We start from the raw sequence: 56,836 nt of genomic DNA on the forward strand, positions 1-56,836 counted from the left end.
CGACGGGTACAGCATCCAGTACCTTCCTGCCTCCGCCTCGGCCGGCTCACTGTGGCAGGTCACCACGCTCACCGGCTCGCTCGGTCGCGCCGATGAGCGGACACGTCGTTCTGCCAGCCCGACGAGAAAACCCGTTGCGAGTGATCCGCATCGGATGTCTGATTGATCGCCCACCGATCAAGGGAGGGAACGTGAGGACGTCGCCGCCCACCCCCTCGTTGCACACCGCTCGTCTTCGACTGCGTGCCTTCGAAGACGCGGATGCGAACGACCTCTTCGCACTGCACAGCAGCGCCTACGTGCTGCGCTACTGGGACGCGCCACCGTGGAGCGAACGCGTGCGCGCCGAGAAGTTCATCACGGCTTGCCGGCAGATGGCACAGGAGGGCACCGGGGCGCGGCTGGCCGTAGATCGTGTCTCCGACGGGGCGTTCATCGGCTGGTGCAGCCTGAACAGGTGGAATCCGGACTACCGCAGCGCATCGCTTGGCTACTGCTTCGACGATGCAGCGTGGGGCCACGGCTACGCGACCGAGGCCGCGCGCGCTCTGCTGCGGTGGGCATTCGACACGCTGGGCCTAAATCGCGTCCAGGCTGAGACCGATACGCGCAACGTGGCATCTGCCCGCGTGCTCGAGAAGCTCGGCTTCGTGCGGGAAGGGACGTTGCGGGAAGACTGCGTCGTCAACGGCGAGGTCTCTGACTCGTGGGTCTACGGGCTGATCAGGCGGGAGTGGCAGCCATCATCCGAGCCGGTTCCCGCCCACTGAGTTCCGTCGCTCGGCACCCGGTATCGGCTAACCCCAAGCAACTGATCGCTGCGCCTCATCCACACACAACGGCGAACCGAACAAGGTGGTGCATATCGTCCCCTAACGGCGATATCGGCACCCTTGCGTGGAGTGTGGACGAACAACGGTTCTGACTGCACCTCAGGCGGCCACCGCCCACAGCCAGGAGCACCGCCGCGGCCCTCGCCATCCGCTGACCCGCCCGGCCCCGGCCCCGGCCGGGATCTCCCCATGCCGGCGGGGCGGCCGCCGACACCGACTCCGGCCGCCGCGCAGCACCACCACGCCCGGAAGGAACTGCTGCGGCCCCGGACGGCCACCCCGCTTCCCGCAACGCCCACCTCACCCAGGAACGGGCCGAAGCCGCGGCCGCCGTCATAGCCGCCGCCCTCCCCGGCGGAACCTGGAAAGCGCGATGGCCGCCGTGCCGCGCTTGGTGACCAAGCGACGGCGGTTCGCGTATGCGCGGCGCGTGCGTGTCGAACCCGGCGATCCCGGACGACGGGCGGACTGACGCCGCTCTCGCCGTCACACAGCACCGGCGGTGAGTCGTCCGCCACCGGTGCCCCGCCGACAACGGCCGGCAGGCAGGGCGTGTTCGGCATACAGATCTCCTCACCAGAGGGCATACTGGCCGCTTCCGCCGGCGGGATGCCCCGCCCGGGGCCGCAGCTTCGCCGGGGCTGCCGCCGACGGCGGGCACATACGGAGCGGCCGACCGGACCTTCGGGGCCGGGGCCTCTTCGCATGTTCACCTGTCAGCGTGGCTGCTGCAGGCTGGTTCGGCGAGACGCTGCTGCTGGTCACAGGCCTTCTGGACGGCCTCGATGGTCTGCTCGAGACCGGCTCCGAGCCTGGGGCCGGGGGTGAAGGTGGCCGGGAGGTGCTGCATGCCGTTGATGACGCCGATGCTCTCGTAAGGCACCGTTCCTGATGGGTCGCACTGGTAGTCGGGCATGCGGTCGAGCACGGCGGCGACCATGCGCTTGAACACCATCCGGGCCATGTTCGAGCCGATACAGCGGTGGAAGCCCAACCCGAAGCTGTAGTGCCGGTTTCCGGTGCGAGTCAGGTCGATCTCGTTCGGGTTGTCGAACGCCGACGGATCCCGGTTGGCCATGGCCCACGAGAGCCACAGCCGATCGCCCCCCCCTGAACCGGGTGCCGGCGCGCTCGCAGTCGACGAAGACAGTACGTCCGTCGCCGACGGCCGGCGTGTAGAACCGGAGGAATTCCTCGGTCGCGGAATCCAGCAGAGTGTCCCGCTCCCGGGACAGGCGCTCCCGCTGATCCGGGTGTTGGGACAGCCATTCCAGGGCGTGCGCGGTGAGCGCGGTGGTGGTGTCGAAACCGCCGCCGATGATCAGGGCCAGGATCCCGAGGAGATCCATGTCGTCCGGCTTCTCGCCGTTGGGCTCGGCCCCGGCCACCGCTTCCACGAGGCCGGGCCGGGGGTTCTCCCGGATCTGGGTGAACTGGGAGAACAGGTCCTGGAACATCTCCACCTGGAGTTGGCGTACCCGGGGCGCGTCGGGTGAATCCGGCGGGGTGTAGACCCCGGCGTGGGACGGCTCGCAGTAGATCGTCCAGTTCGCCAGCGGGATGCCCATCATGGCGAGCGTGAGCACGGCCGGCACGATGTTGGCGAGGTCGTCGACGAAGTCGATCCGGCCGTTCTCGATCCTCTCGTCCAGGCAGGCGCGGGTCAGCTCGTCGACGACCGGCGTCCACCGGTTGACCGCGGCCGGGGACAGGTACGGGTTGATCAGCTGCCGGCAGTAGCGCTGCTCCGGCGGGTCCATCTCCAGGAACCCGCCCCGGATCGGCGCGTCCACGGCCGCCGGGATGGAGACGCCCTTGTACCCGCGCCGCTCGTTGTGGATGTCGTGGTCGTTGGACAGGACGTCGGCGGAGCGGGCGAGCTTGAACACCTCGGCGTTGCCTGCCGCGCCCCAATGGCCGCCGTGGGTGTCGCTCCAGGCGATCGGGCATCCGGACTGCATCTGCTGAGCGATCGCCTCGAACTGGTCCCGGTAGCCCGGGGCATGCCGGTCGAACGGGAACCTGGCTTGCTTGCGGTCGGTGTCAGCGGGCTCGGCGGCTTCAGGACTCATGCGTTGATCTCCTTGCGCGGGGGGCGTTTCAGAGACGGCACGATCAGAGGTGGAAGTCGTACCACTTGAGGTAGCCGCCGGCGTCCACGCGGAACTGCATGCCAGTGACGTAGCGGGCCTCGTCGGAAGCCAGGAACAGCACGGCGCTACTGATGTCGGTGGGCTCCACCCAGGCGATGGGCATGGCCTGTTGCACCGGGAACGCCGGCTCCGCGTCCTGGCGGGTCGGGTGTTCCAGGTCCGGGCGGAAGGCCTGGTACATGGGCTCGCTGTGCAGCATGGGGGTGTTGACGTTGGTCGGGTGCACGACGTTGGCCCGGATCTTCCGTGGAGCGAGTTCGCGCGCCACGTCATGCACGTACTGCGACAGCATCCGCTTGGCCACCATGTACCCCATGCCGCCCGGGTCCGTCCCCACCTGCTGCATGGGAAACGCGTTCATGTAAGCCGCGGTCGAGCCGGTCGCAATCACCGAGGCGCCCTCATCCAGGTGCGGCACTGCCACGTTGATCGCGTTGATCGTGCCGATCAGGTTGGTGTCGATCACATCGGTCCAGGCCTGCAGCGGCGGCTCGCCCTTCATGGCGGCGATCCCGGCCTGGGCCACCACGATGTCGAGCCGGCCCAGCTCGTTCATGCCCTGCTCCAGCGCGGCGCGCAGTTGCTCCCGCTCCCGCACGTCGGCCTGTATCGCCACGATCTGCCGGCCCAGCGCGCCGACCAGCCGCACGGTCTCCTTCATGTCGTCCGGGCTCGCGAGCGAGTACTTGATCGACTCGAGATCGCGGCACAGGTCCACCGCGATGATGTCGGCGCCCTCCTCTGCCAGTCGCACGGCATGGCTGCGCCCCTGACGCTCAGACCTTGTCCTCCTCTTCGGTGTTCGCGGACCAACTCCCGCTCACCATAAGTACGGCGTCGCGCCGGCTCAGCGCGCCCAGCGGAGATCCGCCGGCCGGGTCCGCGCTGCCGTAGATCCAGACGGGGCCGTCGGCGAGGTGCGCGAGCGCCGCCTCCGCGACGTCGTCAGGGTCGGCGAGCTCGCCGGGCGGTCCATCCCCCATGGCCTCCAGCGCCCGGCGGAAAGAGGGGGTGTCCGTCCGGCCGAGCACGAGGGCCAGGACGTCCACGCCTCGGCTGCGCCACTCCGCCCACAGGCCCTCGGCCAGGATGAGGTCGAACGCCTTCGTCGCCCCGTAGACGGCTCGTGCGGCACCGCCGGCCCAGGCCGCGCCCGACGTCACCAGCACCAGGCCGCCGCGTCCCCGCGCCGCCATCGGGGCGCCGAAGCGGTAGGCCGCCTCCATCACGGCGGCGCAGTTGCGTCGGACCAGAGAGAGATGGGTGTCGAGGTCCTTGTCGAGGAAGGGGACACTGATGTCGTCGGCGCCGGCGTTGAACACGAAGAGCCCGACCTGGAGGCCGGAAGTCGCCCTCGCGAGTCCCGAGATGGCATCTGGAACGCTCAGGTCGAGCACGACCGTACGGACCTCGACGCCGTACTTCGCCCGGATCTCGTCGGCGGATGCCTCCAGCACAGGCCCGCGTCGTGCCACGAGCACGACGTTGATTCCCTGAGAGGCGATCTTGTGGGCGAATGCGGCACCGACTCCGTCGGATCCGCCGGCTATGACGCCCCACGGTCCGTAAGCCTCTGCCAAGGGTGTGGCCATGGCGTCCTCCTCGACTGGTCGAAAGTACAGATCGAATTCCGAGGTGAAGAAACCGCTCCGGCGGGCCCGGGATGGTCTGGTCGGACCTGTCCGGTTGATCGGGCCTGTCCTGTACTTGGGCGAGGTGTAGGGCGCACGGGTCTCGGCGTCTCAGCCCACGCCTGCGGCAGCCAGAAGATCGCGGGCTCCCCGGACACACCGCCTGGCCCTGTCCTCGGTCTGTTCTCCGGCCTCGGCCCTGGAGAGCATGGGCACTTCGAGACCGATCACGACGTCCGGGGGCAGTGCGGCGAGGATCTCCGCCAAGGGAAACTCGCCCTCGCCCGGCACCATCCGGTTCACCGAATCCTCCCGGTATACCGAACTCCGCTGCCGGATCGTGTTGTCGCTCAGTTGGACGTAGCCGATCACTACCGGATCGATCGCAGCCAGGTCCGAGCGATATCGAGACCCCGCAGTCACGCATCGCAGCCGTCATCCGCTCTCGAAGCCCAGCGTCGGCCCGTAACGAGTACGGCGCGTAGCCGTGTGGATTGTGCGGTGTACCGGTCAACGCGACGGCTATGTGGCGGCAGCCGAGGTCGGCTGCGAGACGGACGAACTCGACGGGCGGGAGCCCGAATACGGTCTGATGCTCTATCGCCAGTCGGTCCATGTCCCTCCATCGTCGAGCGCCGCGCTCCGGGCCATGGAGCGGGGGCGAAACCCAGCGAGTTCATGTGCGCTCATGGCCTCTGCGCGAACGGAGTCTCGAGCGAGCACCGTACGGAGCACCTTGCTGTGGACCGCCTCCGACGACAGAACCGTCCCGATGACTCCGAGGTCGGCTCCCGCGCTTCGGGCGACCTCGCGCATCAGGTCCCCGAGCCGGCCTGGGACCGACTCGACCGTCCCGCCGCCCGTCACGATGCCGAGGGCGCGGCCGGCGCCGCTGCCATGCCGTACGGCAGCCAGGATCGGTCGTTCCTCGATTCCCAGCGAGCCCGCGAGCCAGCGAGGCGTACGGCGTCGATCGCGAGCCCCACCTGTGCCACGAACAGCGCGTTGCTGACCAGCTTGACGCGCCGGCCGTTGCCGGCCGGGCCCACGAACACGACTTCTGCGTCTCGCACGGCCGTCGACGGCGTGGCGTCCCCCTCATGTCGTCGGGCGTCCGGTCGCGGGCGGAGTCAGCATCGCGCGGTGTGCGGCGGTGCCGTCGAGGTTGGCGTTGACGCGTTCGGTGATTCGCCAGCCTTGCGGGGTGCGAGCCCAGCGCCAGGTGTTCGCGGAGACCCGGGCCACCCAGAACCGGTCGGCGTCGGCGTCCCAGCGGATGTTGAGCGCGTAGCTGCGGCCGGTCGCTTCGTCGCCGTCGACGGCGATGTGCGGCACGGTCAGGATGTGGCCGCAGCCGTTGTCGATCAGGCTCTGATGGCCGACGCCGTGGACCATGGCGGCGATGTCGTCCCGGCCCCGCATCTTGAGCTGCGGCACGGCGTCGAACGTGCCGTCGTCGGTCCACAACGCCGCCGCGGCATCCCCCGAACCGCTGTCGACAGCGGGCCCGTACTGGGCGACCAGCTGCATGATCTCGATCTGGTCCTCAAGGGCGCGCAGTCTGACCGCCAGCGTCTCGACAGTGGCGCGCAGTTCGTCGATCTCGCTCATGGGGGGACCTTTCCGCAGGCAACGGATTCAGGGCTCGGGACGGTCAGGGCACGACGACGATGCGGACCGGGCCATCGGCGTCGCGTGCGGAGTCGAGCGCTGCGGACACCCCGTCGATCCCGACCGTCCGTCCCAGCATCGGGGTGACGTCGAGGCGGCCCGAGCAGACCGCCTCGAATGCCTCGTTCCAGTGAGGCGGCAGCGGACCGCCGCCGAACTGGATGTTGAGGCCCTTGCGCTTGGCGGTCAGGGTGTGCAGGTGTTCGCCCTCCGGCGGGCCGCCGACCGAGAAGATCCGGGTGCCGCGCTCGCACCCCTTGATGATCGAGTCGAGGACACCCGGGACGCCGACGCACTCGAACACCACGCAGCCCGGCAAGCCGACTGTCGCCAGCATCTCCGCCATCGACCCGGCCGATGTCCGGGCCACGTCACACCACGCCTGGTACGGCGAGATCTCGGCGGGATCGACGACGACGTCCGCCCCCATGGCCAGGGCTGTTTCACGGCGCGACGCCACGAAGTCGACCGCGACCACCGGGCCCAGACCGAGGTGCCTGAGGGTCGCGATCGCCGACAGACCGATCGCGCCGCACCCGACGATCAGCGGTACCTCGTTCGTCGTCACCTGGGCCCGCACGGCGGCCGACCAGCCGACCGAGATCGCATCCGCGACGCACACGACCTCGCTCGGCAGATCGGAGACCACGACCCGGGTGGCGGCCTCGGTCAGCAGGAAGTACTCGCCGAAACCACCCGGCGATTCGGGATTCTGGCCAATGATCTTGCGGCCGCCGGGAGTGGCCAGGATCGGCAGGGAGCTCACCCGCGCGCCGAGGGGTATCCGGCGTTCGGTGTCGGGGCCGTAGGCGACGACTTCGGCGCAGTACTCGTGACCCATGACGATGTCGACGTCCCGGTCGTAGGTCGACATCCCGCTGTCGTCGTCGGCCCCAGCCTCCGGATGGTCCATGAAGTGGAGATCCGACGCGCAGATCCCGCACGCGAGCGATCGCACAAGAAGCTGTCCAGGACCGGCAACGGGATCGTCGATGACCCGTGCCTTCACGGCCCCTGACCGCAGTACAGCAGCACGCATGGGTTCTCCTTCCCTGCCGGGACTGTAGCGAGGACGCAGGAATTACAGAAGACCGTCTCCTGAAATTGCGAGAGGGCGACGCAGCGCGGAGGCTCATGCCTGACAACTCATTACGATCGCCTGCATGGCAGAGCAAAGCCGTCGACCCGGCCGTCCGCGCGACACGAGCATCAATGAACGGGCCCTCGCCGCCACGCGCGAGCTGCTCGTCCAACGCGGCTTCGACGCGACGACGATCCAGGCCGTCGCGGAACACTCCGGCGTGCACGCCTCCGCCATCTATCGACGCTGGTCGTCCCGGATCGAGCTGATCGAGGAGGCCACCTTCCCGGGGCTCAGCCCGTTGAGCGTCCAGCCGACGGGCGATCTCCGCCGCGACGTGCGCCGATTCGTCCGCGCCTATCTGGCCGCGTTCAGTGCGCCTGCCTCGCGCGCCGCCGCGGCCGGCCTCATAGCGCACCACCAGGCGTCCGGTCGCACTCGTCCGCCGGAGTTCTACCTGCGCGTATCGGCGCGACCGCAGTTCCAGGAGATCCTGCGCGCGGCGCCGCCATGCAGCGTCGATCCGGCCGTGGACCCGGACGACGTCTTCGACATGCTCCTCGGCGCCGTGCTGCGCCGCACGCTGCTGCCGAGCGTTCCGACGCGGCAGCGCCCCGTGGAGCGCACGGTCGACATGATCCTGCGACTTCTGCGCCCCCTCGGCAGCGAGGGTTGATCGCCGATCAGGAGTCGGAGTGAGTCCCAGGGAGTCCTGTTGCGCAGGATTCCCTGGCACTCGCCGACCCGTCGCAGCAAGCATAATATTCTCTCGCCCGAATGCTTGATTTACAGGAAGGGAGAATGTAGTTTCCGCCCAACTGCCAAGGAGGACCGGATGCGGTTCAAGGGCAAGGCGGCCGTCATCACCGGTGTCGGACAAGGCAACGGTGAGGGGTACGCCAGGGCGCCGACGGGTGGGGCGCGCACATCCTGAACGAACGTTGCCGCGTGGACGGTCGTCCACATCTACCTCGCCACGGTCCAGTCGGCGACGTTACGGCCGAACATGTGCCACCGGCCCGGTCAGGCGAGACTCGCCGACGGCCCACGTTCCACCACCCTGAGTCCAGCGCAGCGCACACCGACAACAAGACGAAGATCCTCCGCGAGGCGTCCGCGGGCCGCCCTCGCCGAGTGGTCCAACCACCTCGCGGCACTTGACGACCCTTGGGCGCAGGCCCAGGACACCCTGCAGGCCGACACGACAAGCGGGTCCGCACCAACAGCCGGCCTCGCACAGCCCGGCGAGCGCGAACTCGCCTCCCTTTCAGCCCAGTTCGACGTCGAGGGCACCCGCCTCGACCTCGTCGCCCCCGAGCTCGCCGCTTTGACCCTGGAGATCCATACCGAGCTCGGCCGCTACCGGGACCGCATCCTCACTCCCTGAGCGAGCAGCGCGGTCACCTGATCCGCACCCCTCACCTCCCTCGGACGACGACGTCCGAACTCCCCGAGGAGGCACCTTGCGAAGGTTGCTCATCGGTTCGGTCACCGCGGTCGCGGTGCTGCTGGCCGGCTGTTCGACCCGTTCCGGCGATGACACCCCGGGAGGGTCCAGCGCGACCCCCGCCACGGGCACGTCTCCCTCGTCGCAGGCCGACTTCGGCACGCTGAAGAACGTGTGCGGGCCCGGCACCGCCAAGCCCTCGACCGTTCAGGGCGTCACCGACAAGCAGATCCAGGTCGGCGTCATGTCCGACGTCGGCTTCACCAAGAACAGTGAATTCCCGGACGCAGCCGAGGTGTTCACCTCCTGGTGCAACGACGCGGGAGGCATCAACGGTCGCAAGCTCGCCCCCGTCACCCATGACACCAAGCTGACGCAGGTCCGCCAGGGCGTCCTGGAGGCCTGCAAGTCCGACTTCGCTCTGGTCGGCGGCGGCTCCGCGATGGACTCCCTGGGCGTGGCGGACCGTCTGGAGTGTCTGCTGCCCAGCTTCCCGGCGCAGTCCACCCAGACCATCGGTTCCGATCTGCAGGTCCTGCCCAGCAGCGCGGCCGTCGGCTATTTCCCCTACGCCGGCTACTACACCTGGCTGCTGAAGGAGAAGTACCCGGACTCGGCACAGAAGGTCGGCATCATCGCCGGTGACAGCCCTGTCAGCAAGGGGTTCATGGCTCAGTACAAGGAGGCTGTCGGCGGCCTCGGCGGCAAGGTGTCCTACACCGACCTCTACCCACCCACAGGTGTCTCCGACTGGACCCCCTACGCCCAGTCGATCAAGAGCAAGGGTGTCAGGGGCCTGACGTTCCTCGGCGACTTCGCGAGCCTCGCAAAGCTGGAGCAGGCGCTCACCAACATCGACTACACCCTCGACTGGATCGACGCCAACAGCAATGCCTACGGCCCGGCCTTCCTCCAACTCGCAGGCCCAGCCCTGGCCAAGCAGCACAACTACGCCGAGCTGTTCGCCACCGCCCCGCTGGAGAGCGCCGCCGACGACCCGGCCGTCCAGCAGGTCATCGACCTGTTCAAGAAGTACGCACCCGACAAGCAGGTCACCTACCCGGTGCTGCGTGCCTTCTCCGCCTGGCTGCTGTTCGCCACCTCGGCCCGCGACTGCGCCGAACTGACCCGCAAGTGCGTCTACGAGAACGCGATCAAGCAGACCGACTGGACGGCCGGCGGCCTGCAGGCCTCGGTCGACCTGAGCAAGACGGATGTTCCGTCCAAGTGCTACTCCATCGTCGAAGCCACGACGAAGGGCTGGCAGACGGCCGACTTCAAACCCGACAGCGGCCTCTACCGCTGCGACGCGCCCAGCTACAAGTACCAGGGCGACTACGGCAAGCCGGCCACTCTCGCGGACGTCGGCAAGTCGATGTCCGACCTCACCTGAGCCTCTGACGCGTAGACAGATCCAGGTCAGAGTGGGAGTGGGCAGGACTGGGTGCCCGGTGGCTGTGATGGTCGCCGGGTGTCTGGCTGCCGGTCAGGCTGCGTTGGGGATTGGGTTGAGGGTGACGGTGTAGCCGAGCTGGTTGGACGCGGTGACCGCGCGGCGGGTGGCGCGTTCGAGGTCACGCTGGGCGAAGTAGGAGCGCATGCGCCGACGACCGCCGGTGAGGGCGTCGTCAAGGAGTGTCGGTGCAGGAACCGGTAGCGAGGGCGCGAACCCGACGGCGACATCCGCAACGGCGCCTGGGTCGCCGAACTCGCAGGCGACGTGCTGGACAGTCGGCCGAAGGGGCTACCGCTGGTCGTACGCAAGGAACGCCCGTGCCCCAGCGCCCAGTTGCGCTTCACCTACGCCGACGGGGTGCGGCTGACCTGCTGCGCCACCAACACCATCGGCACGCCGATCGCGGAACTGGAACTGCGCCACCGCCTGCGGGCCCGGGCCGAGGACCGCATCCGCGCCGCCCGCGCCACCGGACTGCGTAATCTCCCCCTCCACGACACTGCGCAGAACCAGATCTGGCTTGAGATCGTCCAGATCACCCTCGGCCTGCTCGCCTGGATGCCCGTGCTCGCCCTGAGCGGTAAAACCCGTGGGTGGGAGGCCCGCCGTCTCCGGCTCCGCCTCTTCTCCGTCGCCGCCACAGATAGGTACGACCGCGCGCCGCCGGCACCTGCGATTCGCACGCCACTGGCCCTGGACTGACGTGATCACCGACGCCCTGGCACGACTCGAAGCTCTCCCGAACCCCGGCTGACCAGCACCTTCCCGCCCCTACCAACAGCACCACCCCGACCGGAGCCGTGGAACCCCGCGCCCACCCGACGCCACAGCCGGGCCACCGGCCCGCCCGCGATCAAACCTGAACACCGAAACGGTCCGTCAGAAAAACCGACGGACCGTCACGTAGGGTCGGGGGCTGGCGCGGTTGCGGAGTACGTCCGCCCCGTTTCCAGCCCCCGCCGCATCGAACCGTGCGTGCGGTTCTCCCGCACACGGCTCACCGACGCCGTTCACCGCCGGCATTCGGCCTGCCCCGCCAGTCCCGACAGGGTCTGGGTGCAACGACGGTCCCGTGCAGGGCGACCAGCCCCAACGAGTCGGGCGCGCTCTGGTCGGCGTAGCGGATGGTGCAGGTCAGTCCTTGGACGATCTGGCCGCTGGTGCGCAGGCGGGCACCGCGGTCGTCAGCGAGGGCGCGTAGGGCGCGCCGGTGCTCAGCAGGATCGGTGTGAGGAGACCATACGGGAGGTCTGCGAGGACTTCGAGGCCGAACTGAAGCAGTTCAACGGCGAGGACGACCACGTCCACCTGCTCGTGCACTATCCGCCCAAGGTCCAACTCTCCAAGCTGGTCAACAGCCTCAAGGGCGTCTCCGCCCGCCTGCTGCGCAAGGAGTACAGCGCGCGTGTGCCGCTATCTGTGGGGCGGGCACTTCTGGTCCGGCTCCTACTTTGCCGGATCATGCGGCGGGGCACCGCTGACCGTCGTACGCCAGTACATCGAGAACCAGCAACGCCCCCTGGGCTGAGCGAAACAGTGCCGACCCGTGCACACGTGCGGGTCAGAGCTGTCTTGAGATGCGCTTCACCTCCCCTGTAAACGAGGGAGCACTGCGCAAGATCAGAGGTAGACGCGTCCGTCCTGGCCGGCCGCGAACTCCACTGTCGCCACGCGCGTGCACCTCCGTGTCCGCGACGTGCTCGAGCTGGATACCCAAAGCGATCTCACCGTCGGGCTCCTGAGCACTCGAATTCGAGTTACTCATGATTCTGCCTTTCTCGGGAGCTGGTCCGGGCCGCTGCTCGGCACGACGCAGCAGCAGCTCCCGAAGGCGTCGTCCGCGGCCCTGCCGTCGGTGGCGGGACGTGTCAGGCGGCGGTGCGTTCGCTGACGGGTCGGCGGCGGAGACTCGTCTGCTGGAGAGCAGGCGGAACGTAAGCCTGGTCGAGCGTGCCGACGTCGGTGCCGGGCGGGACGATCTCGTCGATCCGGTCGAGGATATCGTCGGTGAGCGCCACGTCGACGCCGGCGAGCAGGTCGTCCAGGTGGCTCATCGTGCGCGGCGGTGACGCGTCCGCCCGCCCCGAGGCGGAGCACAACGTCGTCTGGCGCTACTTCACGGACCCGTCCGCGCGGGAACTCTTCCCGGCCGAGGATCGTGACCGCGCCGCCCACGCGGCGGTGGCGGATCTGCGCGCCACACTCGCCCGCCGCCCGGACGACGCGCGGCTTGCGGGGCTCGTACGCCGGCTCCGCGCCCGGAGCGAGGAGTTCTCGGCGCTGTGGTACACCCACGATGTCGCCGTGCGCCGCGCCGACGTCAAGCGCTTCCTGCATCCAGTCGTCGGCCTGCTGGAGCTGGACTGCGAGGTACTGCTGAGCCCGGAGCACGACCAGCGGCTGATCGTCTACGCCGCCCGCCCGGGCAGTGAGTCCTACGAGCGGCTGGAGCTGCTGCGCGTCGTCGGCCTCCAGACCCTGACCCGCGGCTGAACCCCTACGCCGGTCCGCCGGCGCCCGCAGCAGGGATACCGCTCCGGCCCGGCGGCCGGGCGCCGACGTCGCCCTCCGCTCCCTGCACACGGGCGACATCTGCAAGCTGACGAAACGCCAGGTCCAGACAGGCACGGCCTGCCTCACCTGCGATGCCGCGGCAGTAAGCCATCGCGGCGGCCCACGGATTCGGGGTCCTGCCCTATTCCTCGTGTGTACGGGAATTCGTCTCGAACCGGCTCTCTCATGCCCCTCTTTTCGACCCGGTTCTCACCCGCCCGTTGCGGGTTTCGGTGACGTCGAAGCTGGATCTGCCGACCGGGTTGGCCACCCGGGTCAGTGACATCATCAAGGAGGAGACGGCCCGGCTCATCGGGACCGGCACATGGCGGGCGCGCCTGACGTCACCGCGAGGTGTGAACTGACCGTGGCCGCCAGGTAGTTCACCTCGCCCGAGTCAGGCCTCCGCCGCCAGTTCGGCCAGCAGGTCGCGGGTGCGCCGGGCGGAGGCCCGGCGCGTGGCGCGGTCCTTGCCGACCGGGACGACGTTTGCCCACACATCCGTCGCGCCCGCCTCGATCAGGTCGGTCAGCTGTTCCCGCACCGCCCGCTCGTCGCCCACGATGGCGGCGCCTGCGGCGTCCCCCGCACCACCGGCATTGAGGATGCGCCGGTAGTTCGGCATTCCGGCATAGGCGTCCGAGCCGGCGGCGACGGCGCTGCGGGCCTCGTTCTCCTCGTCGTGCACGGCCACCGGCAGTCCGGCGACGATGCGTGGGGTGGGGCGTCCGGCTTCACGGGCCGCCTCGCGCAGCCTGGGCGCCACGTGGTCCGCGATCGCCTTGGCGGACGCGAGCCAGAGCACCGCGCCGTCGGTGTACCGCCCGGCGACCCGCAGCAGGCGCGGACCTAGCGCGGCGAGCAGCACCGGCACGCGGGGCCTGCCTGGCCCGGCGACCGAGCGGCCGGCGCTGTGGACGGACCAGTCCGCGCCGGTGAAGTCGACGTCCTCGCCGCGGAGCAGGGCGGTGAGGATCCGCGTGTACTCCTCCGTGCTGCGTCCGGGATGGTCGTAGGAGAGGCCGAAGGCCCCTTCGACGAGAGCGCGATGGGAGGGACCGATTCCCAACGTCAGGCCGGGGCGGCCCATCGCCTCGGCGGCCGCTGCGACCCGGCTGGCCTGGAGGAGGGGATGGCAGGGGTAGGTCTGCAGGACGGCCGTGCCGAGTTCGATCCGCTCTGTCGCCCGTCCGGCAAGGGCCATGGCGACGAGCGGGTCCCCGGCGACGAGGCTCGCGTACCACAGGGCCGCGAAGCCGTCGGCCTCCGCTCGGCGTGCCTGCAGGACGATCCCGTCGGTCGTCGCGGCACCCCCTGTCAGACCGATACGCATATGTCTCCCTCTCTGTCCGGCCGAAGCCCTCGATCGGATTGACCACATGCAATGAGAATGCGAGTCTCTCTCAGGCAGAGCCAAGTTTCCAGAGCCGTGACGCACGGGATGCCGACGCCGCCCCACGCGCCGTCGTCTCATGCCGGATCCGGACCGGAGGAAGGGGCCCCATGCACGGCCATGACGCCGAACTCGCCCGGCTGCGACAAGATGTCCGCTACCTCAAGGACCGCTCGGCGATCCTCGACCGCGTAGCCTCCCACGCCCGTGGCCACGACCGCCACGACGTCGACCTCTTGCGCGCCGCGTACACCGCCGACGGCACCGACGAACACGGCGGGCACGTCAACTCGGCCTCCACGTACGCACAGTGGGCGAACTCGACGCACGCGGCCGCCGCCGAACTGCACACCCACAACATCACCACACACACCTGCGAGATCGATCCGTCCGGCGACACCGCGCACTGTGAGAGCTACGTTCTCGTCGGCCTGCTGCTGCGGGACGGGGCCACCGTTCAGCTGCTCAGCGGCCGTTACGTCGACCGGCTCGAACGGGACGCCGATGGAGAGACATGGCGCATCGCGCTGCGCCGCTGCACGGTGGACTGGTCCTGCACGGCCGACGCCTCGGCCCTGAACTCCCGCTTCTTCAAGGAACAGGGATTCCTCAAGGGCGTCCGCGACACCGACGACGTCTCCTACGACCGGCCGTTGCGCCTCGACGACACACCCCGGCAACGGTGGTGAACGGGACGGCGGGCACGGGATACGCCGATGAACTCTTCGACGTGGTCGTCGCCAGTCGCACGTACGAGGCACGCGCGCGTGTTGTCGCCGAGATCGAGAAGCAGACGGGCCGAACCGCCCTGCCCCACGGGGTGCGTGTCGGCCGCTGGGACGGACCGCCCGGGCTCGTGGGCGCAGTGTGCGAGCGGTTCGGGCGCCTGGACGCTCTCGTCAACAACGCGGGGATGTCGCCCATCTACGACACCCTCGGCTCGGTCACGGAAAACCTGTTCGACGCGGTCGTCAAACCTCAACCTCAAGGGCGCCGTTCCGACTCTCGGTCCTCGCCGGACAACGCATGGCGGCGGCGGGCGGCGGGCGGCGGGCGGCGGGCGGCGGGCGGCGGGCGGCGGGCGGCGGTGCCATCGTGAACGTCTCCTCGACCGGGTCGATCCGTCCGCGCCCGCAGATCGTTCCGTGCGCGGCGACCAAGGCCGGGCTGAACGCGGTGACCGAGGGCCTCGCCCAGGCGCTCGGGCCGACCGTGCGCCTCAGCACCCTGATGGCCGGCCCGTTCGCGACCGGCGCCATCAAACACCGGCTCGACGCCCCGGAGCGGCTCGCGGCCGATGTCGGCTCGGACGCCCCGCGCCGGATCGGAGCGCCGCACGAAGTGGTCGGCGCCGCCCTGTACTTGATGTCCGATGTGTCCGCCTACACCAGCGGCGCCGCTCTCCGGGTGGACGGCGGCATGCCCTGACCGGTTACGCCGGCGCACTCACCCGTACCCCGCTCTCGATGGACGGAGCCTTGAACATGAGCCCGCGACTGCGCTTCATCTTCCACTATCCCGAGGGGTCGGGGCCCGACGCCGACGCGTTGGCCGCCGGACCGCTGCACGAGATCGCCGCGGCCGCCGAGCGCGCCGGCTTCGACGGTTTCTCCCTCAGCGAGCATCCGGCGCCCGGCGCGCGATGGCTCGCCTCGGGCGGCCATCAGACCCTGGACCCGCTGGTCGCCCTGGCGTACGCGGCCGCCGCGACACAGCGGCTTCGCCTGGTGACGAACCTGGCGGTGGCGCCGTACCGGAATCCGATGCTGCTCGCGAAGGCGGCTGCGACGCTGGACGTGCTCTCCGGCGGGCGGTTCACGCTGGGGCTCGGGGCCGGGTACCAGAAGAGCGAGTTCCACGCCCTCGGAGTCGAACTCGACGAGCGCAACGCCCTCTTCGACGAAGCGCTGGAGGTACTGCCGCTGCACTGGAGCGGCGAACCGTTCAGCTACCGGGGACGGCATTTCGACGCGCGGGAGGTGATCGCCCGGCCACGCCCGGTCCAGCGCCCGATCCCCATATGGATCGGCGGCAACTCGCGCCTGGCGCGCCGCAGGGTGGCCGAGCGGGCGCAGGGCTGGCTGACGATGTCCGGGCCGCCGCAGCTCGCCGCCACCGCGCGGACGCCGGCCCTCGGCTCGCTCGCCGAACTCGCAGCCCAGATCTCCGAGATGCGCGCGGCGGCCGAGACCGCGGGCCGCCCCGAGCCGCTCGACGTCGTCTACTCCTACCCGGACCGGTCCATCGCCGACCCGGCCGCCGACGCCGACCGCCACCGGGCGGCCTTCGCCGAGATCGAGAAGGCCGGGGTGACGTGGGTGGTCGTCTCCAGCGGTACGCGGGAGCCGCCGGCGACCCAGGAGTTCCTCACCGCATTCGGGGAGACCTACCTGACGGCAACGAACTGACCGGTCGCCTCTGGGCCGGCCGGCCCACCCGGGCTGCGGCGGACGGCCCGTTCGCCCCGACGGCACCGAGCAGTCGAAGCCGACGGTCCACGGGCTGACGAAGGCGCTCGCCATGCCCGACAGCCCGTAAGCGGCGGTCGGTGTGAGCCTGACTTCTTGCAGCGCAGGACCACTTCGCGCTGCGTTATCCGGCCCGGCCGAGGCGGGTGGCGTTGTCGTACGACTCGCGGGCGTCGAGTAGTTCGTCCCAGTGTTCCGCCGTCCAAGCGCAGGCGACCGCTATCGGTTGGAGCATGCTGCGGCCCAGCGGCGTCAGCTCGTACTCGACATGCGGGGTGGCCTCGGCGTAGACGGTGCGCTTGACCAGACCATCTCGCTCGAGGGACCGCAGCGACTGGGTGAGGACCTTGGGAGTGACGCGGCTCAGCGGCACACGCAGCTCGGAGAACCGGCGCGGCCCGTGTTCAAGGCAACGGATGATGAACGCTGCCCACTTGTCGCCGCCCGGTGAGATGCTGACCGCCGACGACCTGGCTGCTCTCGCCGAGCCCCTGCTGCCAGGCTCGGGAATCGTGAAGGACTACGTCAAATCGCGCAAGCACGAGTGGGAGCAGGCGTGCTTCATTCCCGTTCTCGCCGACGCTGTGGAGCTGACGCGGGTCGTGCAGCGCTTTGTAGAGTTGCAGGAGGAGTTCCTGGCTGGTGGGATCGTTCTCCGCGCCTTCGAGGCGTTCTCGCGGCTTGAGTCCGTCGCGGCTGAAGTGCGCGTCTGGTGGCTCGATGGTGAACCCAGGCTGCTGACGCCCCATCCGGATAGCCCATTTGGGCGCGGGCTGGTGCCCGACCTTGATCACATCGGGCCTGCAGTGCGGCGCCTAGGATTCCGGTTCGTCACAACCGACGTGGCCCTTCGCTCGGACGGGGTGTGGCGGGTCGCCGAAGTCAGTGACGGCCAAGTCAGTGATCTGCACCAGTCGAGCAGCCGAGGCGAATTGGCCGCACTGCTGGTCGGTCCGTAGCACTTACGCTCCTTCCCTGCACCAAGTCAAGTGGTGTGCTCGTCGGGCCTTGACCGGTCGTGGGCTAGAGCCAGTCGTCTGTGTCGCGGTGGCGGCGGAGTCCGACTGCGGAGAACTCGTCGATGTGATTGTCCTTGGCAGCGCCGAGTCGCCGCAGTGCCTGAGAGATCGCCGACTTCGGGAAGCGAGCATTTCCCCTCCATCAGGGCACGTCTTACGTCCTCCACCACACCACGCTCCTGGAAGGACCAGGCGATCCGCCTGGTTCACGATCGGGACATGGTGCAGCTAACAGGTCGGAACCAGCGCAGCATGTCCATCCCGTAGGAACGGGCCGTCGCCGCCGAACGACCGGCTCCCTGCAGGTCCCGTAGGAAGGCGCGAGCTCCCTCGACCGGTTCTCTGGCCTGGTCGATGAGCCGGTAAGGCTCCCACGGATCATCCATGGCCACCAGTTCCCCGGCCAGGGGTACGGACAGCGCCGCCAGGTCTCGAGATGCCTCCATGGCCGACTCAACGACGTCTCAGCCACGAGGTCACTGACCTGCGAAAACTCCGCCAGTAGTTCAGTTGACGGGTCAGCGTCCGTGCCGCGCTTGTACTCCACATCACCGACCGCAGGAGCTCGTGTATCGGCTCTGACGCGACAATCCATAGACGACATGTCCGTGACGCGGAGCCAGGGTACTTCGACATGGCTCGTTGCGTCAGGGGGTGTTGTAGGTGACCACGGCGCGGGCCGGGGAGCGGAAAAAGTCGTTGACCATCGGAGAGCGCTCGACCATGACGTTGACGCCGGGGCCGGTGGTGCCTGTGGGGTGGTAGATCCAGGCGGGGCCTCGCAGGGGAGAGCCACACAGGCCGTCCGGGAGCTCGATCTCGTCGTCGGCGACCGCTTTGGTTCCGTAATTCTCGTCGAACAGGAGCTTGTCATCCGGGATGACGCCCGCGCGGTGGAGGTAGTCCGGTATCTGGCTGCTCAGGAAGGAGACCTCAGCGCTGCCGTTCCGGGTGAAGTAGTGGATGTCGGAGGCGTCGGCGGGGATCGATGCGCCCCCGGCGTTGATCACGCCTGGCAGCTGCAGGTCACTTCCCTCGCATGCTCGGACATCGCCGAACGGGTGGAACAGTTCATCCCGAAACAGCCAGACGATCCCTCCGGCCAGCGCCGCGAGGACGAGCACGACGATCCCCAGGCATGACAGCAGGCGCCGCAGCCCGGCACCGCTTCCGGGCGTACCGCTCACGTTCTCTGGAAACGGCGTCCCTCCCGACTCCTCGCCCACCCCGTCCCTGGGCCTGGTCTCCGAACCGGCTCTCCAGGAATCACTCATGAACGCCCCCCCTCGGTCGTGCCCTGTATACGGGCACGCGGAGCATACGCCAGCGATCAATCGGCCAAGGTGACGGAGGTGGAGTGGCACGGGCACGGTCTCTCCTCGACGGCGCATCTCGCAATCGGTGTCGCTGTCGAGGAGGACGAGACGAGCGCCGATCTGTCCGGCCGAGGTGAGGCCACCGGCCACCGTGACGGTGCAGCGGGTCTGGCCGGTGACGGGGGGCGCGGGCGAACGCTCCCGTGCCGCTGCAGGTGTTCTTCGTCAGCCGCCACCGGCGGCGTAGCCGCTAAGATCGGCCTATGACGTCACATCAGGCGGATGCCGCGTAAATCCCCGCGCGCGCTGAGGGCCACCGTGCCCGACCGACAAAGCGATGGTGCGGTGAGCATGCTGTTCATCAGCACGTGTCTTGGGCCGCCCGCGTGTGCTGCCGTGCACACGTACCTCTTCGTCGATGGCCTCGAGGCGGTGGCGCGCAGCGATAGCAGGATGGCCGGGCTCGGCCCGAGGCTGCTCCGCCCTGGCGGACCGCTCTATCCGACGGACAGGCCGTGCAAGGTGGATGTGGCGGCCCAGGAGCAGCCCGAGCCAGGGCCGGACAAACTGACCATCCGGATCCGGCTCCGGGACGAGACGGTCATCTGGTCCGACCTGATGTACCCAGGCCTTGATGGCAGGCCCATTGAGGAGGTTCGCTTCCGCCTGGAGCAGTACCTGGGCGAGGTCGACCGAGCATACGCGGCGTTGAGAGACGACCTTTGATCGCCAACGAGCTGCAGCGAGACACACGTGCGCCTGATCGGTCGGCGCGCCCGCCACCGTGGCTGATTGCTGTCGGCTGCCGGAGCGTACGTCCTGAACGACGAGCTCACGATCGTCGACACCGTCACGTGCCGTCGGCCAGCGGCACGCGCACGGCTTCGCCTTGCCCGCCGTCTCCGTTGCCGAGGCCTTCGCACGCCGCACCGCGCGCTCCGTGGCCGAATCGCTGGACCGCTGAGGTGCTTCAGGCGGCTGTTCCGACAGAGTGCGGGGCTGCACGCAGAATCAGGCTCCTCTTGGTGTCGTCGCTCGCCTTCGGTGAGCCCGCCGCCCGTCCCGTGTCCGCTCAGGCCGGCATGCAGGCCATGCCGACCATCATGAGAGCAGCGCCCACCTCACCGAGCACACGGTGGCGGACCGGTACCCGCACGCCACCCGAGGGCGGCGTCCGCCACACCCGTTCCATGAGCATGGAACCCGCCCTCAGCGCGACCCAGCAGGCCACAAAGAACACCGCGAGCGCCGTGGCGCCCTGGGGCGAAGCGCTGGAGTGATGGCTGTGGTGGCCCTGCGTCTTCAGCATCGCCGCGCTGAGCAGAGTCATCATCAGCAGATCGGCCTTGCGCCCGCGGTTCAGCGGGCAGCCCACGCCGAGTGTGCCGATCAGCGCCAGCAGGGATCCTAAGCACGCGAGGAGCACCTGCCAGCGCGGAGCGCCCGGCGCCATGAGTGCCATCGCCCCGAGGGCGATGGCACTGGGCGGCCAACTCCGCGCGGTCGCGCGCGCGTGGACGGCCAGGCACAGCGCCGAGCCGGTCAACCCGGTCAACCACAGCACGTCGTCCATGGCTCAGACCTCGCGCCGCCCGGCCCGAGCCCTCCGGCCGCCGACGCCCGGTGACCGCAGACACTCACTCATGGCAGCCCTGCGTCCCGCAGGCCGACCGGCCACCGGACGGCGGGACGTCGAGTGTGGGGTTGCGGTCGAAGAATCCGAACGGCTTGAGCTTGAAGCCCGTGTAGTCCACCGGCATGATCGGCCAGTCCTCCGGGCGCGGGGCGTGGGTGAGGCCGAAGGTGTGCCACACCACCAGGGACTGACCGTCGATGTCCCGGTCGGCCGCGGCGAAGGCCGGAAGGCCGGCGCCGCCGGGGTGCTGGTTGACGAAGTCGCCGGCCGGGTAGCGCTCGGCCGGGTCGGACCGGGTGACCCACAGGTGCTTGGTGGCGAAGGTCGCCCGGTCGGCGACCGACGAGGCGGGATCCGCGAGCAGCGTGGGCTTGCCCTCCGGCAGCAGGGCGTAACCCACCGGGCGGCCGAGGTGGTTGAGCGATGCGGGGTTGGTGATGTGCCACGTCCGGTCCACGGCGTTGTCTGCCAGCCGCTGCGCCTGGCTCTCCCTGGTCAGGGGAGTGTGGCGCAGGGTGAAGGCGTTGCCTCGCGGGTTCTCGGGTCCGATCGGCACCCGGACGGCGTCGACTTCTTCGACGCGGTTGGTGAGGCCGTCGACAGCCATGTCGAGACGGGCGCAGAACAGGTGCTGATGGAAGGGCGCGCCCAATCCCGGCGCGATCTCGGCTCGGAACCTGTCGTCGCCCGTGTAGCCGGCGGTGAAGACCACACCGGTGGCCTTGGCCTCGAACTCGATGGTGCCGTCCAGGTACAGGTACCAGTAGAAGCCGTAGTCGTAGTTGCCGATGGTCGTGAAGAAGGAGATCACCATGCGGCGTTGGCGGCGGGTCTCGGCGGAGTCGGCCCACAGGTCGGTGTGCTTCCAGAGGATGCCGAAGTCCTCCTCGTGCAGACAGACCACGTTGCGCAGGGTCCGGGGGGCGCCGAGCTCATCAGCGATCACCGCGTCGAGGTAGGTGATGTCACCGACGCAGTCGCAGCCGAGTTCCAGGGAGTTGGCGTACCGGCCGATCATGTACTCGCCGGTGTCGAAGTAGTTCTGCCAGGACCGCACCGGCGAGGGGTCGGCGTACGGCACGACCATCTCGGCGATGGAGGCGCGGTGGACGATGGGGCGCTTGCGTGCGGTGTCGCGGTCGTCGAACGCGATCTGGTGCAGGACGAGGCCCTCGCGGGCGTCGAAGCCGATGCCCAGTGTCCAGTTCTCCCACTCCAGCCGGTTGCCGTCGAGGGTGAAGCTCGGCCCTTCCGGCTGGGTGATCTCGATGGGGCGCTGGGTGGTCCGGTGCGGTCCGGTGATCTCGATGTCGTTGAAGTTGCCCGAGCCGACCGGGATCGGAACCGGACCCAGATCGATGATCTGGTCCACCGTGCGCTGGGTGACATCGACGTAGCCGACGAGGCCGTCCACGGGGTGGGCCCAGGCGTGGTCGGATGCGTGGGCCTGGACGAAGGCAAGGCCGCGCAGGATACGTCGGCCGTTCTCCTGCGGGTAGTCGTCGGCATACACACCGGCGGACAGCGGGGCCACGCGGACCTGGTGGACCTCCAGGCCACGAGCCTCGAGCGCGGCGATCCAGCGCGCATCCTCCGACAGGACCTGCTCCACGACGCCGAACTCCTCTTCGAGTACCGGGAGTTGACCGTCGATCAGCGGATCGAGGACGTGGTCGGACACCACCGTGTTCCTGGTCAGGGAGACCACCACGTCATGGGCGCGGGCTCCGGAGATGTCCTGGAGCTGAACGCGGACGCGGCGTTCGGCCGGGGTGTCCGGGTCCTGATGGAACAGTTCTTCCTTGGCCGGCTCCTCGAGGCCCAGATAGGCGAAGCGGGTCGTCTCGGCGACCAGGCCGGCCGACCTCAGAACGTCCCGCGTCACCCGGATCTCCTCTTCGGTGACGGGAGCGAGCGGGTCGTGTCGATCGGTCATGATCACTCCATGGTCTTTGCTGTACTTCTCTGAGGAAACATGCTGTGAAAAACCTTGCGGGGAAAAGCACGCGTATACGCGTGGCCGGCCGATCCGGTCCGATGCCGGTTCACGCTCGATCTCGCGGACAACGCTCGCTGGGGTGGAAATGTAGGGGCTCGGAGCGCGGCCCCGGTGGGTATCGGGTGCACGGCTGACCGCCATTTCGTGCACGCGCTCTTCCACGGTCCGCGGGATGGCCGATTCCGTGCATTTCCTGGTGGCTGGCCGTGCACTCAACCACACATCGCTGAAGGCCTCGCGAGTCATGGTCGCGGTAACCCCGTCCTGGTTCGGTACGGGTACGGATCGCAAGGAGCGTGTTGATGAAGCATCGCCACGAGAATCTCTACATCGGCGGAAGGTGGGTACGGCCCACCACCGATCGCCTCATCACCCCGGTCAACCCGAGCACCGAGGAACCTCTGGGTTCGGTTCCGGAGGCGGTGGAGGTGGATGTCGACGCCGCGGTCCGTGCGGCGCGCGAGGCGTTCGACACGGCCGGCGGCTGGGCGGACTGGGAACCCGAGCGCCGCGCCGAGGTGATGGAGCGCTTCGCCACCGAGCTCGACGCGCGCTCGGAGAGGATCGCGTCCGCCGTCAGCAGTCAGAACGGCATGCCGATCGGCGTCGCCCGGCAGCTTGAGGTGGGCTACCCCAGTGCGGTGCTGCGCTACTACGCCGGCTTGGCCCGTACCACCGAGTTCACCGAGACCCGCGCCGGGCTGCTCGGCGGTTCGGTGGAGGTGCGCGGTGTTCCGGTCGGCGTGGTCGCGGCCATCGTGCCGTGGAACTACCCCCAGGTGCTTTCCACGTTCAAGATCGCTCCCGCGATGGCCGCAGGGTGCACGGTGGTCCTCAAGCCTTCTCCCGAGGCGGTGCTCGACTCGTTCGTGGTGGCCGAGGCGGCCGAGGCGGCGGGCGTGCCCGCCGGCGTGCTCAACATCGTGCCCGGAGGCCGGGAGGCGGGCGCCCATCTGGTGTCCCATCCCGGCGTCGACAAGGTCGCCTTCACCGGTTCGACCCCGGCCGGGCGGGCCATCGCTGAGGTGTGCGGGCGGTTGCTGCGCCCGGTGACGCTCGAACTGGGCGGCAAATCGGCCGGCATCGTGCTCGACGACGCCGACCTGAATCCGGCGACGATCGGCGAGGAACTGGTCCGGGCGACCTTCACCAATAACGGCCAGACCTGTTTCCTCAGCACCCGGATCCTCGCCCCCCGCAGCCGTTACACCGAGGTGGTGGATCTCGTCACGGAGCTGGCCCGAACGCTGCCCGTGGGCGACGCGCTGGACGAGCGGACGCTCATCGGTCCCCTGGTCACGGCGCAGCAGCGGGAGCGGGTGGAAGGGTACATAGCGAAGGGGCGCGCCGAGGGCGCCCGGCTGACCACGGGCGGCGGCCGTCCGGCGGGGCTCGACCGCGGCTGGTTCGTGGAGCCGACCGTCTTCACCGATGTCGCAGGCGGCTCGGTTCTCGCCCAGGAGGAGATCTTCGGGCCGGTGCTGTGCGTCCTGCCGTACGACGATGTCGAGGACGCGGTCAGGATCGCGAACGACTCCGACTTCGGCCTGGGCGGCACGGTGTGGACGTCCGATGCCGAGCGGGGAGCGGCGGTAGCTCGCCGGGTGCGCACCGGCACGATCGGGGTGAACCGCTACCTGCCCGACCCGATCGCACCCTTCGGCGGGGTCAAGGGCAGCGGACTCGGGCGCGAACTCGGCCCCGAGGGCTTGCGGGCGTACCTCCAGCCGCAGTCGCTGTACCTCTGAGACAACGCACGAGCAGGGGCTCCGACCACTCGGTGGTCGGAGCCCCTCCTTGTCGGGGGCGCACTCCCCCACGCAGGGACCGCGCATGTCTCCCTGCCTCCACCCCGAAGGGGCGAGGTCGACGGTCCGTCAGCGCATGTAGAGCCCGCCGTTGACGTCCCAGCAAGCGCCGGTGACGGTGTCCGCATGCGCCGCGGAGAGCAGTACCGCCGCGTCCGCGATGAACTCGGGGCGTCCCAGTCGGCCCACCGGGATCATGGCCTCGGTCTGCGCCAACTTCTCCGGGTCGACGGTCCGCCGGACCACCGGGAGGTCCTGGGGGCCGGGGGAGATCGCGTTGACGGTCACTCCCCGCGGACCGAGGTCGCGGGCGAAGACCTTGGTCAGGGTGGCGACGCCCCCCTTGGCGGCCGCGTAGTGGGCGCCCGTCGCCGTCCCGCCGTTCTGCCCAGCGAGGGAAGCGATGTTGACGATGCGTCCGAAGCCACGCTCGGCGAAGTACTGCCCGAAGACCTGGCAGCCGTAGAACGTGCCGTTGAGATTGGTGTCGACCACGGCGGAGAAGCTCTCCGGCGTGATGTCCATCAGGGCCTCGATCTTGGAATGCCCGGCGTTGTTCACCAGGATGTGCACCACGCCCCACCGCGCCACCAGTTCGTCACGCACCCGCACGAACGCGTCCTTGTCGCGCACGTCCAGCGCCAGCCCGAGGGCGTTCTCCCCGGTGGGGTCGAGTGCCTCGGCCGCCTTGGCAGCCGCCTCGGCGTCCAGGTCGGTCAGGGCGACGCGGTGACCGCGGTCGTACAGCCGCGCCGCGATGCAGCCCCCGAGGCCGCCCGCTGCCCCGGTGACCAGGGCGACCGGCCGGCCGTCGCCCTCCTCTGCCGCAGCGATGTCCCGCGGGCTCACAGGGTCACGTCCGGCAGCGGGCGGCCGATGCGGGCCTCGATCTTCATGTAACGCCACAGGCCGTACTCGCCGACCTGCACGGTGCGGAAGAGGTTGCAGGCCGCGGCGACCGTCGCCTGATCGGCTACGTCCGCCAGGACGTAGCAGGTCCACGGCCAGGAGTCGGAGGGGCCGACCATGTGCTGGTCGTCGTCGATGGTGCCGATCACGGACACGCCGGGCAGTTCGTGCAGTTGTCGCAGCATGCTCACGGTGCCGTCCCAGACCGTCGAGTGCTGCCCCGTCGGCAGGTCGAAGAAGTTCTGGTTGACGCCGATGCAGAAGAGCACCCGCAGGGGAGCTTCGGAGGAGGACACGTCTGTCATGCCTTTCGTAGTGCCACGTGAGAGGAGTAAAGGGTCGGATCAGAGGTAGCCGGGGAACGGCTGGGTGCCCGTGAGGACGGCTCCGGCGCCGTCGTACATGCCCTCCTGGAGGAAGGCGTGCTGGGGCACCACGGAGGCGTCCCGCAGGTAACGCTGCATGGGGCTCCCGTCGGCGATGGCCCGGATGCCCGCGAGCTGGTAGGCGGACCGGACGACCTCGAAGGAGGTCTTCGCAGCGTGGGCGGAGGCCAGTCGCAGAAGGCTGGCCTGCTGCGGGGTGGCCCGGTCACCGCGGTCCACGGTCTCCCAGACCTCCTCGGTGATGTCGTAGAAGAAGGCTCGAACGGACCGCAGCCGCGCCTCGGTCCGGCCGACCGAGATCCGGTAGGAGGCCCGGTCGGCGGCGACGGGCCCACCGGTGTAGCTGGCCCGTCCGCCCTCGGCGATGACCTGGTCCAGGGCCGCACGGGCGACACCAAGGCCGACGACCGCGAGTACCTGAGCGGCGTAGGGGATGGCCGGATAGCGGAACAAGGGCTCCTCGACGGTGGGTTCGCCGCCCCGGACGAAGGTCCACTCCAGCGGTACGACGACGTTGTCGACGACGAGGTCGTGGCTGCCGGTCCCCCGCATGCCGATGACGTCCCAGTTGTCGACGATCTCGACCTGTTCGGGCTTCAGCAGGGCCATCCGGGGTCGTCCCGCGCGATCCTCGCCGGCCTTGACGCCCACCCCGAGGACGTCCGCGCCCTTGCTGCCGCTGGCGAACTTCCAGCCGCCACAGACCCGCAGACCTCCGTCGACCTGTTCGGCCGGCTGGACGGGGAACAGGCCGCCCGCGAAGGCGACATCGGGCCCTTCCGCATACAACTCCGCCTGGGTTTCCAGGGGCAGGGCGGCGAGGTAGATCAGCGACGAGCCGAAGCTGGCGACCCACCCGGCCGATCCGTCCACCTCGGAGATCCGCTCGATCAAGCGAAGGAACTCGGCGGGCGGCAGCGGTTCTCCGCCGAAGCGCCGGGGAGCACTGGCCCGGTAGATTCCGGCCTTCTTGAACTCGGCTATGACATCGCGGGGAACGTGCCGCTGCTCCTCGAATTCCTGTCGCCGCTGCGCCACCAATTCCAGAACGTGCTCGAATGTCTTGTCGTCCGGCTTTCCCCGTGGGGCGATGGATGGGGATGTATCAAGCGAATGCGTCATGGGCAGTCCTCCGGCAACGTCCCGGCGATCAGTCGATATCGCCTCAGCCGCAAACTATGCGCATGGCTCCTGCGGCAACAATTGGGGATCCGACGGCCCGCCTAGGGGATTTCCTTACGGCGCAGGGGCAGCCGGAAGCGGAAGACGGCCCCTCGGGGGGTGTTGGCACCGGCTTCGATCTCACCGCCGTGGCGGGTGATGATGCGATGGCTGAGCGCGAGGCCGATCCCGTGGCCGTTTCCCTTGGTGCTGAAGGCACCGTCGAAGATCCGCCCGACCTGCGGGACGGACAGCCCCTGGCCGGTGTCTCTGACCTCGACCTCGGCGTACGCGTCGTGCCGGCGCGTGCTGATCACCACCGTGCGCTGCTCCACGGGCCACCGGGCCATCTCCTCGATGGCGTTGAAGGCGAGGTTCGTCACCACCTGGCCGATCAGAACCTTCTCGCACTCCACGGGCACGTCCTCGTCCGTGAACTCCCAACGCAGTGCGACCGTGTGCTGCTGGGCGCGCACGTCGACGAAGTACGCGCAGTCGGCCACGATGTCGTTCAGGTCGGCCTCCTGTTTGCACTCCTCCAGCCGGACGACGTACTCCCGCAGGCTCTGGAGAATCACGGCGGCGCGATCCAGTTGCCGGGTGGCGTGCTCCAACCCCCAGTCGAGGTGCTCGGGGCTCGCATCACCACGGAGACGGCCGCGCACGCCGGCCACGAAGTTGTGGGCGGCCGAGATGGGCTGGCTGACCTCGTGCGCGATGGCCATGGCCATATCACCCATGGCGTTGTAGCGGGCCAGATGGTTGAGGTACTGCGCGTCGCGCCGGCGTTCCTCTTCGGTGCGTACGGTGGCGGTGATGTCGTGGAAGAGCAGCAGCAGTCCGCGGAGGTCGTTCTCGATGTCGATGCTCTGGCAGCGTGCGGCAAACCACCGGTCCGGCCCGCCTACCTCGTCGGAGACCGCCAACCGGTAGCGCGCGTCGGCGGGTTGACCACCGCGTGTGGCGGAGGCCAGGACGTCCCGCAGCACGGCCGCGGAGTCCGGCGCCAGGAAAGCCGCGAAGTCGGCCGCCATGAGTGCCTCGGGGTCCGAGTCGAGCAATTTCCCGGCCGACTCGCCCGCGAACAGCACATGACCGTCGTCGTCCAGGACCACGATGCCCTCGTCGAGGTTACGCAGGAACGCCTGCAGCCGCCCCTCGGTACGGCACAGGTCACGTCGTGTGGCCTTCTCCTCTGCGATGTCGCGAAACTGCACCATGACGACAGGGCCATGGGCGAGATCCACCCGCACTGCGCGGGCCTCGCTGAGGATGTCCGTGCCGCTCTTCGTCCGGTAGCACCATTCGATGACGCTGTTGCCTTCGTCGGCGGCACGCTGGAGCCAGGCCAGACCGACCTCGCGCGCGTACGGACGAGCCCGGGCACTCATGTCTGGCGCCTTCAGCGGCAGCAGTTCATCGAGCGTGAATCCGAGGGCGGAGCAGGCGGCCTGGTTGGCCCACAGGATCTCCTTCGTCCGTGCGTCGTGCACCAGGACGCAATGCTCGAGTGCGCTGAACAGACGAGCCAGGTCGGAGGCGGCGAACTCGGCCCGCCGGCCGTCGCGCTGTGCGGGACCGGAGACTTGGATCATGCGGCTCACACCTCGGACTGGTCGAGACGGCAGCGCATCATGTCGCCGATGAGAGAGCCGAGGGTGTCGGCGTCCGCCTTCTCCCTGATCCTGGCCCGGTGGGCGTCGACCGTCTTCAGACTGATACCGAGTCGCTTGGCAATCGTCTTGCTCGGCTCACCTGCGATCACCTGGCGCAGGACCTCCCTCTCGCGGGTGCTCAGGGTGGAGAGCCGGGCCTTCATCGCCCGTCGCTCCACGCGTCGCGCGTACCGCTCCCCCGCCGTTCGCAGGGCGCTCTGGACCGTGTCGAGCATGCGCTGGGGATCGTACGGCTTCTCCAGGAAGTCGACGGCACCACGCTGCAACGCCCGGACCGACATGGGGATGTCGCCATGGGCCGAGACGAACACGACGGGCAGTACCGTGTCATGCGCGTTGAGCAGTTCCTGCACACGAAAACCGCCCGTGCCCGGCATGCGTACGTCCAGCACCAGGCAAGCGGGACGGTCCGGGTCGAAGGCGGCGAAGAAGGAGTCGGCCTCGGTGAAACACTCCGTGCGCACGTGTACGGACTCCAGCAGCCAGGCCAGGGACAGGCAGAGTTGGTCGTCGTCGTCGAGGACGTAGACGAGGTCCGCGGGCTCGGCGACCGTCTCCGGGTGGTTCCCGCTGTGGCGGTGCGTGTCAGTGGGGGGCGTCTGGGACAACAATCGGGCCGTCATCGTTCCTCGATTCCCAACAGGGCGTGTCCGGCGAACGCCACGCCATGCCACGAACGGGCTTCTGCGGCGCGGCGTCCACGACGTTAGGCGGACTGCCGCCGATGGCCTCACCGCTGGGTGCACGGACAATCACCAGCCCGTGCACCCGGCGGTGGACGTACGGTCCCGGAGGGATGTCGCCCTCAGGTGGAGGCGGGCACCTCTTCGGCGGAGCCGGCCGGAACGCCGTCTGTCGCGAAGAGGTTGTCCTGGCCCGGCCGGAGCCGGCCCAGCAGGACTCCCCCGGCGAAGACCACGATCACGGCGAGTTCCAGGACGAGCGCGGTGGTGCCGGACGCGGAGATCAGCGTGGTGAAGTTGTTCAGCGCCAGGACGGTGGCACCCAGCAGGAGTGCGATGGCCGCGAGCGGGGCGATCAAGGTGTTCCAGGGCCGGGTGTCCAGTCGGGTCCGGCGGAAGAAGACGATGACCGCGACGGACGTGAGCACGTAGAGAAGCATCAGGGCCAGGACGCTCACTCCGCCGCCCCACGTCAGCAGGGTGAGCACCGGGTCCGCGCCGGCCAGCGCGAAGGGGACGATCAGGGCCAGGGCGACGGCCGTCTGGAGAAGGCTGGCCGCGTAGGGGGCTCCTCGGCGGTTCGTCCTGGACAGCCGGCGCGGCAGCACGCCGGCGCCGCTCAGGGAGTGGAAGTACCGGTTGATCCCATTGTGGAACGCCAGGACACCGGCGAGCAGCGAGGTGGCCAGCAGCACCTGGAGGGCGTCGGCGGCCCATGCGCCCAGCGTATCGGTGATCGGTGCGAAGACCACCGACGCGGCGTCACCACGCTGCAACGCCTCCAGCGCCACTCCCTGGACTTTGTCCGACCCGTAGTAACTCACGATCATCCAGGACACGAAGGCGAAGAACACCGAGATCAGGGCCACCGCGAGATAGGTGGCGCGCGGCACGGTCCGGGCCGGGTCCCGGGCTTCCTTGGCATACAAAGCCGTGGACTCGAAGCCGAGGATGCAGCCGATCGCGAAGGTCAGGGCCACTCCCGGGGCACCGTCGAGAAAGGCCGAGGGACCAAAGGAATCAACGATGTCCAGCCCACGAGGCCCGCCGCCGGACACCAGCTCCCAGCAGGCGAAGATCAGCAGCAGGGAGGTCTCGGCGACGACGAGGACCCCGAGGAGTTTCGCCCCGAATTCGATGTCGAGAGATCCGAGGATCTGTACGACGACGATGGTGGCCAGGGTCCAGAACCACCACGGGAGGTCGATGGAGGCATACCTTTGGACGAGCCCCTGGACGACCACTCCGTACAGGCCGTACAGCGCGGCCTGGGTGGCGCTGTAGCAGAGCACCGCGACCTGGGAGGCCCCGACACCGAGTGGCCGGCCGAGGCCGCGGGACACGTAGGCGTAGAAGGCTCCCGCGTCGGTCACATGGCGGCTCATCGCGATGAAGCCGACGGAGAAGAGCGTGATCATGACGCCGACCACCAGGTAGACGCCGGGCGCGCCACCGCCGTTGCCCAGGCCGAGCGGGATGGGCAGGGTTCCGGCTACACCGGTGAGGGGGGCCTGCGCGGAGAGGACGAAGAAGACCATTCCCACCACCCCCACAACGCCTTGGCGAAGCTGGGTTCGATGCTGTGGATCTGAGGGCTGCTGGGTCACGAGGACTCCCTGGAATGCGACAAGGCCGGGCACATGGCATGTGGTGGTGCGGGGAGGGCCGGACGAGCGATGGGCCGTTCCGGCATGGCACGGGGAGCGGCGGGTGGTCGGGGCCGGGGAGGAGCATCCGGGTCGACGGCCGTGTGTCTGGATCCGAGGGGTGGCGACTCGGCCACCCGGTGTGCAGTAGTGTGCGCGCGCCGCAGGACACCGGGGTGGGCCGGCGTGCACCCGTTACCGCCATTGCATGCACGGACGCCGCCGAGAGCCCGGCGGGCGCGCCCTCGCCCCGGAAGGGCTTTACGCGACATGTCCGGGGGTGAAACATTCAGCAATACGGTGGTTGCGTCAGGCGGACTACCGTGGCCGAAAGACGTCTGGTAGGCGGAGCACAGCATGGGTTCGTTCGTGACCACCGAGACCGTCGCACGGACGGAACGGTTCGATCACTGGGCACACGAGGTGTCCAAGGTGTTCGGCGACCTCGACAGCCGCCCTGCCGCCCCGACTTCCTTCCACGGCAAGGCCACCAGCGACACGCTCGGCCTGCTCCAGTTCGCGTCGATCGACGCGGCGCCGCTCGCGGTCCGCCGCACCAAGCGACTGGCGGTGCAGCACGAGGAGGACTACTACAAGGTGGCCCTCCAGGTCGCCGGCAACTGCTTGATCGAACAGGACGGTGCCACCGAGTCGTTGGGCCCAGGGGACCTCGCGATCTGCGACACCTCACGGCCCTACTCGTTCACTTACGAGAGTGACTTCCGTACCGTTCTCATGCTTTTGCCGCGCCCTATGCTGCCGATGCGTCCGGAGACGATCCGGGACATCACCGCCCGGCGGCTCACCACGGACGGGGGTGTGGGAGCGGTTGTCGGACCATTCCTGCGTTCGCTCAGCGAGCAGAACCGAGCGTGTTCGGACGCAGCCGTGCTAAGCCTGACGGACGGAGTGGTCTCCCTGGTCACGGCGCTGGTCTCGGAGAAGCTGGCCGGGACGGCACAGGCCGCGCCGCAGAAGGCGATGATGCTGCGCATCCGTACCTACATCGAGAACCGGCTGTCGAACCCGAACCTCACGCCGGACACGATCGCCGAGGCGCATGGCATCTCCCGCCGTTACCTCTTCAAACTGTTCGCAGCCGAGGACCTGACAGTGGCCGGCTGGATCCGGACCCGGCGGCTGGAGCATTGTGCCCGCGACCTTGCCAACCCCGCGTCGGGGGAACAGCCGATCAGCTTGATCGCTGCCCGGTGGGGCCTGCTCGACTGCCGTCACTTCAGCCGCGTCTTCAAGTCCGTGTACGGTGCGACGCCACGGGACTTCCGCAACCGGGCTCTGGCGCAGGCCGAGGTCGAGGCCAAGGCCTGCTTCTGAGCGGGCGTACGCCGGCAACGACGTCAGGGCCGCCCCGCTGCCCGGTGACCCGATGGATCGACCGGCGCGAGGACGAACCCTGGGCCCCGTCCGGATCGGCGGTCAGATGTCGATGCAGTGCAGCAGGAGGTCCCTCACCAGCGTTCCCAGGTTCTCGGCCTCGGTCTTGGCCTTGATCCGGGCCCGGTGGACATCCACGGTCTTGACGCTGGTTCCCGGACGGCGTGCGATCATCTGGCTCGGCATTCCATCGACCACCAGCCGCAGCACCTCGCGCTCGCGCGGTGTCAGGCTCCCCAGCCGCCCCTCCACCTGACGCCGCCCAGCACGCCGGGCGAACGCGTCCCGTGCCACGCGCAGTTGGGTTTGAACGGCTTCCAGCATCCGCTGCGGCTCGCAGGGCTTCTCCAGGAAGTCCACCGTGCCGGCCTGCATGGCACGGACCGACATCGGGACGTCACCATGCGCGGAACAACCCCCACAGCCACGCCATCTCGGCCGTCTGGCCGCGCCGGGCCAGCGCCCACTGGTCGTGCGTGGCCTTGGTGATGCTGCCCGCCCACCGCGCCGAACAGACCCCGGTCGACTCCCGTTTGCGCACCGCCCAGGCCTCATTGCCGTGCTCCAGGCCCTGCCGGGAACGCACCGAGAGATCACCCGCGGCCAGCGAGCCGAGGAACACCCCCACCTCGGCCAGCACCACCGCATCCGCCTCGGACACCCGCAGCCGGGCCCGGACCGCCACCCCCGCCGGGCCGGGCACCACGAACGACGCGGCCACCTCCCGCAACCCGCCCATCCCGTCACCCCCGCCCGGTCCTGCAACATCTCGTTGCCCCGCAGGTCAACATCATGCGAGAGGCGTCACTCACGGCGTGTGCTCCGGCGTCACGCAGTCAGGGACTGAGGGATGGGATGGAACTGACGCTGGAAGTAGACCAGGCCGCCTCCGTCGTCCTGCCCCTTGATGACCTGGTCCACCTCGACGAACATGACGGTGTGCGAACCGCGCTCCGCGACACCGGTGATGCTGCCTAGCACTGACGCCGCCGAGTCGCGCAGTACCGGCACGCCGTGGGAGTGGTCCCACACCTCTCCGGTCGCGGTGAACCGCTCCTCGGCGGGCACCCGGCCGGCGAAGGCCATTGCCACGTCCTCGTGCTCAACACCGAGGACGTTGATGCAGACGCGCCGATTGTCCTTGAAGATGTCGTGGCTGCGGCTGGAGCGGTTGATGCACACGAGCATGGTGGGGGGTGTGTCCGTCACAGAGCAGACCGCGCTGACGGTGATACCTGCACGGCCGCCGGGGCCGTCCGTGGTGACGATGTTGACTCCTGCGGAGAGATTCGCCATCGCATCACGGAACATCCGCTGCGTCGGCGTCAGTCGGGAGATGCTCTCAGCCACCGTTCCTCCTGCCTGGACCTGGGCGCTCCGGGCCAACCCCGGCTGTCCCGACGTTAGGACGGCGTGCGCGGTGGGCGGTATCGAGAGTTCCTCCGTCGCGGCTGAGGATTTCCCCTACACCGCGGCCTCGGGGGCAGCGCGCAACCGCGCAGGAGGCTGGACCCGTCGCTTCGGCAAGGGCCCACCTGCCCGATCGTAGAGTGCCGCCATCGATATCTGCAGAGTCTCAATCTCGCGGTATCAAGTATTTGTGTTGTATGGGATCGCGTCCATACGCTGGTGGCCGATCAAGAGGCCCCGGCACAGGAGGGGGCAACTGATGGAACTCAGGCATCTTCGGTACTTCATGGCCGTGGCCGAAACGCGTCACTTCGGCAGAGCGGCTGAACAACTGCGCATTGCCCAGCCGCCGTTGTCCCAGGCGATCCGTCGCCTGGAGGCGGAACTGGGGGTGGAGCTGTTCGCTCGCACGACCCGGCAGGTGGCCCTGACCGGTGCCGGCGAGGTCTTTCGCAGGGACGTGGAGCGCATTCTCAAGGCCGTCGACGAGTCGGTCGCCCGAGTGGCGCGCTTCGCTTCGGGTGTGGAGGGAGTACTGCGGATCGGCCTGACGGGTTCTGCCTCATATCGGCAACTGCCCGCACTCGCAAGGCTGGTGAAGCGCGAAATGCCTCAAGTGATGCTGGAGGTGCACACGGAGATGCTCACACCCGCTCAGGAAGCAGGACTCATCGAGCGCCGTCTCGATGTCGGCGTGTTGCGCCCTCCGGTACGGCAGGAGGGGGTCATTCACCGGCCGATCGCCGACGAGCCGCTGGTCGTCGCCATGCCCGAGCAACATCGACTGGCCCGGACGGACTCGGTTCGGGCCGAGGACCTCAGGCACGAGGACTTCATCATGTACGGCGCCACGTTGGGATCCGTTCTCAACGACGCCGTGGTCCGCACCTGTCTCGGCGCGGGTTACTACCCGCACTGTGCGTACGAGATCACCGAGACCTCGGCCGCCCTGGCGCTGGTCGCCGCCGGACTGGGTATCGCCGTTCTGCCGGAGTCGATCCGCTCTGCTCCCCGCGAAGGCGTGGTGTGCAAGAACCTCGTGGACGCGCAGTCCGTGCGACTCGATCTGGCCTGGCGGGAGAACGACGACTCTCCGCTGCTGCGCAGTCTCCTTCAGGTGCTGGAGCAGAACGACGTGTTTCTCGAAGGAGTGGTATGAAGATCGTCCAGGTGGAGGCCATTCCCTTCGCCATCCCTTACGCCAAGCCGTTGCGGTTCGCCAGCGGCGAAGTGCACACCGCTGACCACGTGCTGGTGCGGGTGTACACGGACGAGGGTCTCGTCGGTACTGCCGAGGCTCCGCCTCGCCCGTACACCTACGGGGAGACCCAGGAGTCGATCGTTGCGGTCATCGACAAGATCTTCGCCCCGCAGATCCTGGGCCTCACGGCTCTGGAACGCGAGGTCGTGCACGCCAGGCTGGACCGCACGGTCGGCAACCCGACCGCGAAGGCCGCGATCGACATGGCGCTGTGGGACATCATCGGCCAGGCCGCGGAGATGCCGGTCTCCGGGCTGCTCGGTGGCTACACCGATCGCCTGCGAGTGAGCCACATGGTCGGCTTCGCGCCTGCGGAGGAGATGGTGGCGGAGGCAGAGCGGATCCGCGACACGTATGGCATCACCACCTTCAAGGTGAAGGTCGGCCGTCGGCCCTACACCGACGACGTCGACGCCTGCCGCGCCCTGCGTGCGGCGCTCGGCCCTGACGTCAACCTGTACGTGGACGGCAACCGGGGCTGGAGCCCCTCCGAGGCGGCACGCGCGCTGCGCGAGATGGACGACCTGGGGCTCACGTTTGCCGAGGAGCTGTGTCCCGCGGACGATGTGCTGGGCCGTCGCTGGCTGGTGGCACAGAGCCGCATCCCGTTCATCGCAGACGAGAGCGCCACCCACGCGGCGGACGTGACGCGTGAACTCCTCGGCGGTTCGGCCACCGCGATCAGCATCAAGACCGCTCGCACTGGCTTCACCGCCTCCCAGCGGATTCTGCGCCAGTGCGAGGGACTGGGTGTCGAGATCGTCATGGGCAACCAGATCGACGGGCAGATCGGCACCCTGTGCACGGTCGCCTTCGGTGCCGCCCACCGCACCAGCGCCCATCACCCCGGTGAACTGTCGAACTTCCTCGACATGACCGACGACCTGCTCGCCGAACCGCTGACCATCAGGGAAGGCGCCCTTCGCGTCCGCGAGGGCAACGGGCTCGGCATCGACGTCGACCCCGAAAAACTGGCTCGCTACCGCCAGGACCACTGAGCCACCACGAGCCGCAAACCGCAATAAAGGGACGGGACATCATGACTGACATCACCACCGAGAAGGCCACCGCTGCTGCTTCAGGGGCCGCGGCGACAGAGCAGTTCCGCAACAAGGGTGCCGCCGCGGCCGACGTCGGCACCGAGCGCGTCGACACCCTCGTCACCGCGCTCCTCACCGCCACCCACGACATCATCCGACGCCACAAGGTCACCTACGCCGAGTACGACGCCCTCAAGTCCTGGCTGATCCGGGTAGGCGAGGACGGCGAGTGGCCGCTCTTCCTCGACGTGTGGGTCGAGCACGTGGTGGAGGAGGTCGCGGGTGAGAGCCGCGAGGGGAGCAAGGGCACCATCGAAGGCCCGTACTACGTGCCGGACGCGCCCGCCCTGCCCGCCGAGGCGACCCTGCCGATGCGGGAGGGCGAAGCGGGGACGCCGCTGCTGTTCCAGGGACAGGTCACCGCTGTCGACGGCAGCCCGCTGGCGGGCGCCAAGCTGGAGATCTGGCAGGCCGACGACGACGGGTACTACTCCCAGTTCGCGCCCAACCTGCCGGAGTGGAACCTGCGAGGAACGGTGATCGCCGACGAGACGGGCAACTTCTGGATCCACACGATTCAGCCGGCGCCTTACCAGATCCCCACCGACGGCGCCTGCGGCAGCCTCATCGCGGCAGCCGGCTGGCACCCCTGGCGCCCCGCCCACCTCCACCTGAAGGTCTCCGCGCCGGGCTACCAGCTCATCACCACCCAGCTGTACTTCAAGGACGGCCAGTACGTCGACAACGACATCGCTACGGCCGTGAAGCCCGAGCTGATCCTGGACCCGACTGCGACCGGCAACGGCAACGCGGTCACCTACGACTTCGTCCTCGACAAGGCGTGATGCACCGTGCTCTTCGCCGTACGCATGGATGTGAACATTCCGCGTGACCTCGACCCGCAGGTGCGCGAGGATCTGGTGGCCCGTGAGAAGGCGTACTGTCACCAGCTCCAGAAGTCGGGAGAGTGGGTCCACATCTGGCGGTGCGTCGGCCAGTACGCCAACATCAGCGTCTTCGATGTCGCCGACAACGAGGCACTGCACCGCGTCCTGTGGAATCTCCCTCTCTTCCCCTTCATGAAGGTGGAGGTCACGCCGTTGGCGCAGCACCCGTCCGATCTGGCGGCCGGCGAGGTCGTGGCGTGAGAAGCAAGGTGGTGGCCACCGCCGCGGAGGCGGTGGCCGATATCCCGGCCTGCTGGACAAACCAGCGTCTCCTGGGCCACCACCCGCAGCAGCCGCCGCACCCGCACCTCCCTGGTCCAGATCCGCTTTGACGCCGCGACCTGGCGCGACCGCCCGCTCAAGTCGCGATGCACGACAGCGGGCAACGGCACATGGGGACGAGCTCTGACCCTGCGCGAACCCGCCCAGCGGGCCGCGCTCCAACAACGCCGCCGCGAGCAAGACACCGACGCCTGGCGGGCACGCCACCGACCCCGCGCCGGGATCGAGTCGACGGTCTGCCAGATCGTCCACCGCACCCACAGCCGCCGCAGCCGCTACCGGAATGCAGCCACCACCCGCCTCGGCCGCTGCCTCGCCGCCACCGCCATCAACCTCATCCGCATCGACGCCTGGCACCAAGGCCACCGACCCGAGACCACCCGCACCACCCACCTGTGCCGGGCCGGTCTCCGGTAGCGGCTGCGCTTCGGCAGGCGCGACGAACGAGCAGTACGAGTGCGCCAGCACGTCCCGGTACACGCGCGCCGAGGACGGGTCGGCCGGCAGGTCCCGCGACCGCACCATCGTCAGCACGATCCCGTCCGCGAGGTGCAGGCGGCCGTCCTTCAGCCGGAATCCACGCTTCGCGCAGTCCAGCGTGGGCAGGGCCTCGCGCTTCTTCTTGGGCGTGGGCAGCCCGGCGCGGCGGTGCATCGGCAGCCGGTCCTTGATGTCCTTCTGTGCCTTCGTACGGGACTTGCCGAAGTCGCGGACGATCTGCTGCTGCGGCACCGAGGAGCCCTCGGCCGGCCACGGAGTGCGGGCGCGGGCCTCGGTCAACATCGTGTCGAGCTGCCCGGGATCGCACGTCCGCTTGTCCTGGGGGTGTGCATTGTTGCGCAGGTGGACCGCCTGTGTTCGCCCGGGCCGTCCGGCTGGTCAGCCGTGGGCCCTCCGCGCCCGGACCAGACGCGGCGACGCTCCGCGTCGCCCACGCGGGATGCGATTCCTCCCCGGCGTGAACGCCGGAGCATCCTCGCAAGAATCAGGTGATCCTCGGCTCACCCGCGGCCTCGGCCGGCAAGCGCCACTACAGGACGAACGCCGCGTATGCGTACCCCCGTGCCAGAGCGAGGCCTGACCGGAAGCTGCAACTCGCTTCTTTCACTGCTTACTTCACCTCTTGACGAAAGTGGTCCATACCTTTAGGTTCACGGGTCAGCCACACACCCTGGGACGCGCTCACCGTTCAAGAGGTGAACGCAGCCTCGGTTGTTCATCCCCCCACGAAGGGCCCTCCGCACACATGCCCAGAACTCTCCCCGCGGCTGTCTCCCTCACCGCGCTCTCCCTCGCCACCGGCCTGCTCACCGCCTCGCCCGCGCAGGCCGCCACCGGCACCATCACCGGCCTCGCCGGCAAGTGCCTCGACGTCGCCGGCGCCAACTCCGCCGACGGCACGGCCGTCCAGCTCTACGACTGCAACGGCACCACCGCCCAGCAGTGGACGGTCGGCAGCGATGGCACGATCCGCGCCCTCGGCAAGTGTCTCGACGTCACCGGCAATGCGACCGCCGACGGCGCGCAGGCGCAGCTGTGGAGCTGTACCGGCGGCGCCAATCAGAAGTGGACCGTCACTGCCGCGCACGACATCGTCAACCCGCAGGCGAACAAGTGCCTGGACGTCACCGGCAACAGCTCCGCCAACGGCACCCGCATACAGATCTGGAGCTGTAGCGGCGGCTCCAACCAGAAGTGGACCGCGCCCGCCTCCGGCGACGGCACCACCCCGTCCGCGCCGATGGCCGTGGCGCCGTACCTCTACAACGGCTGGGGCAGCCCGCCGAGCCCCACCACGGTCACCAACGCCACCGGCGTGAAGTACTTCACCCTCGCCTTCGTGCTCAGCAACGGCTACTGCAATCCCCAGTGGGACGGCAGCCGGGCGCTGACCGGAGGCGTCGACCAGCAGACGATCAACACTGTGCGGGCGAACGGCGGCGACGTCATCCCGTCCTTCGGCGGCTACAGCGGCAACAAGCTGGAGAGCTCCTGTTCCAGTGCGAGTGAGCTCGCCGCCGCCTACCAGAAGGTGATCACCGCCTACGGCCTCAAGGCCATCGACATCGACATCGAGGCCGACGCCTACAGCAACCCCACCGTCCAGCAGCGCACGGTCGACGCGCTGAAGACCGTGAAGGCCAACAACTCGGGTCTGAAGGTGTACGTCACCATCGGCACCGGGCAGAGCGGTCCCGACACCAGCCTGATCAACCGGGCCGCCTCCTCCGGTCTGACCGTGGATGCCTGGGCCATCATGCCGTTCGACTTCGGCGGCGCCGGCCAGAACATGGGCAACCTCACCACACAGGCGGCCGAGGGCCTCAAGAACGCGCTGAAGAACGCGTACGGCTACAGCGACGACCAGGCCTACCGGGACATGGGCATCTCGTCGATGAACGGCATCACCGACCAGAACGAGACCGTCACGGTCGCCGACTTCCGGACGATCCTCGCCTACGCCCAGCAGCACCACCTGGCGCGGCTGACCTTCTGGTCCGTCAACCGCGACCGCCCGTGCACCGGCGGCCCCGCCGACAGCTGCTCCGGCGTGAGCCAGTCCGACTGGGACTACACCCGCGTCTTCGCCGCGTACACCGGCTGACAGAACCGTCCCACCCACCCCTCACCACAAGCCGCCCCTCCCCCAGCCTTCGGGCGAGGGAACCCCCGTCTCGCTTCGTTCGGCAAGGAGAACCCCCGTGCTCACCGTCTTGCGCTTCCCACTCAAGCGCCGCCGCAGATCCACCGCCGCGGCGTTGGTCACCGTGGCCGCCGCTTCCCTGCTCACCTCCGCACCCGCGCCCGCGAGCGCGGCCACGGCCCTGCCCACCGACTTCGCCACCGTCATGAACGCCGCGAGCGGCCGCTGCCTGGACGCCCGGTCGGCTGCCACCGCCAACGGCACCGTCGTCCAGCAGTACTCCTGCAACAGCAGCGCGGCCCAGCAGTGGAGCTTCACCTCCACCAGCGACGGCTATGTCCGCATCAACAACCGCAACAACACCAATCAGGTCGTGGATGTCGCCGACACGTCCACGGCCGACAACGCGCCCGTCCATCTGTGGACCTACGGCGGCGGCACCAACCAACAGTGGCTGCCGGTCGACGAGGGCGGCGGCGCCTACCACTTCGTCAACCGCAACAGCGGCAAGTGCCTCGACGACCCCGGCGCCTCGACCGCCGACAGCGTGCAGTTCGTGCAGTACACCTGCAACGGCACCGCCGCCCAGCGCTTCCAGGTCGTCCCCGTGACCCAGTCGACGGCCAACCCCGACCTCGGCCCGAACGTCGCCGTCTTCGATCCCTCGATGTCCTCGTCGACGATCCAGAGCAAGCTGAACTCGATCTTCCAGCAGCAGGAGACCAACCAGTTCGGCTCCCAGCGCTACGCCGTGCTGTTCAAGCCCGGCGCCTACAGCGCCGACGTCAACGTCGGCTTCTACACCCAGGTGTTGGGCCTCGGGCTGTCGCCCGACGCGGTGACGATCAACGGCGCGGTGCACGCGGAGGCGGACTGGTTCCAGGGCAACGCCACCCAGAACTTCTGGCGCGGCGCCGAGAACCTGTCGGTCAACCCGACGAGCGGCAGCGACCGTTGGGCGGTCTCGCAGGCGGCGCCGTACCGCCGGATACACCTGCGCGGGAACCTCGCCCTGGACGACGGCGGCTGGTCCAGCGGCGGCTACCTCGCCGACAGCAAGGTCGACGGCCAGGTCAACTCCGGCAGCCAGCAGCAGTGGCTGACCCGCAACTCGCAGCTGGGCAGCTGGACCGGCTCCAACTGGAACATGGTCTTCGTCGGCAGCCAGGGCGTGCCGGGCACCAGCTTCCCGAGCCCGCCCGACACCACGGTAGCGCAGACCCCGGTCAGCCGGGAGAAGCCGTTCCTGTACGTCGATGGCAACGGCGCCTACCAGGTGTTCGTGCCGTCGCTGCGGTCCAACTCGACGGCGACCAGCTGGGCAGGCGGCCCCTCCGGCAGCTCGCTGTCGCTGGACACCTTCTACGTCGTGAAGCCGGGCGCGACCGCCTCCCAGATCAACGCCGCGCTCGCCGCCGGCAAGAACCTCCTGGTCACCCCAGGCGTCTACCACCTGGACCAGACCCTGCAGGTCAACCGCGCCGACACCGTCGTCCTCGGCCTGGGCCTCGCCACCTTCGTCCCGGACAACGGCATCACCGCGATGAAGGTGGCCGACGTCGACGGCGTGAAGGTCGCGGGCCTGCTGTTCGACGCGGGCACCACCAACTCGGCGAGTCTGATGGAGGTCGGGCCGTCCAACTCGTCCGCCACGCACGCCGCCGACCCGACCTCCCTGCACGACGTGTACTTCCGCGTCGGCGGCGCGGGCGTCGGCAAGGCGACCACGAGCCTCGTCGTCAACAGCGACAACGTCATCGGCGACCACATGTGGATCTGGCGCGCCGACCACGGCAGCGGCGTCGGCTGGACCAGTAACACAGCGGACACCGGCCTGATCGTCAACGGCGACAACGTCACCATGTACGGCCTGTTCGTCGAGCACTTCCAGAAGTACCAGACCGTCTGGAACGGCAACGGCGGCCGCACGTACTTCTTCCAGAACGAGATGCCCTACGACCCACCGAACCAGGCCGCCTGGATGAACGGCTCCACCCAGGGCTACGCCGCCTACAAGGTCGCCGACTCCGTCACCAGCCACCAGGCCTACGGCCTGGGCAGCTACTGCTACTTCAACGTCAACCCGAGTGTGACGGCCGCGCACGCCATCGAGGCCCCGAACAACGCCGGCGTCCGCTTCACCAGCATGGTGACCGTCTCCCTCGGCGGCACCGGCACCATCAGCCACGTCATCAACAACACCGGAGGCCCGTCCAACTCCACCACCAACGTGGCCAACCTGACGGCCTATCCGTAGAGCGTCCGCACCCCGAAGACGCAAGCTCCGCCCGTCGGCCGTCCCGCCACCCCGCCTCACGGCGGGTGGCGGGAGGGCCGTCCACCCCAACACGCCCAAGGAGTGTCCCCAACCATGCGCATCTCCCCCCACAGACGGTCCGGTACCAGACACAGCCTCGGCGGCCGGTTCGCGGTCTTCGCCGTTCTCTCCGCCGTCCTCACCGCGCTGCTCACGGTGACGCCCGCCCAGGCCGCCGACGGCTCGATCTCCGGGCTCGCCGGCAAGTGCGTCGACGTGGCGGGTGCCAACAGCGCCAACGGCACCGCCGTACAGCTCTACGACTGCAACGGAACAGGCGCCCAGACCTGGTCCAACTCCGGTGACGGAACCCTGCGTGCGCTCGGCAAGTGTCTGGACGTCGTCGACCGCAGCACCGCCGACGGCGCGGCGGTCCAGCTGTGGGACTGCTCGGGTGGCGCCAACCAGCAATGGGTGGTCACCGCGGCGCACGACATCGTCAATCCGGCCGCGAACAAGTGCCTGGACGTCCGGGACAACAACAGCGCCAACGGCACCCGGCTGCAGATCTGGACCTGCACCGGCGCGGCGAACCAGAAGTGGAACGCCCCTGCGAGCGGAGGTGGCGGCACCCCGTCCGGATTCGTCGTCACCGAGGCCCAGTTCAACCAGATGTTCCCGAGCCGGAATTCCTTCTACACCTACAGCGGCCTGACCGCCGCGCTGAGCGCGTACCCGGGCTTCGCGAACACCGGCAGCGACACGGTGAAGAAGCAAGAGGCCGCCGCCTTCCTGGCCAACGTCAGTCACGAGACGGGCGGCCTGGTCTACGTGGTCGAGCAGAACACCGCCAACTACCCCACGTACTGCGACTGGAGCCAGTCGTACGGCTGCCCGGCCGGCCAGGCCGCCTACTACGGGCGCGGCCCGATCCAGCTCAGCTGGAACTTCAACTACAAGGCCGCGGGCGACGCGCTCGGCCTCGATCTGCTCAACAACCCCTGGCTGGTGCAGAACGACTCGGCCGTGGCCTGGAAGACCGGCCTGTGGTACTGGAACACCCAGACCGGCCCCGGCACCATGACCCCGCACAACGCCATGGTCAACGGCGCCGGCTTCGGCCAGACCATCCGCTCCATCAACGGCTCCCTCGAGTGCGACGGCAAGAACCCGGCCCAGGTGCAGAGCCGCGTCGACGCCTACAACAGGTTCACCTCGATCCTCGGCGTCAGCCCCGGCAGCAACCTCTACTGCTGACGACCGCCGCTCAACAAGGAGCCGCAATGCGCAAGTTGAGATCCCTCACCAAGGTCCTCCTCGGCACACTCGGCGCGATGACGCTCGTCGTGGCGGTCCCGGCAAGTGCCCACGCAGATGTCCTGACCCTGCTGCCCCAGAACGCCGACGGTCTGGAGCAGACCTTCTCGCCCGCCTACGACTACGACGGCGACGGCTGCTACGCCACAGCCGCCATCGGAGCCGACGGCACCATCAACCCCGGCCTGGCGCTCGGCGGCGACGTCAACGGCCACTGCCACGACTACGCCCAGCTGGCCAACGCCAACACCTATTCGCGCGAGAAGTGCAACAACAACTGGTGCGCCGTGATGTACGCCAGCTACTTCGAGAAGGACCAGGCCACGCTGGGGCCCGCGGCGATCGGCCACAGGCATGACTGGGAGCACGTCGTGGTGTGGATCAACAACAATCAGGCGCAGTACGTCTCGGTGTCCCAGCACTCCAGCTATCAGGTGGCAGCCGCCTCGGCCGTCCGTTTCGACGGCACCCACCCGAAGATCGTCTACCACAAGGACGGCGTCTCGACCCACGACTTCCGCTTCGCCAACACCAATGACGAGCCCCCGGAGAACGTCACGGGCGGCTGGTTCTACCCGCGCCTCGTCGGCTGGAACGGCTACCCGGCCGGATACCGCGACAAGCTCATGAGCGCCGACTTCGGCTCGGCCACCATCAAGATCGATGACGGCGACTTCGAGTACGCCCTCGCCTACTCCATGCCGTCCGGAATCCCCTTCGACCCGTACGCCTGACACCCGGGCCCGCAGATCCAGCCACGGTGTGTCGAAAAATGGCCCCCGCAGGCTCTCCCCTGCGGGGGCCCTCCACGCCCTCGGAACCAGGGTGGTTTGACGCGTCTCGGCATCACTCCCGGCTGAGAGGGAGCACCCCCGCGCCGAGAAGGAGCGCGAACTCCGCCCCGATGGCTGCACAACGTGATGGGGCATGTGGTGCACGGGACGGCCGGTGTCCAGCGGCGGCCGGACCTGTGTCAGTGGTGCAGGAGTCGGAGGTCGATGGCCTCGGACATGGCCTCCATGCCCGCGTCATTGGGATGGATGTGGTCGCCCGAGTCGTAGGCGGGGTTGAGGGCCGATGGGTCCGCGGGGTCGCGCATGGCCTGGTCGAAGTCGATGACGCCGTCGAAGGCGTCGCTGGTGCGGATCCAGTCGTTGACGTTCTGGCGGATCGCCTCGGCGGCGGGCGTGTAGTAACCATTGCCCTTGTCCGGCATCAGGGTCGCGCCGACGACACGGACGCGGGCTGCGTGCGCTTCGTCGATCAGTGTGCGGTAGCCGTTGATGAGGTCCTGGGCGGTGAGCGGCCCGCCATCGGGCCCGGCGTTGTTACCGATGTCGTTGATGCCCTCGAAGAGGATCACGTCCTTGACGCCGGGCTGGCCGAGGGCGTCGTGACGGAAGCGTTTCAGCGCGCTGATGCCCTGCCAGAGGTTGGGGGCGTCGGTGAGTACGCGGTTGCCGCCGATGCCTGCGTCGACGACGCTCAGCTTTTGCGGGCCCGGCTCGGCGGCGAGACGGCGGCCGAGGAAGTCCGGCCACCGGGTGTACGTGCCGGTCGAGGAGTGGTAGCCGTCGGTGATGGAGTCGCCGAAGGCGACGACAGCGCCCTTCGCTGTCGAGGACAGGACGTCGAGACCCGCCAGGTAGTACCAGGATGTCGTGGTGGTCGCGAACGCGGCGGAGCTCTCGTCGCCGGTGTGGTCGCCGGAGGCTATGGAGGTCGTGTCGAACGCGTCCGAGTGCCACGTCGACATGCCGGTGGTGCCGGGGACGTAGAGGCTGATCAGGAGGTTCTGGCCGGCCTCGACCGAGATCGGGACAGCGTCGCTCACCGCCTCGTCACCGGCGGTGATCACCACCTGCCGCGCCCCACCGAAGGTGATGCGCCGGCTGGTTCCGGGCTTCGCCGCGCCGCCGCTCGCCTGAACGGCCACGTCCACGGCTCCGACGTCGAGCGGCTCGGGGCTGTACCGGTTCGACAACGTGATCCGGGCGCCCGAGCCCGCGACGCTGCTGTGCACCACCATCCGGATGGTCTGGTTCTCGAAGGACGGGCCGCCGGTCGTCATGCTGGGCGACCAGGCGCTGACCCGGGTGCCCTTGTCCTGCGACGACGGCGTGGCCGTGCTCGCGGTGCCCGGCGGGGCGACCGCGAGCCCGAGCACGATCAGCGCGCCGACCACGGGAAGCAAGAATCTGAGTCGGGGCCCACAACTCGCTGCTCGGCTCTGCTTCTTGGGGAACATCGTCGCTCTCTCCGCTCGTCTCGTCGTCCCTGCACGACGGGGATTGCGGCCCGGTGTTTCCCGGCGTCCGGCCGGGCCGGACGCTCTGGGGAACACCATGGACGCGTGCCAGGTGGCTGTCGTGCCCGCGCGTTCAGTCCACGAGTTCCGTCAGCGTCACCGTGTCGCCAGGCTCCAGCGTCACGGTCGTGCTCTTCGCGCCCGCGGCGACCGTGGTCCTGCGGCCTCCGACACTGCGCAGCCTCACCTCGCGTACGCGGCCCTGCCTCCAGGACACGTCCACCGTGAATCCCCCGCGGGCTCCGGCTCCCTTGAGCGAGCCGGAGCCGGCCCAGGCGTCGGGCAAAGCCGGGAGCAGTTCGATGTGGCCGGGGCGGGAATGGACGAGCATCTCCAGCATGGCGGTGGGTGTGCCGAGGTTGGCGTCGATCTGGAAGATCGCGCGGGTGTCCGACACCCGGTACATGTCGAAGAAGTTCATCGCCGTGCCGGTGTCGCCGCCCGACCAGGGCCGCAGATTGGTGAGCAGCAGCTGGTAGGCCTTGTCGGCGTCCTTGAGCCGCGCCCAGCAGGCGGCCCGCCAGGCGCAGGCCCATCCGTAGCTCTCCATGCCGCGTGCGGTGAGCAACTCCGTCGCGCCTTTGAGGAGTTCGGGGTCACCGGCGTCCGGGCGGATGCGGTCGCCTGGGAACAGGCCGATCAGCGGGGAGAGATGGCGGTGGGTGGTCTCGCCGAGGTTGTCCTCGCTCATCCACTCCTCGAGCCAGCCGGACTTCGGGCTGACGCGCGGAAGATACAGACGCTCCCGCACCTCCCCTACCGCAGCGGCGTGTTCGAGGTCGCGGTCGAGCGTGCGGCACGCCTCCTCGTAGTGGCCGAAGAGGGACCACAGGAGTTCCTGGGTGTAGGTGATGCCGCGGGCGTCCTGCGGTCCGTGCTCGGGTGACCAGTCGTGGTCGTCGATCAAGACCTCGCGACTGTCGACAGTCGTCGTGATCAGCCGCGCCTCCCAGAACTCGCAGGCGCCCTTGAGCAGCGGCATGATCCGCGCAAGATACTTCGTGTCCTGCGTGAACTCGTAGTGCTCGTAGAGGGATTCGCACAGCCAGGCGTTGCCGGCCGGGTGCCACCACCAGCCCAGGCCGCCGTAGGGGTTGGTGGAGAAGGCCACCGTCCAGCCCGCGACCTTGCCCGAGGTGTTGCGGTAGCGGTTGCGGGAGTCCTGGAACTTCGCTTGCGTGACCTCGTTCCAGGCGGGGAGCTGGGCCAGGCAGTAGTCGGCGAAGGCGGTGAAGGTGTCGCCGATGCCGGCGCGGTCGGGCAGCCAGTAGTTCATCTGGATGTTGATGTCGGTGTGGTAATCGCCCATCCAGTCGGGCGTGTTGCCCTCCAGCCACAGCCCCTGCAGCCCCATGGGCAGGCCGTCGCGCGAGCCGCAGATGGTCAGGTAGCGGCCGAACTGCAGGTAGCTCGCCTCCAGTTCGGGGTCGGGCGCCGCCCCGTCGGCGGCCCGCGCCTTCAACCGCGACCAGGTGTCGAGGCGGCGCTGCCGCGTGCTGGAGCTGCCGAGGTCGAGCGTGAGCCGGTCGTAGCGGGACCGGTAGTCGGCGACGTGTGTGTCCCGCAGCCGACTGCCTGCGGTTCGCGCCGCCGCAAGGGCCTTGGACTGCGCGAGGGCGAGCGGGTCGGCGTCCGGGTCGCGGTAGCCGGCGGCGTGGTCCGGCGCGTAGTCGGTGCCGCCGCTGATGACGAGGGTGACCTCGGTGCAGTCGGTGAACGTGACGCGGGTGCCGGTGGCGGCGATCGTGCCGTCCCCGGCGGCGGCCACGGCGGCGGCGTAGCGCAGCCCGTTGGCGAAGGACGACGAGAAGGAGGCGAGGCGCTGGTCCTTGTCCACGCCGGTCGTCTCGCCGTGCGTGCCGGAGAGGATGAGGGCTCCGCTCAGGGATCCGCCGCCGCTCTGGCTGAGCCGGACGACGATGGTGTCGTCGGCGGCGCCGGCGAACATCTCTCGGACGTAGCGGACCTTGTCCTTGGTGTACGTGGTGGTGACCAGGCCGTTGCTGAGGTCGAGGGCCCGCCGGTAGCCGGTGACGGCGGAGAACTCGTGGCCCGGCATGTGGAGCATGACGCGGGCCAGGAGGGTGAAGCTGCCGAAGTCGTCCCGCCCGTAGGGGAATTGGCCGTCGGAGTCGAGGGTCGTGTTGGCGCCGCCGGTCCACAGCGTTGCGTCGGTGACGTGGAGCAGCTCGCGGGCGGGGTCGGCGCCGATGAGGGCGCCGATGCGGCCGTTGCCCAGGGGCAGACCCTGCTCGATGAGGAGGTCTTCATCGGCGGGCTCGGGGTACCACAGGGTCGTCGCCACGTCGGCGGGGACGAGCGGGGAGGTGGTGGGGCGGCTCGGTGCGGCGTGCGCGGTGAAGGTGGGCAGCGCGTTCAGGGCGAGGGCGGTGCCCAGGCCGAGGACCAGACGTCTGGACGGGTGTCCGTTGCTCATGTGCGGCTCCTTGTACGTACGCGGCGGGCGGCTAGGACAGCTTGATCAGGCGGGAGCCGTGTGCCGGCACGTCCGTCGCGGTCCAGGAGCGCTTGGCCGTGCCGAGGTCCTTGCGGTCGACGAGGTCGCGCAGACGCTTGGTGCCGGACAGGCCCAGATCGCCGAAGTTCACGGAGATGTCCGTGGCCGAGGAGCCGAGGTTGTAGACCGCGAGGTAGGTGTCCTTGCCGATGTTCTTCGCCCACACCTGCGTGTCGCCGGAGCGGATCTGCTTGGGCAGGACGGCCGCCTGGTCGACGGCGATGACCTCCGGGTTGGTCAGGATGGCCTTGGCCTTGTCATCGAGGAACCAGATGTCGCCGCCGACGTACAGCGGGGACGACGCCATCGACCAGAACGTCATGACGGTCTGTCGCTCGGTGTCGCTCAGGCCGTCCTGCAGTCCGCTGCCGGTGTTGTTGTTGATCGGCATGGAGTCGAGGTCGGCGAGGTAGCCGGGAGCGGCCAGCTTGGGCAGCCACTTGGGCAGGTCGGTGAAGCGGTCGTCGACGGAGCTGGTCCAGCTGCTGGTGGTCTCGCAGTAGCACTCGACGTCGGTGTCGACGCGGACACCGTTCGCGTAGGGCTTCAGGCCGTCGGCGGCCTCGATGTCCACGGGCCAGGCGCTGGCGGACAGCCACATGCTGCGGCCGCTGTGGTCGATCGCGGTGGACCAGGCCTTGATGTCCTCGACGTTGTCCTTCGTCACGCCGTCGATCTTGATGAAGTCGATGCCCCAGGAGGCGTACCGGGCGACGATGGAGTCGAGATAGTCCTGCGCGCACGGATTGCTGTAGTCGATCTTCCAGTTGCCGCCCCACTTGTTGGTCGGGGTGAGCGGCTGCACTGCGATGTCCTGTGCATGACAGTCGGTGCCGAGGATCGGCGCGTTCTTGTTGTACACCTCCTGCTCCAGGCCGGCAGCGCCGTACAGGCCGAGCTTGAGGCCCTTGCCGTGGACGTAGTCGGAGAGCGCGGGCATCCCGCTGGGGAAGCGGTCCTTGTCGGCGTCGGGGATGCCGTTGGCGTCGGTGTGGAAGTTCCAGTCGTAGTCGAAGTTCCAGCCGGCGTCGATGTTCAGGTTCTTGTACCCGGCCGAGGACAGCTTGCTGCTGAGGGAGTCGGCGGCATTCTTGATGTTGCCCTCGTTGAGCCAGTGCGTGCCGTAACCGCTGCGCGAGGAGGACTCCACGCTCCAGCTGCTCCAGCCCATGAAGGGCTTCACGTACGGGGTCTTGGCTTCGGCGTCGGCGGACGGCAGGGCGAGGGCGAGCGGCAGCGCGCAGGCGGCGGCGAGCGCGGCGCGGCGGGTGGTTCTTGTCACTGGGAGTACCTCCGGAAGGGTGGAGAGACGGGTTCAGGACTTGAGACCGGACATCGCGATGCCCTGGACGATGTGGCGCTGGGCGACCAGGAACATGATCACGAGAGGCAGGATCGCGACGGCCGTGCCCGCGAACAGCTCGGGCAGATTGACGGTCTGGGAGGTGAGGAAGCTGGAGAGCGCGATCTGTACGGTCCAGCTGTTCGGGTCCTGGCCGATCATCAGCGGCCACAGGAAGGAGTTCCACGCCTCGATGAAGGACAGCGCCCCGAGGGAGGCGATCATCGTGGCCGAGTTGGGCAGGATGATGCGCCCGTAGACGCCGAGGTAGCTGAGGCCGTCGAGCCGGCCCGCCTCCTCGATCTCGGCGGGGAAGGACAGATAGAAACTGCGGAAGAGGATGACGGCGAACGCGTTGAACAGGCCCGGCGCGATCAGGCCCCACATCGTGTTCACGCCGCCCATGGAGCCGACCACCACGAATGTGGGCAGGAACGTGACGGCCTGCGGGATCATCAGCGTGCCGACGATGAGCGCGAGGACGACCGCCCGGCCCGGCACCGCGATCCGGGCCAGCGCGTACCCGGCCATCGAGGCGAGCAGCGTCGACACCGGCGCCGTGATGGCGGCGATCAGCAGCGAGTTGACCAGGGACCGGCCGAACGGCCGCTCCGGGTTGTCGAACAGGGCGGTGAAGTTGTCCCAGTTCAGCGAGGACGGCAGCCAGTGCCAGTCGGTGGCGGTGACCTCCGGTGTCGTCATGAAGGCGTTGCGCAGCAGGACGTAGAACGGGATCAGGAAGACCGCGGCCAGCAGACAGAGCACGACATACGTGGCGGCGGAGCCGAGCACGCTCCCTCGGAAACGGTTCATGGGCTTCAGTCCTTGTCGCGGGCGAACCCGAGAATCCGGCCCTGGAGGAGCGTGACCAGCACGATCAGGAGGGTGAGCAGGAAGGCACCGGCGGAGCCGACGCCGTAGTCCTGGTCCTGGAGGGCGACGCCGTACAGGTGCATGAGCGGGGTGCGGACGGGCTCGCTGCCCAGCGACGCGCCGGTGGAGAAGATCGCGTAGAACTCGTCGAAGGCCTGGAGCGCCGCGATGAACATCAGCAGCAGGATGGCGACCGATGTGTTGCGCAGCATGGGGAAGGTGATGCTGCGGAAGGTGCGCCAGGGTCCGGCGCCGTCCAGGGACGCGGCCTCGTAGAGGTGCTGCGGGATGGCCTGGAGTCCGGCGATGAACAGGATCATGTACAGGCCGACCTGGAGCCACAGGCGCAGAGTGACGAGCACGATCCAGTACAGGGGCGGGCTCTGGGTCTGGATCCAGGGTGTGGGGTCGGCGCCGAAGAGCGCGCCGAGGGTGTTGGCGAGGCCGGACGGCACCCCGCTGAACAGGGCCATCTTCCAGATCATCGCGGCGGCCACATAGCTGACCGCGGCCGGCAGCAGGAACGCGGTGCGGAAGAAGGCCCGGCCGCGCCGCACCCGGTTGACGAGCACGGCGAGTCCCAGGGACGCGGCGAAGGTGAGCGGCACGATGAGCGCGGTGAACAGCACGATCATCGTGAGCGAGTCACGGAACCGCTCGTCATTGAGCAGCTGTTGGTAGTTGTCGAAGCCGACCCAGTTGCCCAGCGAGATGGTGCGGCGGGCCTCGCTGAAGCTGAGCAGGAAGCTCCAGCCGATGGCGACGTAGCGAAAGACGCCGAGGCCGACGAGCATCGGCGCGGTCAGCACGACGAAGGCGAGGGCCTTCGACTGCCGTTCGGTCAGCCGCCGTCGGCGCGGCGCCGTGGCGGGCGTCGGCCGGGCGGCACTCTTGCTCAGGGGCGTGGTGCCGGTGGCGGTCATGACCCTCAGCCCATCTCCTTGTCGAGGTCGGACTGGGACTTGGACTGGGCCTTCTTCAGGGTGCTCTCCGCGCCCGCGCCGTTCGCGATGTCGGCGGCCGCGGCGATGAACTCGGCCTGCATCGCCTGGGTCCACTCGGCCGGGAAGGAGATGCCGTACTTGGTCCCGATGGCGACGGTGTCCTTCGCGGCGCCCTTGCTCAACTCCGGTGTCTTCGCGGCGACTTCGGTCTGCGGCGGGACGTGGAAGCCGTACTTGACGGCCCAGTCGATCTGGATGTCCGTCTGCTTGATCCACAGCCACTGGAGGAACTTCTTGGCCTCCGCGATGTGCTTGCTCTTGGCGTTGATCGCCTGCGTCCAGCCGCCGAGCCGGGAGACGGGCTTTCCGGAGGAGTCGTACGCGGGCCAGGGCGCGACCCCGAAGTCGTCGCCGAGCGCCTTCTCGATCGTGGGCAGCGCCCACAGGCCGCACCACTGCATGGCGGCGGCGCCCTGGGTGAAGGCCCCCGCGTCGTACCAGTCGGTGGTGAAGCCGAGCAGCACCGACTTGTCGGAGTGCAGGTCGTGCAGGCCGCCGATGGACTTGGCGGCGTCGACGTAGACGACCTTGTCCCCGTCGATGAGGTCGACGCCCTGAGACCAGGCGAGCAGGTAGGGACTGTCGCCGATGCCGTCGTTGCCTATGAACAGGCCCTTCACGTCGCCGTCCGTCAACTTCTTTGCGGCGTCGGCGAGTTCGGCGAACGTGGTGGGCGGGGTGACCCCGGCCTTCTTCAGCATCGACTTGCGGTAGAAGAGCACCATGACGTCGTCGATGGTCTTCATGCCGTAGAGCTTGCCGTCGACGGTGAGGTAGTCGAGGTCGGCCTTGTTGAAACCGTCCTTGGCGGAGCCGTACACGTCGTCGAGGGGTTCGAGCTGTCCCTTGCGGGCCATCTCGGCGCGGAAGTCGCCGAGTTCGAAGACGTCGGGGGCGTCGGCGCCGAGCAGGGCGGCGTTCAGCTTGGTCTCGTATTGGGAGGTGTCGGCGCCCCACACGACGTTGACCGCGATGTCCGGGTTGGCCTTGGTGAACTCCTCGGCGTACCGCTTCACCGCGGCCTGGGTGCCCTCCTCCCCGTACTGGTGGTACCACTGCGTGAGCGTGACTTTGGCGCCCTTGGCGGAAGCGGTCTCCTGAGGGTTGCTGGAGCACGCGACGGCGGCTCCGGCGACGAACAGCAGCGACGTGCCGAGGAATCCCCGGCGGCTCAGAGCGGAGCTGGTTGTCATGACAGGGTCCTTCCGGGGAACGGCTCGGGGGAGGTGCGAGGCGCTGTCACTCGGCGGCACGCGACATCACGCGGCGAAGAGGGACTGGATGCTGACGGCGGCGGCTCCGCGCGCCCACTCCTCCCAGGGCAGGGGGCGTACGACGAGAGGGCAGCGGGCGGCGGCTCCGAATGCCTGGGTGGTGAAGGCGGCGCGGATCTGCTCCTCGAACAGGTCGTACGCGGCGAGACCCTCACCGGAGACGACGACCCGCTCGGGTCCGACCATGTTGACCATGGCGGCGAGGCCGAGCCCGATGGCCTGGCCGGCCTCGGCGAACACGGCACGCACGGCGGCGTCACCGCCGTGGGCGCGATCGATGGCGCCGGCCATGTCGAGCGTCGGGTCACCCGAGACCGTCCGGGCGCGGGCGACGATGGCCTCCTCGGAGGCGATCGCCTCGACACAGCCGCGGGCGCCGCAATGGCACGCGGGTCCGTCGCCGGCGGCCACCGGGATGTGGCCGATCTCCCCGGCCACCCCATAACCGCCCGCCACCAGACGGCCGTTGATGACGAGAGCACACCCGATGCCGACGCCGACAGTGGCCAGGGCGAAGGAGTCGGCGCCCACGCCCTCGCCGAACCACTGCTCGGCGACGGTCAGCGCCTTCACGTCGTTCTCGACGGTCACCGTCAACGCGGTGGCCGCGGCGACGAGTTCGGCCAGCGGGACGTCGCGCCAGCCGAGGAACGGCGAGTACCGCACGACACCGCCCGGCCGGTCCACGTCACCCGAGACGGAGAGCCCGATGTGGTGCGTGCGCTCGGCGTGCGCGGGACTCAGCTCCCGCACGAGGGCGGCGATGTCGCCGACGACGTGTTCGACGGACCGCTCGGACACGGGCCTGCGCCGAACGGCGCGCACCTGCGCCCTCAAGTCCGTGACCACACCGATGAGTTCATCGGCGGTGACCTTGACGCCCACGAAGAACTCCCGGTCGGCGCGGACCGCGAGGGGGTGTGCGGGGCGGCCCGCGCCCTCGGCGGTCCGCGCACCTTGCGGCAGTTCCTCCAGGTATCCGGCCTCGATCATCGGCTTGACCGCCTTGGTGACGGCGGCGGAGGAGAGACCGGTGATCCGGGCGATCTCCGGGCGGACGACCGGACCACGCGTGAGCACCGTCGTGAACACCGTGTTGGCCGCCGGAGACGCGAGCAGCTTCGCTCGGTTCAGCAACATGGGGGAAACGTAGGGGGAATAATTTCCTTCGTCAATATTTAAATTCGAGGAGTTGAGATCTAGGCTCCCGGCTCATGTCACAGGTGTCCTACGACGCGCCCAGTCGCACGTATCTGCTTACGACCCCCGCCACCTCGTACGCGCTGCGCATCGGCGCGGACGACGCCCCACAGCACGTGCACTGGGGTGCACCCCTCACCCTGGCCCAGGCCGTCGCGCTGCCCACGCATGACGGGGTGACCAGCAGTTTCGCCTCAACCAGCGGAGAAGAGCTGGCCGTTGAGGGCGGTGCCCGGTTCGGCGTGCCCTCCCTTCTCGTGCGGTACGCGGACGGAGCGCGCTGCGTCGAGTGGGTCCACGAGGGCCATGAGATCGAAGGCAACCGGCTGCACCTGAGACTGCGCGACCGCCACTACCCGCTCGCGTGCACGCTGCACTACGCGGTCCACAAGGACAGCGACGTCGTCGAACGGTCCCTGACCCTACGGCACTTGGGCACGGACGAGGCCGAGGCGCCGATCGAGGTCCTGCGCTGCGACGCCGCCTGCTGGTCCGTTCCCGCCGCGGCCGGCGTGCGGCTGAGTCACACGGTGGGCGAGTGGGCCGGCGAGACACAGCTGCGCCGCACCGAAGCCCCGTACGCCGAGACCGTGTTCACGAGCCGGCGCGGCCTCTCGGGCCACTATGGCAATCCCTGGGTGATGGTCGACGCCGGCGACGCGACCGAGGACCGCGGCGACGTGTGGAGCATGGTCCTTGCCTGGTCAGGGAGTTGGCGGATCACCGCGCACCGTGACCACACGGGCGGCCCGTTCACGGTCACCGGGGGCTCCGGGCACGACGGCCTGACATGGCGGCTTCGGCCCGGCGAGAGCCACGAAACCCCGGTGTTCGCGGGCCAGTTCAGCCGGAGCGGCTTCGGAGGAACGAGCCGCGGCTGGCACCGGTACGTCGCGGAGCATGTACTGCCACGCCCCGACGAGCTGCGCCCCGTGGTCTACAACTCCTGGGAGGCGACCGGCTGGGACGTCACTCTGGAGGGCCAACGGGCCCTGGCCGAACGCGCGGCCGCGCTGGGCGTCGAGCTGTTCGTCGTGGACGACGGCTGGTTCGGGCGCCGTACCAGCGACCGGGCCGGGCTCGGCGACTGGCACCCGAACCCCGAGCGGTTCCCGCACGGGCTCGGCCCGCTGGTCCAGGAGGTCCGCCGACTCGCCATGCGCTTCGGCCTCTGGGTGGAGCCGGAGATGACCAACCCGGACAGCGATCTCTACCGCGAACACCCCGACTGGGTCCTGCACATGCCGCACCGCCGCCGCACCGAACTGCGCCACCAGCTCGTCCTCAACTTCGCCCGCACCGACGTCACCGAGTGGGCGTTCACATGGCTCGACCAGCTCGTCGGCACGTACACGATCGACTTCCTCAAGTGGGACATGAACCGCGCGCTCACGGAGGCGGGTTGGCCCGGCAATCCCGACGCCGAGCGGCTGTGGAGCGACCACACACGGGGCGTGTACGCGGTGATCGACCGGCTGCGCCGCGCCCACCCCGGCCTGCGCATCGAGGGCTGCTCGGGTGGCGGCGGCCGCGCCGACCTCGGCATGCTGGCCCGCACCGACCAGACCTGGATCTCCGACAACACCGACGCCGACGACCGGATCGCCATCCAGCACGGCTACAGCCAGATCTACCCGGCGCGCACCATGTCCGCCTGGGTCACCGACAGCCCCAACCCACACACCGGACGCACCACCCCGCTCGCCTACCGCTTCCACGTCGCGATGGCGGGCGCGCTCGGCATCGGCGGCGACCTCTCCCGCTGGACCGAGGCCGAACTCGCCGAAGCCCGCGACCTGGTGGCGCTCTACAAGCAGATCCGCCCGGTCGTGCAGCACGGCGAGCAGTACCGTCTGGCGGACGCCGTGCAGCACCGGGCGGGCGAGAAGGTCGTGGTGATCGCCTGGGGCCGCAGCCGCTCCCTGCGCCTGGCCGGCCTCTCTCCGTCCGCGGTCTACGTCGACGATGCCACCGGCACCGAGCACGACGCGGCGACCCTGCTCACGCACGGGCTGCCGCTGCACCTGCCCAAGGGCGACCGGCCGAGCACGGTGGTTCGACTGACGCGCCGGTGACCCGCGCCCCCGGCCGGGGTGCGGTGTCCGGCCGGGGGCCAGTTCTTGATCTCCTTCGACACCAGTGCCGCCGAACTGGACAAGTGGCGCCGGTAGGAGAAGTTCGCGAAAGACGCCCCGGGCCGGAAGTAGGCGCACCAGCCCCGCACTGCCGGATTGATCCGGGCGAGCAGGGCATCGAGCGGCTGGTTCGTGCTGACCTGTCGGCACACACCCTCCTGGCCGCTGCTGTCGTCGAACTCCCGCGCGCTCTTGGCGAGACGCTCGGCAAGCGCAGCCGCGCCGAAGTACCTCCAGGCCGACCGCACCCGGATGCCCAACCGGTCGGCCACCTCATGGACGTTCCGCTCCATGGTGTCCGCCACCGTCACCGGCCCCAACCTCACGCCCCGATGGGCCAGTTCGGCGAGAGTCTGCGCGACCGCCTCCTTGAAGGCCTCGAATTCCGCACCACGGCATCGTAGGGGCCCCTTACCCGAGGCCAGACCCGACGCGGATATCAACCGTGCGCCCGCGGTCGTCTCCGGCTTCGCGCTCCGCCAACTGGCGTCGTGGCCCTCCTCGACAAGCTGGCGACTACCCGCCGGCAGCCCCGTGAGGCCTACCCGCCCGCGCACCCCGCGTGCCATCCCCAGCAGGCACGGGCTGTCTCACATCCCGGCCATGCCACCGCCGGTGAGGCCCGGAGCCAGCGCCGGGACCCAGAAGACGGCGACGGCCAGGGCGACCGAGGCGATCCCCACGGCACGGGCCACCAGGCGGCC

Annotated in this window: 51 protein-coding genes and 7 pseudogenes (1 of these 58 cut by a window edge); 25 read left to right on the forward strand and 33 right to left on the reverse strand. The window is 69.0% G+C overall.

Annotated features, from left to right (window positions below; genetic code table 11):
- Positions 1-140: 140 nt before the first annotated feature.
- Positions 141-770, forward strand: coding sequence for a GNAT family N-acetyltransferase (locus tag ABT114_RS41855; RefSeq protein WP_351149992.1), 630 nt, complete (start codon positions 141-143; stop codon positions 768-770).
- An 824-nt stretch (positions 771-1,594) separates the two neighbouring features.
- Here the strand turns inward: ABT114_RS41855 and ABT114_RS41860 are convergent.
- The 7 genes and pseudogenes from ABT114_RS41860 to ABT114_RS41890 all read right to left on the reverse strand — a co-directional run bounded on the left by ABT114_RS41860 (position 1,595) and on the right by ABT114_RS41890 (position 7,327).
- On the reverse strand, positions 1,595-2,905 hold the full coding sequence (locus tag ABT114_RS41860) for a cytochrome P450 family protein (protein WP_351149995.1): 1,311 nt from the start codon (positions 2,903-2,905) through the stop codon (positions 1,595-1,597).
- 43 nt (positions 2,906-2,948) lie between these two features.
- Positions 2,949-3,746: pseudogene (locus ABT114_RS41865) on the reverse strand (mycofactocin-coupled SDR family oxidoreductase); the annotation flags it as partial.
- Between the two features lie 16 nt (positions 3,747-3,762).
- Positions 3,763-4,578, reverse strand: coding sequence for an SDR family NAD(P)-dependent oxidoreductase (locus tag ABT114_RS41870; protein WP_351149997.1), 816 nt, complete (start codon positions 4,576-4,578; stop codon positions 3,763-3,765).
- Positions 4,579-4,728: 150 nt separating this feature from the next.
- The gene (locus tag ABT114_RS41875; RefSeq protein WP_351150000.1) at positions 4,729-4,989 is read right to left on the reverse strand and encodes an IolE/MocC family protein; all 261 of its coding nucleotides are present in this window, start codon (positions 4,987-4,989) and stop codon (positions 4,729-4,731) included.
- Between the two features lie 491 nt (positions 4,990-5,480).
- The gene (locus ABT114_RS41880; RefSeq protein ID WP_351150003.1) at positions 5,481-5,690 is read right to left on the reverse strand and encodes a hypothetical protein; all 210 of its coding nucleotides are present in this window, start codon (positions 5,688-5,690) and stop codon (positions 5,481-5,483) included.
- 25 nt (positions 5,691-5,715) lie between these two features.
- A complete protein-coding gene (locus ABT114_RS41885; protein ID WP_351150006.1) occupies positions 5,716-6,228 on the reverse strand; it encodes a nuclear transport factor 2 family protein in 513 nt (170 codons plus the stop codon).
- Between the two features lie 43 nt (positions 6,229-6,271).
- Positions 6,272-7,327, reverse strand: a complete 1,056-nt coding sequence (locus ABT114_RS41890) for a zinc-binding dehydrogenase (RefSeq protein WP_351150009.1) — start codon at positions 7,325-7,327, stop codon at positions 6,272-6,274.
- A 124-nt stretch (positions 7,328-7,451) separates the two neighbouring features.
- Here ABT114_RS41890 and ABT114_RS41895 point away from each other — a divergent pair, with 124 nt between their 5' ends.
- The 4 genes and pseudogenes from ABT114_RS41895 to ABT114_RS41910 form a co-directional block, all read left to right on the forward strand.
- Entirely contained in the window at positions 7,452-8,045 is a 594-nt protein-coding gene (locus ABT114_RS41895; RefSeq protein ID WP_351150011.1) for a TetR/AcrR family transcriptional regulator, read from the forward strand.
- Between the two features lie 330 nt (positions 8,046-8,375).
- Positions 8,376-8,756 (forward strand): hypothetical protein, encoded by a 381-nt coding sequence (locus tag ABT114_RS41900; protein WP_351150014.1) that lies wholly within the window; start codon positions 8,376-8,378, stop codon positions 8,754-8,756.
- A 76-nt stretch (positions 8,757-8,832) separates the two neighbouring features.
- A complete protein-coding gene (locus tag ABT114_RS41905) occupies positions 8,833-10,209 on the forward strand; it encodes an ABC transporter substrate-binding protein (protein ID WP_351150017.1) in 1,377 nt (458 codons plus the stop codon).
- Between the two features lie 288 nt (positions 10,210-10,497).
- Positions 10,498-11,026, forward strand: a pseudogene (locus ABT114_RS41910) (transposase); the annotation flags it as partial.
- A gap of 243 nt (positions 11,027-11,269) precedes the next feature.
- Here the strand turns inward: ABT114_RS41910 and ABT114_RS41915 are convergent.
- Together ABT114_RS41915 and ABT114_RS41920 are read right to left on the reverse strand one after the other, a co-directional pair.
- Positions 11,270-11,443: pseudogene (locus tag ABT114_RS41915) on the reverse strand (hypothetical protein); the annotation flags it as partial.
- Complete coding sequence (locus ABT114_RS41920) at positions 11,407-11,592, reverse strand: hypothetical protein (protein WP_351150217.1); 186 nt, start codon at positions 11,590-11,592, stop codon at positions 11,407-11,409. The pseudogene ABT114_RS41915 and the gene ABT114_RS41920, both read right to left, overlap by 37 nt.
- Here ABT114_RS41920 and tnpA point away from each other — a divergent pair.
- A pseudogene (gene tnpA / locus ABT114_RS41925) lies at positions 11,518-11,800 on the forward strand (IS200/IS605 family transposase); the annotation flags it as partial. The gene ABT114_RS41920 and the pseudogene tnpA overlap by 75 nt on opposite strands.
- Before the next feature lie 340 nt (positions 11,801-12,140).
- Here the strand turns inward: tnpA and ABT114_RS41930 are convergent.
- Positions 12,141-12,335, reverse strand: a pseudogene (locus ABT114_RS41930) (aldo/keto reductase); the annotation flags it as partial.
- Here ABT114_RS41930 and ABT114_RS41935 point away from each other — a divergent pair.
- The gene (locus tag ABT114_RS41935; protein ID WP_351150020.1) at positions 12,328-12,765 is read left to right on the forward strand and encodes an MmyB family transcriptional regulator; all 438 of its coding nucleotides are present in this window, start codon (positions 12,328-12,330) and stop codon (positions 12,763-12,765) included. The pseudogene ABT114_RS41930 and the gene ABT114_RS41935 sit on opposite strands and share 8 nt — an antisense overlap.
- 457 nt (positions 12,766-13,222) lie before the next feature.
- Here ABT114_RS41935 and ABT114_RS41940 read toward each other — a convergent pair whose 3' ends face one another.
- The gene (locus ABT114_RS41940; protein ID WP_351150023.1) at positions 13,223-14,158 is read right to left on the reverse strand and encodes a TIGR03564 family F420-dependent LLM class oxidoreductase; all 936 of its coding nucleotides are present in this window, start codon (positions 14,156-14,158) and stop codon (positions 13,223-13,225) included.
- Between the two features lie 170 nt (positions 14,159-14,328).
- Here ABT114_RS41940 and ABT114_RS41945 point away from each other — a divergent pair, with 170 nt between their 5' ends.
- From ABT114_RS41945 to ABT114_RS41960, 4 genes are read left to right on the forward strand one after another with little or no spacing between them, the layout of a single operon-like run.
- On the forward strand, positions 14,329-14,907 hold the full coding sequence (locus tag ABT114_RS41945) for a nuclear transport factor 2 family protein (RefSeq protein ID WP_351150026.1): 579 nt from the start codon (positions 14,329-14,331) through the stop codon (positions 14,905-14,907).
- Positions 14,901-15,317: an SDR family NAD(P)-dependent oxidoreductase gene (locus ABT114_RS41950; protein WP_351150029.1), complete on the forward strand. Its 417-nt coding sequence runs from the start codon at positions 14,901-14,903 to the stop codon at positions 15,315-15,317. Before ABT114_RS41945 ends, ABT114_RS41950 begins: the two co-directional genes overlap by 7 nt.
- A complete protein-coding gene (locus ABT114_RS41955) occupies positions 15,314-15,646 on the forward strand; it encodes an SDR family oxidoreductase (RefSeq protein WP_351150031.1) in 333 nt (110 codons plus the stop codon). Before ABT114_RS41950 ends, ABT114_RS41955 begins: the two co-directional genes overlap by 4 nt.
- Before the next feature lie 56 nt (positions 15,647-15,702).
- Complete coding sequence (locus ABT114_RS41960; protein WP_351150034.1) at positions 15,703-16,626, forward strand: LLM class F420-dependent oxidoreductase; 924 nt, start codon at positions 15,703-15,705, stop codon at positions 16,624-16,626.
- Between the two features lie 184 nt (positions 16,627-16,810).
- On the opposite strand, the gene ABT114_RS41965 is transcribed toward ABT114_RS41960, so the two are convergent.
- The gene (locus tag ABT114_RS41965) at positions 16,811-17,140 is read right to left on the reverse strand and encodes a winged helix-turn-helix transcriptional regulator (RefSeq protein ID WP_502988496.1); all 330 of its coding nucleotides are present in this window, start codon (positions 17,138-17,140) and stop codon (positions 16,811-16,813) included.
- Here ABT114_RS41965 and ABT114_RS41970 point away from each other — a divergent pair.
- Positions 17,103-17,645 carry an ATP-grasp domain-containing protein gene (locus ABT114_RS41970; protein ID WP_502988492.1) on the forward strand — a complete coding sequence of 181 codons (543 nt, stop codon included), beginning with the start codon at positions 17,103-17,105 and terminating at the stop codon, positions 17,643-17,645. The genes ABT114_RS41965 and ABT114_RS41970 overlap by 38 nt on opposite strands.
- Positions 17,646-18,352: 707 nt before the next feature.
- On the opposite strand, the gene ABT114_RS41975 is transcribed toward ABT114_RS41970, so the two are convergent.
- Positions 18,353-18,979 (reverse strand): hypothetical protein, encoded by a 627-nt coding sequence (locus ABT114_RS41975; protein WP_351150037.1) that lies wholly within the window; start codon positions 18,977-18,979, stop codon positions 18,353-18,355.
- Positions 18,980-19,372: 393 nt separating this feature from the next.
- On the opposite strand from ABT114_RS41975, the gene ABT114_RS41980 reads away from it, so the two are divergent.
- Positions 19,373-19,747, forward strand: coding sequence for a hypothetical protein (locus ABT114_RS41980; RefSeq protein WP_351150039.1), 375 nt, complete (start codon positions 19,373-19,375; stop codon positions 19,745-19,747).
- A 346-nt stretch (positions 19,748-20,093) separates the two neighbouring features.
- Here the strand turns inward: ABT114_RS41980 and ABT114_RS41985 are convergent, their stop codons facing one another.
- Both ABT114_RS41985 and ABT114_RS41990 read right to left on the reverse strand, forming a co-directional pair.
- Complete coding sequence (locus tag ABT114_RS41985) at positions 20,094-20,594, reverse strand: hypothetical protein (RefSeq protein WP_351150041.1); 501 nt, start codon at positions 20,592-20,594, stop codon at positions 20,094-20,096.
- A gap of 64 nt (positions 20,595-20,658) precedes the next feature.
- Positions 20,659-22,593 carry a primary-amine oxidase gene (locus ABT114_RS41990; protein WP_351150043.1) on the reverse strand — a complete coding sequence of 645 codons (1,935 nt, stop codon included), beginning with the start codon at positions 22,591-22,593 and terminating at the stop codon, positions 20,659-20,661.
- A 365-nt stretch (positions 22,594-22,958) separates the two neighbouring features.
- Here ABT114_RS41990 and ABT114_RS41995 point away from each other — a divergent pair, with 365 nt between their 5' ends.
- On the forward strand, positions 22,959-24,404 hold the full coding sequence (locus tag ABT114_RS41995; RefSeq protein WP_351150045.1) for an aldehyde dehydrogenase: 1,446 nt from the start codon (positions 22,959-22,961) through the stop codon (positions 24,402-24,404).
- Positions 24,405-24,533: 129 nt separating this feature from the next.
- On the opposite strand, the gene ABT114_RS42000 is transcribed toward ABT114_RS41995, so the two are convergent.
- The 6 genes from ABT114_RS42000 to ABT114_RS42025 form a co-directional block, all read right to left on the reverse strand.
- Positions 24,534-25,313, reverse strand: coding sequence for an SDR family NAD(P)-dependent oxidoreductase (locus ABT114_RS42000; protein ID WP_351150048.1), 780 nt, complete (start codon positions 25,311-25,313; stop codon positions 24,534-24,536).
- Positions 25,310-25,678: a hypothetical protein gene (locus ABT114_RS42005; RefSeq protein WP_351150051.1), complete on the reverse strand. Its 369-nt coding sequence runs from the start codon at positions 25,676-25,678 to the stop codon at positions 25,310-25,312. Before ABT114_RS42005 ends, ABT114_RS42000 begins: the two co-directional genes overlap by 4 nt.
- A gap of 39 nt (positions 25,679-25,717) precedes the next feature.
- Entirely contained in the window at positions 25,718-26,881 is a 1,164-nt protein-coding gene (locus ABT114_RS42010; protein ID WP_351150054.1) for an acyl-CoA dehydrogenase family protein, read from the reverse strand.
- A 101-nt stretch (positions 26,882-26,982) separates the two neighbouring features.
- Complete coding sequence (locus ABT114_RS42015) at positions 26,983-28,515, reverse strand: PAS domain-containing sensor histidine kinase (RefSeq protein WP_351150057.1); 1,533 nt, start codon at positions 28,513-28,515, stop codon at positions 26,983-26,985.
- A gap of 5 nt (positions 28,516-28,520) precedes the next feature.
- Positions 28,521-29,204: a response regulator transcription factor gene (locus tag ABT114_RS42020; protein ID WP_351150060.1), complete on the reverse strand. Its 684-nt coding sequence runs from the start codon at positions 29,202-29,204 to the stop codon at positions 28,521-28,523.
- 197 nt (positions 29,205-29,401) lie between these two features.
- Entirely contained in the window at positions 29,402-30,817 is a 1,416-nt protein-coding gene (locus tag ABT114_RS42025) for an APC family permease (RefSeq protein ID WP_351150063.1), read from the reverse strand.
- Between the two features lie 465 nt (positions 30,818-31,282).
- Here ABT114_RS42025 and ABT114_RS42030 point away from each other — a divergent pair, with 465 nt between their 5' ends.
- On the forward strand, positions 31,283-32,260 hold the full coding sequence (locus tag ABT114_RS42030; RefSeq protein ID WP_351150066.1) for an AraC-like ligand-binding domain-containing protein: 978 nt from the start codon (positions 31,283-31,285) through the stop codon (positions 32,258-32,260).
- Between the two features lie 102 nt (positions 32,261-32,362).
- Here ABT114_RS42030 and ABT114_RS42035 read toward each other — a convergent pair whose 3' ends face one another.
- The 3 genes and pseudogenes from ABT114_RS42035 to ABT114_RS42045 form a co-directional block, all read right to left on the reverse strand.
- Positions 32,363-32,710, reverse strand: coding sequence for a response regulator transcription factor (locus ABT114_RS42035; protein WP_351150069.1), 348 nt, complete (start codon positions 32,708-32,710; stop codon positions 32,363-32,365).
- Positions 32,711-32,741: 31 nt separating this feature from the next.
- Positions 32,742-33,059, reverse strand: a pseudogene (locus ABT114_RS42040) (IS200/IS605 family accessory protein TnpB-related protein); the annotation flags it as partial.
- A gap of 89 nt (positions 33,060-33,148) precedes the next feature.
- On the reverse strand, positions 33,149-33,670 hold the full coding sequence (locus ABT114_RS42045) for a flavin reductase (RefSeq protein WP_351150072.1): 522 nt from the start codon (positions 33,668-33,670) through the stop codon (positions 33,149-33,151).
- A gap of 319 nt (positions 33,671-33,989) precedes the next feature.
- On the opposite strand from ABT114_RS42045, the gene ABT114_RS42050 reads away from it, so the two are divergent.
- From ABT114_RS42050 to ABT114_RS42095, 9 genes are all read left to right on the forward strand, one after another.
- Positions 33,990-34,889, forward strand: a complete 900-nt coding sequence (locus ABT114_RS42050; RefSeq protein WP_351150075.1) for a LysR substrate-binding domain-containing protein — start codon at positions 33,990-33,992, stop codon at positions 34,887-34,889.
- The gene (locus ABT114_RS42055) at positions 34,886-35,989 is read left to right on the forward strand and encodes a mandelate racemase/muconate lactonizing enzyme family protein (RefSeq protein WP_351150078.1); all 1,104 of its coding nucleotides are present in this window, start codon (positions 34,886-34,888) and stop codon (positions 35,987-35,989) included. The genes ABT114_RS42050 and ABT114_RS42055 overlap by 4 nt, the downstream gene beginning before the upstream one ends.
- A gap of 41 nt (positions 35,990-36,030) precedes the next feature.
- Positions 36,031-36,876, forward strand: a complete 846-nt coding sequence (gene catA, locus ABT114_RS42060; RefSeq protein ID WP_351150080.1) for a catechol 1,2-dioxygenase — start codon at positions 36,031-36,033, stop codon at positions 36,874-36,876.
- 6 nt (positions 36,877-36,882) lie between these two features.
- Positions 36,883-37,179, forward strand: a complete 297-nt coding sequence (gene catC / locus ABT114_RS42065) for a muconolactone Delta-isomerase (protein WP_351150083.1) — start codon at positions 36,883-36,885, stop codon at positions 37,177-37,179.
- Between the two features lie 39 nt (positions 37,180-37,218).
- Positions 37,219-37,677, forward strand: coding sequence for a transposase (locus ABT114_RS42070; RefSeq protein WP_351150204.1), 459 nt, complete (start codon positions 37,219-37,221; stop codon positions 37,675-37,677).
- An 829-nt stretch (positions 37,678-38,506) separates the two neighbouring features.
- A complete protein-coding gene (locus ABT114_RS42080; protein WP_351150086.1) occupies positions 38,507-39,865 on the forward strand; it encodes a lectin in 1,359 nt (452 codons plus the stop codon).
- A 109-nt stretch (positions 39,866-39,974) separates the two neighbouring features.
- A complete protein-coding gene (locus tag ABT114_RS42085; protein ID WP_502988497.1) occupies positions 39,975-42,161 on the forward strand; it encodes a pectate lyase-like domain-containing protein in 2,187 nt (728 codons plus the stop codon).
- 114 nt (positions 42,162-42,275) lie between these two features.
- Complete coding sequence (locus ABT114_RS42090) at positions 42,276-43,418, forward strand: glycoside hydrolase family 19 protein (RefSeq protein WP_351150091.1); 1,143 nt, start codon at positions 42,276-42,278, stop codon at positions 43,416-43,418.
- A gap of 26 nt (positions 43,419-43,444) precedes the next feature.
- A complete protein-coding gene (locus ABT114_RS42095) occupies positions 43,445-44,212 on the forward strand; it encodes an NPP1 family protein (RefSeq protein WP_351150093.1) in 768 nt (255 codons plus the stop codon).
- 239 nt (positions 44,213-44,451) lie between these two features.
- On the opposite strand, the gene ABT114_RS42100 is transcribed toward ABT114_RS42095, so the two are convergent.
- The 7 genes from ABT114_RS42100 to ABT114_RS42130 form a co-directional block, all read right to left on the reverse strand.
- A complete protein-coding gene (locus tag ABT114_RS42100; protein WP_351150206.1) occupies positions 44,452-45,663 on the reverse strand; it encodes an SGNH/GDSL hydrolase family protein in 1,212 nt (403 codons plus the stop codon).
- Between the two features lie 196 nt (positions 45,664-45,859).
- A complete protein-coding gene (locus tag ABT114_RS42105; protein ID WP_351150096.1) occupies positions 45,860-48,223 on the reverse strand; it encodes a glycosyl hydrolase family 95 catalytic domain-containing protein in 2,364 nt (787 codons plus the stop codon).
- 31 nt (positions 48,224-48,254) lie between these two features.
- On the reverse strand, positions 48,255-49,586 hold the full coding sequence (locus tag ABT114_RS42110) for a glycoside hydrolase family 27 protein (RefSeq protein WP_351150099.1): 1,332 nt from the start codon (positions 49,584-49,586) through the stop codon (positions 48,255-48,257).
- Positions 49,587-49,619: 33 nt separating this feature from the next.
- Positions 49,620-50,459, reverse strand: a complete 840-nt coding sequence (locus ABT114_RS42115) for a carbohydrate ABC transporter permease (protein ID WP_351150102.1) — start codon at positions 50,457-50,459, stop codon at positions 49,620-49,622.
- A 5-nt stretch (positions 50,460-50,464) separates the two neighbouring features.
- The gene (locus ABT114_RS42120) at positions 50,465-51,442 is read right to left on the reverse strand and encodes a carbohydrate ABC transporter permease (protein ID WP_351150105.1); all 978 of its coding nucleotides are present in this window, start codon (positions 51,440-51,442) and stop codon (positions 50,465-50,467) included.
- A gap of 5 nt (positions 51,443-51,447) precedes the next feature.
- Positions 51,448-52,716: an ABC transporter substrate-binding protein gene (locus tag ABT114_RS42125; RefSeq protein WP_351150108.1), complete on the reverse strand. Its 1,269-nt coding sequence runs from the start codon at positions 52,714-52,716 to the stop codon at positions 51,448-51,450.
- A 66-nt stretch (positions 52,717-52,782) separates the two neighbouring features.
- Positions 52,783-53,937, reverse strand: coding sequence for an ROK family protein (locus ABT114_RS42130; protein ID WP_351150110.1), 1,155 nt, complete (start codon positions 53,935-53,937; stop codon positions 52,783-52,785).
- 74 nt (positions 53,938-54,011) lie between these two features.
- On the opposite strand from ABT114_RS42130, the gene ABT114_RS42135 reads away from it, so the two are divergent.
- A complete protein-coding gene (locus tag ABT114_RS42135) occupies positions 54,012-56,072 on the forward strand; it encodes an alpha-galactosidase (protein ID WP_351150113.1) in 2,061 nt (686 codons plus the stop codon).
- Between the two features lie 101 nt (positions 56,073-56,173).
- Here ABT114_RS42135 and ABT114_RS42140 read toward each other — a convergent pair.
- Together ABT114_RS42140 and ABT114_RS42145 are read right to left on the reverse strand one after the other, a co-directional pair.
- Positions 56,174-56,701, reverse strand: a pseudogene (locus ABT114_RS42140) (group II intron maturase-specific domain-containing protein); the annotation flags it as partial.
- A gap of 21 nt (positions 56,702-56,722) precedes the next feature.
- Positions 56,723-56,836, reverse strand: partial view of a DUF2182 domain-containing protein gene (locus tag ABT114_RS42145; RefSeq protein WP_351150116.1) — the 3' portion only. 654 nt of this gene lie beyond the right edge of the window; the window shows 114 of its 768 coding nt (coding positions 655-768); the start codon falls outside the window, past its right edge; the stop codon is at positions 56,723-56,725.

It is taken from the genome of Streptomyces sp. NPDC002088 (genome assembly GCF_040296605.1).
In the GTDB taxonomy this organism is placed as follows: Bacteria; Actinomycetota; Actinomycetes; order Streptomycetales; family Streptomycetaceae; genus Streptomyces.

Excerpts from the sequence above, each read along its gene's own strand:
- ABT114_RS41860 (WP_351149995.1), bottom strand. The coding sequence starts at position 2,905 with ATGAGTCCTGAAGCCGCCGAGCCCGCTGACACCGACCGCAAGCAAGCC.
- ABT114_RS41870 (WP_351149997.1), bottom strand. The coding sequence starts at position 4,578 with ATGGCCACACCCTTGGCAGAGGCTTACGGACCGTGGGGCGTCATAGCC.
- ABT114_RS41885 (WP_351150006.1), bottom strand. The coding sequence starts at position 6,228 with ATGAGCGAGATCGACGAACTGCGCGCCACTGTCGAGACGCTGGCGGTC.
- ABT114_RS41890 (WP_351150009.1), bottom strand. The coding sequence starts at position 7,327 with ATGCGTGCTGCTGTACTGCGGTCAGGGGCCGTGAAGGCACGGGTCATC.
- ABT114_RS41895 (WP_351150011.1), top strand. The coding sequence starts at position 7,452 with ATGGCAGAGCAAAGCCGTCGACCCGGCCGTCCGCGCGACACGAGCATC.
- ABT114_RS41900 (WP_351150014.1), top strand. The coding sequence starts at position 8,376 with ATGTGCCACCGGCCCGGTCAGGCGAGACTCGCCGACGGCCCACGTTCC.
- ABT114_RS41940 (WP_351150023.1), bottom strand. The coding sequence starts at position 14,158 with ATGCGTATCGGTCTGACAGGGGGTGCCGCGACGACCGACGGGATCGTC.
- ABT114_RS41945 (WP_351150026.1), top strand. The coding sequence starts at position 14,329 with ATGCACGGCCATGACGCCGAACTCGCCCGGCTGCGACAAGATGTCCGC.
- ABT114_RS41960 (WP_351150034.1), top strand. The coding sequence starts at position 15,703 with ATGAGCCCGCGACTGCGCTTCATCTTCCACTATCCCGAGGGGTCGGGG.
- ABT114_RS41970 (WP_502988492.1), top strand. The coding sequence starts at position 17,103 with ATGATGAACGCTGCCCACTTGTCGCCGCCCGGTGAGATGCTGACCGCC.
- ABT114_RS41975 (WP_351150037.1), bottom strand. The coding sequence starts at position 18,979 with ATGAGTGATTCCTGGAGAGCCGGTTCGGAGACCAGGCCCAGGGACGGG.
- ABT114_RS41980 (WP_351150039.1), top strand. The coding sequence starts at position 19,373 with ATGCTGTTCATCAGCACGTGTCTTGGGCCGCCCGCGTGTGCTGCCGTG.
- ABT114_RS41985 (WP_351150041.1), bottom strand. The coding sequence starts at position 20,594 with ATGGACGACGTGCTGTGGTTGACCGGGTTGACCGGCTCGGCGCTGTGC.
- ABT114_RS41990 (WP_351150043.1), bottom strand. The coding sequence starts at position 22,593 with ATGACCGATCGACACGACCCGCTCGCTCCCGTCACCGAAGAGGAGATC.
- ABT114_RS41995 (WP_351150045.1), top strand. The coding sequence starts at position 22,959 with ATGAAGCATCGCCACGAGAATCTCTACATCGGCGGAAGGTGGGTACGG.
- ABT114_RS42005 (WP_351150051.1), bottom strand. The coding sequence starts at position 25,678 with ATGACAGACGTGTCCTCCTCCGAAGCTCCCCTGCGGGTGCTCTTCTGC.
- ABT114_RS42010 (WP_351150054.1), bottom strand. The coding sequence starts at position 26,881 with ATGACGCATTCGCTTGATACATCCCCATCCATCGCCCCACGGGGAAAG.
- ABT114_RS42015 (WP_351150057.1), bottom strand. The coding sequence starts at position 28,515 with ATGATCCAAGTCTCCGGTCCCGCACAGCGCGACGGCCGGCGGGCCGAG.
- ABT114_RS42025 (WP_351150063.1), bottom strand. The coding sequence starts at position 30,817 with ATGGTCTTCTTCGTCCTCTCCGCGCAGGCCCCCCTCACCGGTGTAGCC.
- ABT114_RS42030 (WP_351150066.1), top strand. The coding sequence starts at position 31,283 with ATGGGTTCGTTCGTGACCACCGAGACCGTCGCACGGACGGAACGGTTC.
- ABT114_RS42035 (WP_351150069.1), bottom strand. The coding sequence starts at position 32,710 with ATGTCGGTCCGTGCCATGCAGGCCGGCACGGTGGACTTCCTGGAGAAG.
- ABT114_RS42050 (WP_351150075.1), top strand. The coding sequence starts at position 33,990 with ATGGAACTCAGGCATCTTCGGTACTTCATGGCCGTGGCCGAAACGCGT.
- ABT114_RS42055 (WP_351150078.1), top strand. The coding sequence starts at position 34,886 with ATGAAGATCGTCCAGGTGGAGGCCATTCCCTTCGCCATCCCTTACGCC.
- catA (WP_351150080.1), top strand. The coding sequence starts at position 36,031 with ATGACTGACATCACCACCGAGAAGGCCACCGCTGCTGCTTCAGGGGCC.
- ABT114_RS42080 (WP_351150086.1), top strand. The coding sequence starts at position 38,507 with ATGCCCAGAACTCTCCCCGCGGCTGTCTCCCTCACCGCGCTCTCCCTC.
- ABT114_RS42090 (WP_351150091.1), top strand. The coding sequence starts at position 42,276 with ATGCGCATCTCCCCCCACAGACGGTCCGGTACCAGACACAGCCTCGGC.
- ABT114_RS42095 (WP_351150093.1), top strand. The coding sequence starts at position 43,445 with ATGCGCAAGTTGAGATCCCTCACCAAGGTCCTCCTCGGCACACTCGGC.
- ABT114_RS42105 (WP_351150096.1), bottom strand. The coding sequence starts at position 48,223 with ATGAGCAACGGACACCCGTCCAGACGTCTGGTCCTCGGCCTGGGCACC.
- ABT114_RS42115 (WP_351150102.1), bottom strand. The coding sequence starts at position 50,459 with ATGAACCGTTTCCGAGGGAGCGTGCTCGGCTCCGCCGCCACGTATGTC.
- ABT114_RS42120 (WP_351150105.1), bottom strand. The coding sequence starts at position 51,442 with ATGACCGCCACCGGCACCACGCCCCTGAGCAAGAGTGCCGCCCGGCCG.
- ABT114_RS42125 (WP_351150108.1), bottom strand. The coding sequence starts at position 52,716 with ATGACAACCAGCTCCGCTCTGAGCCGCCGGGGATTCCTCGGCACGTCG.
- ABT114_RS42130 (WP_351150110.1), bottom strand. The coding sequence starts at position 53,937 with ATGTTGCTGAACCGAGCGAAGCTGCTCGCGTCTCCGGCGGCCAACACG.
- ABT114_RS42135 (WP_351150113.1), top strand. The coding sequence starts at position 54,012 with ATGTCACAGGTGTCCTACGACGCGCCCAGTCGCACGTATCTGCTTACG.